Source organism: Nonomuraea sp. NPDC049684 (assembly GCF_044465345.1).
GTDB lineage: Bacteria > Actinomycetota > Actinomycetes > Streptosporangiales > Streptosporangiaceae > Nonomuraea.
Genome location: NZ_JBITLO010000012.1, coordinates 285,096 through 342,766 on the forward strand (window position 1 = coordinate 285,096; position 57,671 = coordinate 342,766).

Annotated in this window: 46 protein-coding genes and 1 pseudogene (2 of these 47 cut by a window edge); 22 read left to right on the forward strand and 25 right to left on the reverse strand. The window is 73.4% G+C overall.

Features of this window, described 5'->3' with window-relative positions:
* The 3 genes in view from ACIBST_RS33485 to ACIBST_RS33495 are tightly spaced (each overlapping or abutting the next) and all read left to right on the forward strand, a layout consistent with a single transcriptional unit that may run on beyond the window.
* Positions 1-633: the 3' portion of a hypothetical protein gene (locus ACIBST_RS33485; RefSeq protein WP_397177486.1), read on the forward strand. Its footprint begins 309 nt before the window's first position; 633 of the gene's 942 nt are visible here — the last part of the coding sequence; its start codon lies beyond the left edge, outside the window; the stop codon is at positions 631-633.
* Positions 630-1,685 (forward strand): DUF917 domain-containing protein, encoded by a 1,056-nt coding sequence (locus tag ACIBST_RS33490; RefSeq protein ID WP_397177487.1) that lies wholly within the window; start codon positions 630-632, stop codon positions 1,683-1,685. The genes ACIBST_RS33485 and ACIBST_RS33490 overlap by 4 nt, the downstream gene beginning before the upstream one ends.
* Positions 1,682-3,187 carry a PucR family transcriptional regulator gene (locus ACIBST_RS33495; protein ID WP_397177488.1) on the forward strand — a complete coding sequence of 502 codons (1,506 nt, stop codon included), beginning with the start codon at positions 1,682-1,684 and terminating at the stop codon, positions 3,185-3,187. Before ACIBST_RS33490 ends, ACIBST_RS33495 begins: the two co-directional genes overlap by 4 nt.
* A gap of 22 nt (positions 3,188-3,209) precedes the next feature.
* Here the strand turns inward: ACIBST_RS33495 and ACIBST_RS33500 are convergent, their stop codons facing one another.
* From ACIBST_RS33500 to ACIBST_RS33510, 3 genes are all read right to left on the reverse strand, one after another.
* Entirely contained in the window at positions 3,210-4,430 is a 1,221-nt protein-coding gene (locus tag ACIBST_RS33500; RefSeq protein ID WP_397177489.1) for a right-handed parallel beta-helix repeat-containing protein, read from the reverse strand.
* Between the two features lie 125 nt (positions 4,431-4,555).
* Complete coding sequence (locus tag ACIBST_RS33505) at positions 4,556-6,184, reverse strand: hydantoinase B/oxoprolinase family protein (RefSeq protein WP_397177491.1); 1,629 nt, start codon at positions 6,182-6,184, stop codon at positions 4,556-4,558.
* Complete coding sequence (locus ACIBST_RS33510) at positions 6,181-8,208, reverse strand: hydantoinase/oxoprolinase family protein (protein ID WP_397177493.1); 2,028 nt, start codon at positions 8,206-8,208, stop codon at positions 6,181-6,183. The genes ACIBST_RS33505 and ACIBST_RS33510 overlap by 4 nt, the downstream gene beginning before the upstream one ends.
* A 135-nt stretch (positions 8,209-8,343) precedes the next feature.
* Here ACIBST_RS33510 and ACIBST_RS33515 point away from each other — a divergent pair, with 135 nt between their 5' ends.
* Positions 8,344-8,964, forward strand: coding sequence for a YigZ family protein (locus ACIBST_RS33515; RefSeq protein ID WP_397177495.1), 621 nt, complete (start codon positions 8,344-8,346; stop codon positions 8,962-8,964).
* Positions 8,965-8,970: 6 nt separating this feature from the next.
* On the opposite strand, the gene ACIBST_RS33520 is transcribed toward ACIBST_RS33515, so the two are convergent.
* Positions 8,971-10,206 (reverse strand): isochorismate synthase MenF, encoded by a 1,236-nt coding sequence (locus ACIBST_RS33520; protein ID WP_397177496.1) that lies wholly within the window; start codon positions 10,204-10,206, stop codon positions 8,971-8,973.
* 217 nt (positions 10,207-10,423) lie between these two features.
* Here ACIBST_RS33520 and ACIBST_RS33525 point away from each other — a divergent pair, with 217 nt between their 5' ends.
* The 3 genes from ACIBST_RS33525 to ACIBST_RS33535 all read left to right on the forward strand — a co-directional run bounded on the left by ACIBST_RS33525 (position 10,424) and on the right by ACIBST_RS33535 (position 12,796).
* Positions 10,424-11,254, forward strand: coding sequence for a GDSL-type esterase/lipase family protein (locus ACIBST_RS33525; protein ID WP_397177498.1), 831 nt, complete (start codon positions 10,424-10,426; stop codon positions 11,252-11,254).
* A gap of 119 nt (positions 11,255-11,373) precedes the next feature.
* A complete protein-coding gene (locus ACIBST_RS33530) occupies positions 11,374-11,937 on the forward strand; it encodes an RNA polymerase sigma factor (RefSeq protein ID WP_397177500.1) in 564 nt (187 codons plus the stop codon).
* Entirely contained in the window at positions 11,930-12,796 is an 867-nt protein-coding gene (locus ACIBST_RS33535; RefSeq protein ID WP_397177501.1) for a CU044_5270 family protein, read from the forward strand. Before ACIBST_RS33530 ends, ACIBST_RS33535 begins: the two co-directional genes overlap by 8 nt.
* Before the next feature lie 128 nt (positions 12,797-12,924).
* On the opposite strand, the gene ACIBST_RS33540 is transcribed toward ACIBST_RS33535, so the two are convergent.
* From ACIBST_RS33540 to ACIBST_RS33565, 6 genes are all read right to left on the reverse strand, one after another.
* Positions 12,925-16,059, reverse strand: coding sequence for a S8 family serine peptidase (locus tag ACIBST_RS33540; RefSeq protein ID WP_397177503.1), 3,135 nt, complete (start codon positions 16,057-16,059; stop codon positions 12,925-12,927).
* Between the two features lie 143 nt (positions 16,060-16,202).
* Positions 16,203-16,916: an HNH endonuclease family protein gene (locus tag ACIBST_RS33545; RefSeq protein WP_397177505.1), complete on the reverse strand. Its 714-nt coding sequence runs from the start codon at positions 16,914-16,916 to the stop codon at positions 16,203-16,205.
* 175 nt (positions 16,917-17,091) lie between these two features.
* Positions 17,092-18,438: a glycosyltransferase family 4 protein gene (locus ACIBST_RS33550; RefSeq protein WP_397177506.1), complete on the reverse strand. Its 1,347-nt coding sequence runs from the start codon at positions 18,436-18,438 to the stop codon at positions 17,092-17,094.
* A 135-nt stretch (positions 18,439-18,573) separates the two neighbouring features.
* On the reverse strand, positions 18,574-21,696 hold the full coding sequence (locus tag ACIBST_RS33555; RefSeq protein ID WP_397177508.1) for a PDZ domain-containing protein: 3,123 nt from the start codon (positions 21,694-21,696) through the stop codon (positions 18,574-18,576).
* Positions 21,697-21,969: 273 nt separating this feature from the next.
* Positions 21,970-24,360 carry a GTP-binding protein gene (locus ACIBST_RS33560; RefSeq protein ID WP_397177510.1) on the reverse strand — a complete coding sequence of 797 codons (2,391 nt, stop codon included), beginning with the start codon at positions 24,358-24,360 and terminating at the stop codon, positions 21,970-21,972.
* A gap of 168 nt (positions 24,361-24,528) precedes the next feature.
* Positions 24,529-25,566, reverse strand: a complete 1,038-nt coding sequence (locus ACIBST_RS33565) for an Rv2578c family radical SAM protein (RefSeq protein WP_397177512.1) — start codon at positions 25,564-25,566, stop codon at positions 24,529-24,531.
* A 134-nt stretch (positions 25,567-25,700) separates the two neighbouring features.
* Between ACIBST_RS33565 and ACIBST_RS33570 the strand changes: the two genes are divergently transcribed.
* Positions 25,701-25,979 (forward strand): DUF3040 domain-containing protein, encoded by a 279-nt coding sequence (locus tag ACIBST_RS33570; protein ID WP_352328164.1) that lies wholly within the window; start codon positions 25,701-25,703, stop codon positions 25,977-25,979.
* A 57-nt stretch (positions 25,980-26,036) separates the two neighbouring features.
* Here ACIBST_RS33570 and ACIBST_RS33575 read toward each other — a convergent pair whose 3' ends face one another.
* The 5 genes from ACIBST_RS33575 to ACIBST_RS33595 all read right to left on the reverse strand — a co-directional run bounded on the left by ACIBST_RS33575 (position 26,037) and on the right by ACIBST_RS33595 (position 30,402).
* Entirely contained in the window at positions 26,037-26,504 is a 468-nt protein-coding gene (locus ACIBST_RS33575) for an OsmC family protein (RefSeq protein WP_397177513.1), read from the reverse strand.
* The gene (locus ACIBST_RS33580; RefSeq protein ID WP_397177515.1) at positions 26,501-27,145 is read right to left on the reverse strand and encodes a GntR family transcriptional regulator; all 645 of its coding nucleotides are present in this window, start codon (positions 27,143-27,145) and stop codon (positions 26,501-26,503) included. Before ACIBST_RS33580 ends, ACIBST_RS33575 begins: the two co-directional genes overlap by 4 nt.
* Positions 27,146-27,223: 78 nt before the next feature.
* The gene (locus ACIBST_RS33585) at positions 27,224-28,792 is read right to left on the reverse strand and encodes a penicillin-binding transpeptidase domain-containing protein (protein ID WP_397177516.1); all 1,569 of its coding nucleotides are present in this window, start codon (positions 28,790-28,792) and stop codon (positions 27,224-27,226) included.
* Between the two features lie 78 nt (positions 28,793-28,870).
* A complete protein-coding gene (locus ACIBST_RS33590; protein ID WP_397177518.1) occupies positions 28,871-29,548 on the reverse strand; it encodes a lysophospholipid acyltransferase family protein in 678 nt (225 codons plus the stop codon).
* Between the two features lie 239 nt (positions 29,549-29,787).
* Positions 29,788-30,402, reverse strand: coding sequence for a TetR family transcriptional regulator (locus ACIBST_RS33595; RefSeq protein WP_397177519.1), 615 nt, complete (start codon positions 30,400-30,402; stop codon positions 29,788-29,790).
* 66 nt (positions 30,403-30,468) lie between these two features.
* On the opposite strand from ACIBST_RS33595, the gene ACIBST_RS33600 reads away from it, so the two are divergent.
* The 3 genes from ACIBST_RS33600 to ACIBST_RS33610 all read left to right on the forward strand — a co-directional run bounded on the left by ACIBST_RS33600 (position 30,469) and on the right by ACIBST_RS33610 (position 34,607).
* Positions 30,469-32,439, forward strand: coding sequence for a HelD family protein (locus tag ACIBST_RS33600; protein ID WP_397177521.1), 1,971 nt, complete (start codon positions 30,469-30,471; stop codon positions 32,437-32,439).
* Positions 32,440-32,523: 84 nt separating this feature from the next.
* Entirely contained in the window at positions 32,524-32,835 is a 312-nt protein-coding gene (locus ACIBST_RS33605) for a hypothetical protein (RefSeq protein WP_397177522.1), read from the forward strand.
* Positions 32,836-32,951: 116 nt separating this feature from the next.
* Positions 32,952-34,607: an acetolactate synthase large subunit gene (locus tag ACIBST_RS33610; RefSeq protein ID WP_397177524.1), complete on the forward strand. Its 1,656-nt coding sequence runs from the start codon at positions 32,952-32,954 to the stop codon at positions 34,605-34,607.
* Between the two features lie 24 nt (positions 34,608-34,631).
* Here the strand turns inward: ACIBST_RS33610 and ACIBST_RS33615 are convergent, their stop codons facing one another.
* Both ACIBST_RS33615 and ACIBST_RS33620 read right to left on the reverse strand, forming a co-directional pair.
* Positions 34,632-35,228 (reverse strand): NUDIX hydrolase, encoded by a 597-nt coding sequence (locus ACIBST_RS33615; RefSeq protein ID WP_397177526.1) that lies wholly within the window; start codon positions 35,226-35,228, stop codon positions 34,632-34,634.
* 43 nt (positions 35,229-35,271) lie between these two features.
* The gene (locus tag ACIBST_RS33620; RefSeq protein ID WP_397177528.1) at positions 35,272-36,450 is read right to left on the reverse strand and encodes a cysteine desulfurase-like protein; all 1,179 of its coding nucleotides are present in this window, start codon (positions 36,448-36,450) and stop codon (positions 35,272-35,274) included.
* Between the two features lie 9 nt (positions 36,451-36,459).
* On the opposite strand from ACIBST_RS33620, the gene ACIBST_RS33625 reads away from it, so the two are divergent.
* The 5 genes from ACIBST_RS33625 (at position 36,460) to ACIBST_RS33645 (ending at position 40,024) form a co-directional block, all read left to right on the forward strand.
* Positions 36,460-37,515: a winged helix DNA-binding domain-containing protein gene (locus ACIBST_RS33625; protein ID WP_397177530.1), complete on the forward strand. Its 1,056-nt coding sequence runs from the start codon at positions 36,460-36,462 to the stop codon at positions 37,513-37,515.
* Positions 37,516-37,619: 104 nt separating this feature from the next.
* Positions 37,620-38,303 carry a hypothetical protein gene (locus tag ACIBST_RS33630; protein WP_397177532.1) on the forward strand — a complete coding sequence of 228 codons (684 nt, stop codon included), beginning with the start codon at positions 37,620-37,622 and terminating at the stop codon, positions 38,301-38,303.
* A 79-nt stretch (positions 38,304-38,382) separates the two neighbouring features.
* On the forward strand, positions 38,383-38,985 hold the full coding sequence (locus tag ACIBST_RS33635) for an exonuclease domain-containing protein (protein ID WP_397177534.1): 603 nt from the start codon (positions 38,383-38,385) through the stop codon (positions 38,983-38,985).
* A gap of 26 nt (positions 38,986-39,011) precedes the next feature.
* Positions 39,012-39,374, forward strand: a complete 363-nt coding sequence (locus ACIBST_RS33640) for a hypothetical protein (RefSeq protein ID WP_397177535.1) — start codon at positions 39,012-39,014, stop codon at positions 39,372-39,374.
* 83 nt (positions 39,375-39,457) lie between these two features.
* On the forward strand, positions 39,458-40,024 hold the full coding sequence (locus ACIBST_RS33645; protein ID WP_397177537.1) for a DUF4291 domain-containing protein: 567 nt from the start codon (positions 39,458-39,460) through the stop codon (positions 40,022-40,024).
* 173 nt (positions 40,025-40,197) lie between these two features.
* Here ACIBST_RS33645 and ACIBST_RS33650 read toward each other — a convergent pair whose 3' ends face one another.
* Positions 40,198-41,190, reverse strand: coding sequence for a hypothetical protein (locus tag ACIBST_RS33650; protein WP_397177539.1), 993 nt, complete (start codon positions 41,188-41,190; stop codon positions 40,198-40,200).
* A gap of 739 nt (positions 41,191-41,929) precedes the next feature.
* Between ACIBST_RS33650 and ACIBST_RS33655 the strand changes: the two are divergent.
* From ACIBST_RS33655 to ACIBST_RS33680, 6 genes and pseudogenes are all read left to right on the forward strand, one after another.
* A pseudogene (locus ACIBST_RS33655) lies at positions 41,930-42,832 on the forward strand (RNA polymerase sigma factor); the annotation flags it as partial.
* A 282-nt stretch (positions 42,833-43,114) separates the two neighbouring features.
* Positions 43,115-43,873 (forward strand): class I SAM-dependent methyltransferase, encoded by a 759-nt coding sequence (locus tag ACIBST_RS33660; protein ID WP_397177541.1) that lies wholly within the window; start codon positions 43,115-43,117, stop codon positions 43,871-43,873.
* Between the two features lie 11 nt (positions 43,874-43,884).
* The gene (add, locus tag ACIBST_RS33665) at positions 43,885-44,823 is read left to right on the forward strand and encodes an adenosine deaminase (protein WP_397177543.1); all 939 of its coding nucleotides are present in this window, start codon (positions 43,885-43,887) and stop codon (positions 44,821-44,823) included.
* A gap of 157 nt (positions 44,824-44,980) precedes the next feature.
* Entirely contained in the window at positions 44,981-48,850 is a 3,870-nt protein-coding gene (locus ACIBST_RS33670; RefSeq protein ID WP_397177544.1) for a Pls/PosA family non-ribosomal peptide synthetase, read from the forward strand.
* The gene (locus tag ACIBST_RS33675) at positions 48,847-50,142 is read left to right on the forward strand and encodes a M1 family metallopeptidase (RefSeq protein WP_397177570.1); all 1,296 of its coding nucleotides are present in this window, start codon (positions 48,847-48,849) and stop codon (positions 50,140-50,142) included. Before ACIBST_RS33670 ends, ACIBST_RS33675 begins: the two co-directional genes overlap by 4 nt.
* Positions 50,143-50,232: 90 nt before the next feature.
* Positions 50,233-52,326 (forward strand): molybdopterin-dependent oxidoreductase, encoded by a 2,094-nt coding sequence (locus ACIBST_RS33680; protein WP_397177546.1) that lies wholly within the window; start codon positions 50,233-50,235, stop codon positions 52,324-52,326.
* Here the strand turns inward: ACIBST_RS33680 and ACIBST_RS33685 are convergent.
* The 7 genes from ACIBST_RS33685 to ACIBST_RS33715 form a co-directional block, all read right to left on the reverse strand.
* Positions 52,319-52,801: a metallophosphoesterase family protein gene (locus tag ACIBST_RS33685; protein WP_397177548.1), complete on the reverse strand. Its 483-nt coding sequence runs from the start codon at positions 52,799-52,801 to the stop codon at positions 52,319-52,321. The genes ACIBST_RS33680 and ACIBST_RS33685 overlap by 8 nt on opposite strands.
* A 7-nt stretch (positions 52,802-52,808) precedes the next feature.
* Entirely contained in the window at positions 52,809-53,543 is a 735-nt protein-coding gene (locus ACIBST_RS33690) for an SRPBCC domain-containing protein (protein ID WP_397177549.1), read from the reverse strand.
* Between the two features lies 1 nt (position 53,544).
* On the reverse strand, positions 53,545-54,132 hold the full coding sequence (locus ACIBST_RS33695) for an ArsR/SmtB family transcription factor (RefSeq protein ID WP_397177550.1): 588 nt from the start codon (positions 54,130-54,132) through the stop codon (positions 53,545-53,547).
* Positions 54,133-54,163: 31 nt separating this feature from the next.
* A complete protein-coding gene (locus ACIBST_RS33700) occupies positions 54,164-55,390 on the reverse strand; it encodes an RNA polymerase sigma factor (protein WP_397177551.1) in 1,227 nt (408 codons plus the stop codon).
* A complete protein-coding gene (locus tag ACIBST_RS33705) occupies positions 55,387-55,731 on the reverse strand; it encodes a YciI family protein (RefSeq protein WP_352331477.1) in 345 nt (114 codons plus the stop codon). Before ACIBST_RS33705 ends, ACIBST_RS33700 begins: the two co-directional genes overlap by 4 nt.
* A 14-nt stretch (positions 55,732-55,745) precedes the next feature.
* Entirely contained in the window at positions 55,746-56,282 is a 537-nt protein-coding gene (locus ACIBST_RS33710) for an ATP-binding protein (RefSeq protein ID WP_397177553.1), read from the reverse strand.
* Positions 56,283-56,396: 114 nt separating this feature from the next.
* On the reverse strand, positions 56,397-57,671 hold the 3' portion of the coding sequence (locus tag ACIBST_RS33715; RefSeq protein ID WP_397177554.1) for a SpoIIE family protein phosphatase. The gene runs 1,074 nt beyond the window's last position; 1,275 of the gene's 2,349 nt are visible here — the last part of the coding sequence; its start codon lies beyond the right edge, outside the window — the gene reads right to left on this strand; the stop codon is at positions 56,397-56,399.

The window sequence follows — 57,671 nt, forward strand, 5'->3', positions numbered from 1 at the left end:
ACCGGCTCGCCGATGCTGGCCGACCACGAGCTGGCGGTGGCCGCGATCATCGTCGCCGAGGTGCCCGCGGCCAGGATCACGCTGTCGTACGAGTTCGGCCGCCCCGGCCTGCGGGAACGCGAGGCGCACGCGATCAGGAACGCGGCGCTGGGCCCCGAGGCGGGCCGGATCGCCGACCGGGTGGCGCGCGAGCTGCCCGGGGTGCCGGTGTTCTTCGCCCGCACCGGCAGCGGCCTGGTGTCGGCGCACTACTTCCGCAGGTACCCGCGGGCCTGCGAACGCGGCGGGACGACCAGCCTGCGCCGCGGCCGGGCCGCCCTGGCCGCGGCGGACGTCCCGGCGCCGTTCGAGGTGATCGAGCCCGGCGGCGCGGGCGAGGACCTGCTGGCCGCGGCCTACGGGGCGGCGCTCGCCCGTCCCGAGGCCCAGGTGGAGCGGATCGTGCAGGCCCGCGGCCGGGCCGAGCTGGACCGGGCGCTGCAGGACGCCAGGGACGAGGCCCTGACCCGCGTGGTCAGCGCCGGCGCCGCGCCCGGCTTCGCCCGGATCGCCGAGACCACCGTCAACCCGCTGTCCTACCTGCCCGACGGCTTCTACCGGGTGCGCGTCACGGCAGAAGGCGCGACGCCGTGACCCGGCTCGTCGGCCCCGATGAGCTGCGCCGCTTCTCGGCGGGGTCGCGGCTGTTCGCCACGGGCGCGGGCGAGTCCTCCTACGGCCTCACCCTCGCCTGGGCGGAGTCGGTGCTCGGCGACGGCGTCGAGCTGGCCGCCGCGCACGAGCTGGACCCCGGGACGTTGTGCATGGTGGTCAGCCTGGTCGGGTCCACGACCGCGCTGGGCGAGCAGCTGCCCGCGGGCGACGAGCCGGTACGGGCGGTGCGGGCGCTGGAGCGGCGGCTGGGGGAGCGGGCCGGGGCCGTGGCGGCGCTCAACCTGGCGGCCGAGAACGCGCTGATCCCGCTGGTCGCCGCGGCGGCCCTGGGCGTGCCGCTGGTCGACGGCGACGGGACGGGCCGGGTGTTCCCGCTGGTGGAGCAGACGACGTACACGCTGGGCGGGCTGAGCGCGTCGCCGCTGGCGCTGGCCGGGGCGTCGGGGGAGCTGGTGCTGCTGGAGACCGCGGGCGGGCGGGTGGAGGAGCTGCTGCGTCCCGTCGTGCTGGCGGTGGGCGGGTGGGCGGTGGCCGCCTGCTACCCGATGGCGGCGCGGGACCTGGCCCGGGTGCTGGTGCCGGGCACGGTCAGCCTGCTGCTGGCGGCCGGGGTGCCCGGCGCGCCGCGCTCGGCGGCCGCCCCGTACGGGGTGCGCACGCTGTGCGCGGGCCGCATCCTGGCCGTCGAGGGCAGCACGGGCCACGGCGCCGACGTGGCCATGCCGTCGCTGCCCTCCAGCATCGTGGTGCAGGAGACGGGCGGCCTGCGCAGGCTCGTCCGGCTGGAGGCGCACAACGAGATCGTGCTCGCCCTCGCCGACGGGGCGCCGGTGGCGATGGCGCCGGACCAGATCTGCATGATCTCGTCCGCCGACGGCCTGGTCGTGGACGTCGACAAGGCGGCGCCCGGCATGGAGGTGGAGATCATGGTGGTCAAGGCCGCGCCGGTCTGGCACACGGACGCGGGGCTCGCGCTGGGCGGGCTGCGGGCGTTCGGGATCCCGTTCGAGCAGCGGGCGGAGTCGCCGTGAGCGGCCTGCGCGAGCCCGGCTGGGAGGCGCCGGTCACGGTGGCGGAGCTGGTCAACGCCGGCCCGCTGGCCGGGGCCAGGATGTACGGCAGCGGCGACAACCCCGTGCACCAGGTCCGCATCGTGGACGACCTGTCGGTGTTCGGCGCGGTGACGCCGCACACGGCGGTCGTGCTGATCGGCGCGGCGGCCGGCGGCGGCTGGGCGGTCGAGATGGCCATGCGCCGGGCCTGGGAGCAGGCGGCGGCCTGCGTGATCGCGCCGTCGGGCGGCCTGAGCGCCGGGTCGGGCGAGGTGCTGGCCGAACGGCTCGGCGTCACCCTGATCTTCGTGGACGAGGACCCGCTGATCGTCGCCGTCCGGGTCGCCTCGGCGGCCTCCAGGCCGGAGGCGGCCCGCACCCAGCTCGTCGCCCGCTGCGCGACCCGGCTGGCCGACGCGGGCCCCTCGGCGCGGCGGGTGCTCGGGGTGCTCAACGCCGAGCTGCCCGGCACGTCGGTGGCCTTCCTCGACCGGTACGGCCTGCACGTCGCCGGCCGCCAGAGCGCCACCCGCGCGCCGGGCGAGCACGAGCCGGCCCGGCCGCCGGGGTCCCGGTGGGCGGCCGAGGTCGAGGTGCCCGGCCAGGAGGGGCCCGCGCTCGGGACGCTGGTGGCCGCCGGCACGTCCCGCTCGCCCGGCTGGCCCGCGGTGGTGCGGACCGTGCTGGGCCTGGCGGTGGCCCCGCTGGCGGCGTGGGCGGCCCAGGAGCGCCTGCGCGCCTCGCGCGACTTCGCGCTGCAGTCGGCGCTGGCCCGGCGGCTGCTCGCGGCGGGCCGGCCGGCCCACGAACCGGCCGGCGACGGCGGCATCTGGCTGGAAGGGGCCCCGGCCGAGGCCGTGGCGCTGGGATGGGGGGTGCGCGGCACGCTGACCGCCTACCACGTCCGCCCGGTGGGGGCGCTGGCCGACGACGGGCCGCTGGTGCAGGCGCTGGTCACCGCGGCGCTCGGCCAGGTGCCGGTGCTGCGGCGCGGCGAGGGCTGGGCAGGGTGGTCGCCGGAGCCGCCCGGCGACCTGGCCGAGCATCTGCGGCGCTGCGTGCACGGCATGCCCTGGCCGTGCGCGGCCGGGGTGGGCGCGGCGGTGGAGGGGCTGGAGGCGGTGGGGGAGTCGCTGCTCGGCGCCGAGGCGGCGGCGTTCGTGGCCGGCGCGGGCACGGTGGCCCGCGCCGACCGGATGGGACCGGCCGAGCTGCTCGGCGCGCTTCCGGCGGGGGTGCTGCGCGCGCCGGCGACCGTCGTGCTCCAGCCGCTGCTGGCCGTCGACAAGGACGGCACGCTGCTGGTGACGCTGGCCGCCGTCCTGGACGAGGGCGGCGCGCTCAAGGCCGCCGAACGCCTGGGCGTGCACCGCAACACGGTCACCACCCGCCTGGACCGCATCAAGGCCGCCGGCTTCGACCTGGACGACGCCGCCACCCGCCTGGCGCTGCAGCTCGCCTGCCACGTGCTGCTGCGCTGAGCCGGGGGGCGGCGTCGCCGGGTCAGTAGCCCCTGGTGAGGCGGACGCCCGCGCCGACCTTGCGCCGGGTCCCGACGCCGTCGAGGAGGTTGCCCGAGGAGGCGATCGACATCGACTCGCCCTCGCCCTTGGCCAGCAGGATGCCGGTCTCGCGCTTGGTGCCGTGGCCGACGACGGTGTTGCCGGTGATCGCGGCGTGGCCGGCGCCGTAGTTGACCGCGTCCAGCGCCAGGTAGACGAAGTCCACGCCGTCGGGGAGCGGGCCGGTCGCGGCGATCTTGCGCTCGGGCGGCGCCGAGCCGCTCTGGCGGGCCTTGCGCAGCTCGGCCAGCGCGTTCGGCGGCGGCAGGAACTTGTGCACGCGGTTGCCGGTGATGGTGGTGGCGGCCTCGCCCTGAAGGTCGCAGCGGATGCCGTAGTACGTCTGGCCCGCCGTGCTCTCGGCGCCGAAGTCCTCGATGTAGTTGTCCTGGATCGAGGTGCCGAAGCAGCGGTGGGCGTCGATGGCGTTCTTCGGGGTCGCGTACAGGTGCAGGCCGCTCATCGTCCAGCCGGCCGCGTTGTCGGTCTGGATGGCGCTGGTGCCGCTGAAGCCGATCCAGGAGCGTTGGAGCGTCCAGTCGGTGACGGAGTTGCCGGGGTCGACGACGCGGATCCCGGCCTCGGCGGCGCCTTCGATGTAGACGTCGCTGATGACGCTGTTGACCATGGTGTTGCGCAGCGTCGTGCCGTTCCTGGACGGGTTGCTGATGCGGATGCCGTCCGACGGCGTGCCGTAGATGTCCACGTCGTAGACCCGGGTGTTCCACGAGCGCAGCAGCAGGCCGACCGTGCCGGTGTTGTGGTCGCGGTTGCCGTCGATGGTCAGCCGCTCGACGCGCACGCTCTCGCCGCTGAACTCGGTGTCCTCCAGCCAGCCCTTGGAGGCCAGTACGGCGGGCAGGTTGGCGCCGTCGGCCTGCTTGAGCACCGTGCCGGCCTTGGCGTCGCCCCGGTAGGTGCGCCGGTCGGCCAGGCTGATCGTGGCGTTGATCAGGCACGGCCCCTTGATGACGATCTCGTCGCCGTCCTTGGAGGAGTCGATGGCGGCCTGGATCGCCGCGGCGTCGCCGAGGGCGTCGGAGCAGGCGGCCTCCACCCTGGCGGCCGAGGCGGGCGCGGCCGGCGTCAGCACGGCGACGCCGGCCAGGCCCGCGGCGAGCGCGGCCGAGCCCGCGAGAAGGCGCGTTCGTAACGCAGTCATGAGAGTCCCCTCGTGAAGATGGTCATGACGGGGACACAGCCTCCCCAGGCCGTCGCGTGCCCCCGCGTTGTCGATCATCTTCACAGACCGGAGAACAATCCGTGTGATTTTCGGTCGAACGTGGATCAGTTTGTGGTCATGCCCTCGGCCAGGTCGGCCGCCCGCGCCGCCGGGGAGCGGCGCTCGGCCGGGCCGTAGCCGCCGCCTCCGCCGGACTCGCAGCGCAGCACGTCACCGGCCGACACCGGCAGGGCGTTGACCTTGAGCATCCGGCGCTCGCCCGCCGTGCCCGGGTTGAGCGTGACCCGCGGGGGAGCGCCCGCCGCGCCGCCGGCCAGGCCCCACGCCGGGGTGACCGAGCGCTCGAACCACAACGACAACGAGGTGTCGCCGCAGAACTCGTACTCCCGTACCACGCCGTTGCCGCCGCGCCACCGGCCGGCGCCGCCGGTGTCCGGGCGCACCTCGTACCGGCGCACCCGGACCGGGAACAGCGTCTCCAGCACCTCGATCGGCATGTCCCGCAGCGAGCCGTTGACGTTGTTGATCAGGCAGGACTCGCCGTCGCCGCCCTCCCACGCCCCCCAGCCGCCGACCGTGGCCTCCTGGGAGACGTACAGCTTGCCGGTACGCGGGTCCGTCCCGGTGAACTGCACGATCATCGAGTCCCCGTACGAGGCCGCCGCCGCCTTGCCCGGCAGCGCCGGGGCCAGCGCCTTGACCACCAGGTCGATGAGCAGCCCGAGGTGGGAGTAGTAGTACTGGCAGGCGGCCGGCGACCGCGCGGCCAGCATCGAGCCCGGCCGGGTCTCGACGCTCAGCGGGCGGAAGGAGCCGCCGTTCAGCGGCACGTCCCCCGACACCAGCAGCTTGTACCCCACCCGCACCGCCGCCACGGCCTGCGCAGCGCCGCAGTTGACCGGGCCGCGGGCCTGGTCGGCGCAGTCGGTCAGGTCCACGTGCATCGACTCGCCCGACACCGTGACGCGCACGTTCACCGGCAGCGGCGTGGCCAGGTCGATGCCGTCGTTGTCGAGGAACCCGGACGCCTCGTAAACGCCGTCGGGGATCGCGGCGATGGCCTGGCGTTCCAGGCGCTCGGTCTGGGCGAACATCTCGTCCCGGGCGGCCATGACCGTCTCCAGGCCCCAGCGCGAGACGATCTCCTGCAACCGCCGCTGGCCGGTCATCGCGCAGCTCACCTGGGCCCGCATGTCGCCGAGCGTGGCGTGCGGGAAGCGCACGTTGCGGGCGATCACCTCGTGCAGGTCGCGGCACGGCCGCCCGCCGGCGTACACCTTCACCGGACCGAGGCGCAGGCCCTCCTGGAAGATCGAGGTGGAGTCCATCGAGCCGCCCGGGTCCTTGGAGCCGACGTCCAGCCAGTGGGCGCGCGAGGCGGCGAACCCGGCCAGCTCGCCGCCGGCGAAGATCGGGCCGTAGACGGTGACGTCGTTGAGGTGGGTGCCGCCGACGTAGGAGTCGTTCAGCACCCACACGTCGCCCTCCTGCCACACCTCGCGGCCGTACATGCGCTCGGTCTCGCGGGTGCACACCTCCAGGTTGCCCAGGAAGATCGGCAGGCCGGACGACTGCCCCAGCACGTTGTGGTCGCGGTCGAGCAGCGCCACCGCGCAGTCCTTGGCCTCGTAGATCACCGGCGTGTACGAGCTGCGGACCAGCGTCGTGTTCATGTCCTCGGCCGCCTGGAGGAGCGCGCACCGGATGATCTCGGTCGTCACGGGGTCGATCACTGGACGTCCACCTTCACGATGAGGAAGCCGTTGTCGTCTATGGTCGCCAGGCAGCCCGGCGGGATGACCGTGGTCGCGGTCTCCTCGACCACGATCGCGGGCCCGCCGAACGAGCCGGTCAGGCCCGCCCGCCGCAACACGGGCGTGCGGTGCACCGCCCCGTCGAAGATCACGTCCCGGACGTCCCCGGACGTCTCCTCGCGCGGCTCGGCGGCCCCGGCGGCGGCGCGCGGGAACGAGCCGAACCCGGTGCTGCGCAGCATGACGAACTCCACCGGCGCCTCGGGGGTGGCGTGGCCGTACCGGCTGGTGTGGGCCTCGGCGTAGCGGGCCGCGACCGCGGCGAGGAAGCCCGGCTCGCCCGGCTCGGCGGCGTCGCGCAGCGGGACGGTGAGCGTGTAGTCCTGGCCCTCGTAGCGCATGTCCACGGCGTGCTCGACCCGGCGCCGCTCCTCCGGGACGCCCTGCCCGGCCAGCGCCGCCAGCGCCTCCCGCTCCAATGTCGTCAGATGCCGGGACATGTCGTGGCCGTCGAGGGTGTCCTGCGGCCGGAAGTACGGGTGCGTCAGGTCCCGCCGCACGTCCGCCTCCAGCATCCCCCAGGCAGAGAACGCCCCCGGGAAGCGTGGCACGACCACCTCGGAGATGCCCAGCTCGCGGGCGATGAAGACGGCGTGCATCGCGCCCGCGCCGCCGAAGGCGACCAGCGCGAACTCCCGCGGCTCCACCCCGTGCTCGACCGTCAGCGTGCGGATCGCCTGGGCCATCTTGGCGTTGGCCACGTCGCACACGCCCTCGGCCAGCCGCAGCGGGTCCAGGTCCAGCTCCCGCGCCAGCGTGACCACGGCCGCGCCCGCCGCCTCCTCGTCCAGCGTCATCAGCCCGCCCGCGAACCAGGCCGGGTCCACCCGGCCGAGCACCACGTTCGCGTCGGTCACGGTGGGCCGGGTGCCGCCCCGGCCGTAGCAGGCCGGGCCCGGCACGGCCCCGGCCGACTCCGGGCCGACGCGCAGCGCGCCCGCCTCGGCGTAGGCGATCGAGCCGCCGCCCGCGCCGATGGTGTGCAGGTTCACGATGGGCATGAGCACCGGGTAGCCCTCGATGCGGGCCTCGGCGCTGACGTCGGGCCGCCCGTTCACCACGAGCGAGACGTCGAAGGAGGTGCCGCCCATGTCCACGCAGATCGCGTTCTCCCGGCCCAGCATGCGGGCCGCGGCCACGCCGCCCATCGTGCCGCCGACCGGCCCCGACAGCAGGGTCTGCAACGGCCGCCGCATCGCGTACGAGGCGTTGACCAGCCCGCCCGAGGACTGCATCACGTGCACCGGCACCGACAGGCCGCGCTCGGCGAAGCGCCGCTCGATCCTGGCCAGGTACCTGCGCACGACCGGCCCGGTGTAGGCCTCCAGCACCGCCGAGGAGGTGCGCTCGTACTCGCGCCACTCCCGCGCGACCTCGTGCGAGAGCACCACGAGCACGTCCTCGCCCAGCTCGGCCCGCAGGATCTCGCCCGCGCGCAGCTCGTGCGCGGGGTCGGCGAAGGAGAACAGCAGGCACACGGCGACGGCGTCGAAGCCCTCCTCGCGGGCGCGCCGCGCGGCCCGCCGCACCGCCTCCTCGTCGAGGGGTTCCAGCTCGCGGCCCCGGTGGTCGAGGCGGCCGCCGGCCTCCATGACGTCCTGGCGCGGCACGAGCGGCGACGGCTTGCGGTAGCGCAGGTCGAACATGCGGTCGCGGTTGCCGCGGGCGATCCGGTAGACGTCCCCGGCGCCCCGGCTCGCCAGCAGCAGCACCCGCGCGCCCTTGCGCTCCAGCAGCGCGTTCAGGCCCTGCGTGGTGCCGTGCACGAAGAAGGAGATGGCCGCGGGGTCGTCCACGACCCGGCCGAGCGCGGCGAACACGCCCTCGGCCAGGTCCCCCGGAGTGGTGGGCGCCTTCGAGGCGGTGACGGCCCCCGTGCGCTCGTCGTAGCAGACGACGTCGGTGAAGGTGCCGCCGATGTCCATGGCGACGCGATAGGTCATGCGCCGCACCGTACGCGCGGGACGGCGGCGCGATCATGGGCGTCCTGCACAGGGAGGGGCGGCCTGCCGTGCATCGCGCTCAACCCGGTCCACCCGCCCGGAAATCTACAACGTAAAGGCGGTAGCCTGGCGGACGTGTCCCAGTCGTACCTCACCCTCGCGACCGGCATCGAGCACGAGACCGAGGTGCGCCGCTCCCGGTTCGTCTGCGCGCTGGCCCCCGCCCGTACCGTCGAGGAGGCCGCCGCCTTCATCGCCGCCCGCCGCCGCGAGCACGCCGGCGCCACCCACAACTGCACCGCGTACGTGATCGGCGGGCGCCTGCAGAAGGGCGACGACGACGGCGAGCCCGGCGGCACGGCGGGCACGCCGATGGTCCAGGCGCTGGTCGGCCGGGGGTTCAACGACGTGGTCGCGGTGGTCACGCGCTACTTCGGCGGCGTCCTGCTGGGCGCGGGCGGGCTGGTGCGCGCCTACGGGGGAGCGGTGACCGAGACGCTCGACCTGGTGGAGCCGGTGCGGATGATCCCGGCCAGGCTGGTGAGCGTCTCGGTGGCCCACGACCAGGCCGGCCGGGTGGAGAACGACCTGCGCGCCTCCCGCTACGCGCTGCGCGAGGTGACCTACGCGGCCGGGGTGACGTTCTCGGTGGCGGTGGGGGAGGACGAGGTGGCGGCGTTCGGCGAGTGGGTGGCCGCGCTGACGGCCGGCCGGGCCCGCGTCGAGGTGGGCGAGGGCGTGCACGTGCCCGGCTGAGGCCGCTCAGCCCTCCAGGGCGTACTGCATGACGCGGAACTTGGCCTGGGCCTCGGCCAGCTCGGCGGCCGGGTCGGAGTTGCCCATGATGCCGCCGCCGGCGAACAGCCGGGCGCGGTTGCCCTCGATCAGCCCGGAACGCAGGGCGATGCCCCATTCGCCGTCGCCGTGGGCGTCGATCCAGCCGACCGGGCCCGCGTAGCCGGCGCGGTCCATGCCCTCCAGCTCGCGGATGACCTTGATGGCGGTGTCGGTCGGGGTGCCGCCGACGGCGGCGGTGGGGTGCATGGCGGCCACCACGTCGAGCACGGACGCGCCGTCGGCCAGCCGCCCGGTGACGTGGCTGGCCAGGTGCTGGACGTTGGGCAGCACGAGGAGTTCGGGCTCGTCGGGGGTGTGCAGCGAGGAGCAGAGGGGGGCGAGGGTCTGGCGCACGGAGGCGATGGCGCACTCGTGCTCGTGGCGGTCCTTCTGGGAGGCGAACAGCGCGGCGCCGCGGGCGACGTCGTCGGCCGCGCCGGTGCCGCGGGCGGTGGTGCCGGCCAGGACGAGGGATTCGATCTCCTGCCCGGTGCGGCGGATGAGCAGCTCGGGGGTGGCGCCGACGAGGCCGGCCACGGAGAAGGTGTAGCACTCGGGGTAGCGCCGGGCCAGCCGGGTCAGCAGCAGGCGCACGTCGATGGGGTGTTCGGCGGTGGCGAGCAGGTCGCGGGCGAGCACGACCTTCTCCAGTTCGCCGTCGCGGATGCGGCGGGCGGCGCGGGCGACGACGTGCTCCCATTCGGGGGCGGTGAGGCTGCCGTCGCCGTAGCTGATGCGGCCGGGCTCGCGGATGGGGCTGAACGTCTCCAGCGGGGCCTCGCCGACGGTGGTGAGCCAGGCGCGGCCGCCGCGGCGGGCGAGCACGGCCCGGGGGACGACGAGCACGGACCCGGGGGCGTCCTCGTCGAAGGTGAAGCTGCCGAAGGCGACGGGGCCGGAGCCGGAGCCGGGGGCGCGCCCGGCGTCGTCGGCGGGCGCGTCGCCGAGGACGGTGCGCAGCCACTCGCGGGCCCAGGCGAAGCGGCCGGGGCCCGGCGGCACGGCGACGCGGGCGGCCTGGCCCCATCCCACCAGGCCCTCGCCGTTCCTGATCCAGGCGTAGGGCGCCGTCTTCGGGAGGGATGCCAGCAGGTCACCGGGGTCGCCGACAGAAGTGGTGCGAACCGGTAGCGGGCGGGTTGTTCCGAGCGCGACACTCACTCAAGACACTCTATGCGGGAACTGAACACGTTCGACTCGGACCCCCGTTAATGCGGTGTTACTGCCCACGAGCCAGGAAATAACCGGATCTTGACGTTTATTGAGGGCGCCCAGCTCGCGGAGGCACTGTCAAGCGGTGATAGGAAGACGGTCCTGAAATGGCAGACCTCGCCTGAAGGTCATGGTGCGACCTTGATCCACTCCCTACCTTGGGGCCATGCTCGGTCGTCTGTCCCCTGTCGTCACCGCCGTCCTCGTCCTGGCCGCTTCGGGCCCCGCGCAGGCCGTCGCCGCAGCTCAGCCCGTCCCTGAGACGATGGCGGCGCTGGGCGACTCGATCTCCACCGGCTTCAACTCCTGCGGCTGGTACGTCTCCTGCGCGGCCCGTTCGTGGGCGGCCGGCGACAACGCGCAGGTGGACAGCCACTACCTGCGGCTGCGGGGGCTGACTGGAACGCTCCACCGGGAGAACTTCGCGGTGCCCGGCTCGACGAGCGCCGACCTGCTCGGCCAGGTCAACCAGGCGATCGCGGCGAAGGCCGATTATGTGACGATCCTCATAGGCGCCCAGGACGCGTGCAAGCGCACCGAGCGGGAGATGACGCCGGTCGCGCTCTACCGCCGGCGCATGGACGCCGCGCTGTCGGCCCTGCGCGCCGGCGTGCCGCAGGCCAGGGTGTTCATCGCCAGCGTCCCCGATCTGCGGCGGTTGTGGCAGGTCGGCAAGGGCAACCCGCTGGCCCGTACGTTCTGGACCGTCGGGAGGATCTGCCAGACCATGCTGGCCGACCCGGCCTCGGTGAAGAAGGCCGACGTCGAGCGGCGGGCCCGGGTGCGGGCGCGGGTGATGGCCTACAACCGGGAGGCGGCGCTGGCGTGCGCGGCGATGGGGCCCTCCTGCGACACCGACGAGGGCGCGATCTTCTCCTTCCCGTTCACGCTCGACCACGTCAGCAAGTGGGACTTCTTCCACCCCAACCTCGCCGGGCAGAAGGCGCTGGCCGAGCAGACGTTCGAGCACGGCTTCGTCTGGGAGGACCCGCGCTAGCCCGGCCCCGGTGAGTGGCCGCCTTCCGGCGCGCGGGAAGAAAAGCCGCGTGCGCCGCGAAGGATGGGTGAAAGTAATGATCACCCACCGGAAGGCACACTCATGACGGAGACGGGCACATGACCGCCGACGTGGGCGAGCAGGTGACCGACGCCGACCTCGTCGCCGGGTACCGGCGGAACCCCGAGCTGTTCACCGCCGTGTATGACCGGTATTTCCATGACGTCTACCGGTACGTGGCGGGACGCCTGGGCACCCAAGTGGCCGAGGACATCGCGGCCGAGACGTTTCTGCTGGCGTTCGACCGGCGTGACCGTTTCGCGCTGGAAAAAGGTGCTCTGCGGCCCTGGCTGCTCGGCATCGCCACGAACCTGGTGGCCCGGCACCGCCACAAGGAGGCCCGCCGGTACCGGACGCTGGCCCGGCTCGATCCCGTGCCGGTCGTGGAGGGGCACGAGAACCGGGTCGTCACCGCCGCGACCGCGCAGCCGTACCTGGCCATGGCGCTCGCCGCGCTGAACGGCGGCGAGCGTGACGTGCTGCTGCTCCTGGCGCTGGGCCAGCTCAGCTACCTCGAGATCGCCCAGGCGCTCGGCATCTCCCTCGGCACGGTGGGCTCACGGCTCAGCCGGGCCCGCGCCAAGATCCACGCCCTCACCGACAAGGAGACCCCTCATGCATGACGTGGAAGAGATCGCCGCCTTGCTGGACGAGCCTGAGCCGTCCGCCGGGGCGGTCGCGCGCGGCAGGGAGCGTCTGGAGCGCAGGGTGATGGCGGGCCGGGCGCGCCGGCGCGTCGGCTGGTTCGTCCCGGGAGTGGCCCTGGCCGCCGCCGGTGCTGTCGCCGCGGTCGTGTTCGCCACGGGGGCGCCCACGAACGACGGCGCCCCGGTCACGGGCAAGGAGGTCCTGCTCATGGCCGCCGTCCGCGCGGAACGTACGCCCCAGGGCTCCGGGACGTACTGGCACGTCACGCGCCGGTGGCTCTCGTCGGAGGCCCCGCCGATAGAGAGCTGGACCAGGCGCGACGGCAAGCGCTGGACCAGGGCCGTGCCGGGGGATCCCCCTGGCGCCGTCATCCCGGCGCCGGAGGGGAAGACGCTCAGGCTCAAGGGCGCCAAGGTGAGCTTCGAGGAGCTTGAAGGGCTGCCGACGGACCCCGAGGCGCTGAAGGCGTCGCTCGTCGCGCGCAAGGGCCAGGAGAGGGACATGTCCGCGTCCGAGATGCGCGGCGATCCCACCCTCACCCTGCTGGCGCTGATCACGGACCTGCCGGCGCCCGGGGAGGTCCGCTCGGCGGCGTTCCGCGCGCTCGCCGCGACACCGGGGGTGGAGAACGCGGGCGCGGTCGAGGGCGGTCAGCATCTGCGCATTCCCGACCCTGATGGTGACACGGACATCGAACTGGTCATCGATCCCGAGGAGGCCCGGGTGGTCCGCGCCAACCTCGTCCTCGTCGACGACGGCGACCTGGCGTTCAGCGCCCAGTTCATCTCCGTGACCACCGAGTGGACGGACCAGCTTCCCCCGGTGAAGAGCTGAGGCGGGATGCCGTGAGCCCCGCGGGTGATCCCGACCGCTGACGGTCCTCCTCTCCCGCACGCGTCCGCCCCCCGGGCCTTCCAGCCCGGGGGCGGACGCGTCGTGATTCAGCCTTCCGGCCGTACGGGTCAGCCCACGGCGTAGGCGCGGGTCACGGTCTGGGTGACGCCGTTGCCCGCCTTGTCGGTGACGGTCGCGCGCAGCGAGACGTACCCCGCGGTGGCGGGGTTGTCCAGCCGCGCCGTCCAGCCCGATCGGCTCGCCCGGACGTGCACCGGCCGCCACGTCCTGCCGTCGTCGGCGGACGCCTCCAGCTTGATCGAGGAGACCGCCGCCCTGGCGGCGCCGGGAGCGCGTTCGACCTGGATCGGGACGGTGGTCCGTGATCCCGGCCTGGCGCGGTTGGCGTCATCGAGGCCCTGGGGCGCGTAGCGCACGGCCATCAGCGGCAGCGGCTCGGGCTTGGCCGTACGGGCCGAGCGGAAGGTCCAGACGGCCTCGACGCCCGTGGACAGCTCGGCCTGCGATCGCCGGGTGGAGGCGGTCAGGGTGTAGGCGGTGTCGGCCTGCGGCAACGTGGCGGTGAGCGTGCACTCCTGGCCGGGGTAGGGCAGGCAGCCGGTGATGCCGGTCGTGGCGATCTGCTTGCCGTTCCCGGTCAGGGTGAGGGTGCCGGTCGCGGTCGCGTCCATGCCGGTGCGTCCGGCGGCTCCGCTGCTGTACAGCCCGTGGGCGGGGAAGGCCAGGGTGTCGCCGGCCCGGCTGCCGCCCGAGGCGGCGAACGAGGGGCCGGTCACCGCGGCGTTCCAGACCTGGGTGAAGTTCCTGTCGCGCACCGGGCCGGTGCCGAGCTCGGTCAGGCCGCCCGTGATGAGCTCGTCGTTCCACGCGAATCCCGGGGTGAGGTACCTTGTCACGCTGCTCGGCAGCGGGATGCCGTTCCAGACGCCCATTCCTGGCGAGAGGGCGTCGCCGGGCGGCACCGGCGCCGTGATCAGGGTGCCGGTGGCGCCCGGGACGGTCGAGCGGTAGGTCTCGGTCGCCTTGACCAGGTCCCGGGTCCGCGCGGCGTACCCGGGGGCGTCGGGGAAGCCGTCCGTCCTGTGGTCGACGAGGTCGTAGCGGTACGGGCTGGGCGTCGTGTCCTTCTTGGTCCACGTGGTCTGGGCCAGGTAGGTGAGCCCCGGCTGCCGCACCGGGACGAGGTAGAAGCCGCCGGAGTAGCCGAACGCGCTCATCGCGGTCCGCCAGGGCCCGTTGGCCACGGAGAGGGCGAATCCGGAAGCGGGGACGGCGGTGGGGTCGTCCACCGTGAACGTGATCCGCTTCGCCTGGCGGCCGTCGACCGTCAGCGACACGTCGGCGTCGCCGACCTCGAACGGCCGGTGCGCGAGCGTCAAGCTGTGCTCCGCCCTCCCGAGGATCTCGGTGTAGAGGTTCCAGCGTCCCTTCGGCAGCCTGATCCTGGCCGTGCCGCCGTGGAAGACGAGGTTGCGCGGCGCGCCGGTCGCCTGGTCGTAGACGACGCCCTGCGCATACTCGGTGGCGGCCCCGTCCCTGTCCTGGACGGTCACCGTGACGTCGTAGGACTCAGGCTCCACGTAGGCCCCGGCCGGGGTGCGGACCACCGTGTCACCGGCCGTGGCGGTGACGATGCCCGGATGGTCGCCGGGGGCCTTGCCCTCGGCGTCGATGGTCACCGTGACCGACGCCTGCCCGCCCGCGGGCACCTCCAGCCGTTGCGGCGACAGCGTGAGCACGTCGGAGCCGGCGGCGAGGTCCAGGGTGACGGGCGTGGCCCCGGTGTTGCTGTAGGTGATCTTCCCGGTGGCCCGCCGCTCGCCCGGCTGGTCCCAGGGGAAGGCGGCCCACACGCCGGTGGGAGTGGCGATCACCTCCTGGGCCAGCGAGCGGAGCACGTCCACCCGTCCGGTGCCCTGCTGGTACGGCGTGGCGCCGTCAGTCGGCCGGGCACTGCCGACGAGCGCCGCCTTGAGCTGCTGCCCGCTCCAGCCGGGATGGCGCTGGGCGAGGATGGCCGCCGCTCCCGCCACGTGCGGACTGGCCATCGACGTGCCGCTCATCGCCACGTGGGTTCCGTCTGCGGTGCCCGCCGCGGCGGCGGCCATGATGTCCACGCCGGGGGCGGTGATGTCCGGCTTGACGGCATGGTCGCCGATACGCGGGCCCGTGCTGGAGAAGTCGGCCACCTGGTCGGAGCGGTCCACCGCGCCGACGGTCAGCGCGGCGTCCGCGCTGCCGGGGCTGTTCACGCTGCCCACGCTCTGCTCGCCCTCGTTGCCCGCGGCCGCCACGAACAGGGTGCCCGTGGCCTGCGACAGGGTGTTCACCGCCTGCTCGATCGGGTCGAGGCCGGCTTCGTCGGGGCCGCCGAAGCTCATGTTGACGATCTTGGCCTTGACCTCCGTGGCGGCCCACTCCATCCCGGCCAGGATCGCGGAGTCGCTGATCTGCGTGCCCAGCTTGCCGAAGGCGATGCGGGCTCCCGGCGCCACGCCGCGGTACTTCTCGCCGGCGCCGGCGATGATCGAGGTGACGTGCGTGCCGTGCCCGAGTCGATCAGTCATGTCAGGCTCGTCGGAGAAGTTCCGCGACTGGGTGACCACGTCCTTCAGGTCGGGATGCGTGGGATCGTACCCGCTGTCGAGCACGGCGACCGTGACGCCCTGTCCGGTGAGACCACGCTGCCACGCCTCGGTCGCGCCGATCTGCCTGGTGCTGCGGTCCAGGGTGTACGAACGCCGGCCGTCGAGCCAGATCCTGCCCTTGCCCGCGGCCAGCGTGGACGCCCCGCCGAGCAGGCTCCGCCACGTCTCGCCCGCGCTCTTCTTGGCCACCCGCTGGGCCGTCATGTCGAGGGCGGCCAGCCGCCGGGTGGTGGCCGCGCCGCGCAGCGCGGGGGCGCTTGCCTGCGGCGACTGGGTGATCAGCGGGATGTCGGGCGTGTCCGCGTCGCCGTAGCGCCAGGCGAGCAACTGGGTGACGTCGAACAGCCGCTCGTCCAGCACCCCCTGGGCGACCAGGGGCGCGGCGTCGGACGGGACGACGTGCAGGTGCCCGTCGCGGTAGCCGGAGGAGAAGTGCACCTCCCGGGCCGCGCCCGGCTCCACCCGGAAGCTCCTGCCCGTGACCACGACACGGTCGCCGGTGAGCAGCGTCACGCTGCCCGCCGGGCCGGAGCGCGGCTGTCCGGGACGTGCCTGGCCCGCGTCGGCCGTGCCGGTTCCCGTTGTCGCGCCCATACCCAGTGTGCCTGCCAGGACCGCTGCCAGCAGTCCCTTGCCTAACGTCATTGATCCTCGCAAGAAGAGAAAACGATCGCTTTCCTCTCCTCTTCCGCGTAAGGCGGATTCTTCTTCCCTGGGCCCCTGAGGCGGGGGACGAGCTAGCGGCACTGCGCGAGCATGGCGTTCTTGTCGGCCCTGGTCACGGGCAGGTCGTACTTGAGCGCGACCTGGGCGAAGCGGGTGACGTACGCGCAGCGGACGCGGCGCTGGGGTGGCAGCCATCCGGCCGGGCCGGAGGCGTCCTTCTCCTCGTTGGCGCGGCCGTCGACGGGTAACAGGTTGAGCGGGTCGTTGGCGAAGTCGAGGCGTTTGGACATCGGCCAGCGCGGCGCGCCCATGCGCCAGCCGTAGTTGAGCGGCACGACGTGGTCCACCTGCACCTCGTCGGCCTGGGCCTTGTGCCAGGAGATGAGCCGGCCGGTGTAGGGGTCGGTCAGCTCCATGGCGACGACCTCGCAGCTCGACCCGGGCCGGTACTCGACGCCGGTGCCGTCGCGGGCGAGCAGGTCGTCGCGGGTGCGGCAGCCGTTGCGGGCGTAGGGGACGCCGGTGGCGGTGTCGGCCCAGTTCTCGCCGTACCGGCTGCGGGCGTAGCCGGTGTTGGGGCCGCGGCCCTTGACGCGTAAGCGGCCGATGAGGGCGCGCGCCCTGGCCTTGTCGCCGTCGGACAGGACGGGGGCCAGGCCGGGCAGCGTCCCGCTGGCGTTGCCGAGGGGGCTGGCGGCGGTGGCGGCGGGGCTCTTGGCGCTGCCGACGAAGGAAGCGACGATGACGGCTGCGGCGAGGATCGCGATGGCGTCCTTCGTGCTCAAGCGGCTCTCCGTGGTTCCCGCGGGCGAAGTTGTCTAGAGAATTCCCGCCATCGCCGGATTTGACACGGGAAGGCTTCCGTCACTGATCACTCCACGCCGCCCTCACCGCTCGCTTCTTCGCACCCTTCGCCGAGCCGGCGGACGTCCGGCTCGGCGGGTGCCGGGGCCCGTCCCGCTAGGCCCGGGGGCCGGCGGGCTCGGTGGCCTCGGCCGGCGCGGGGGTCGCGTCGGGTTCGGGGGTCGCGTCGGGTTCGGGGCGGGGCGGGCGGACGTACGTGCCGTTGCGGCGGCCCACCAGTTCGGCCAGCAGCTCGTCCCACTTCTGGCCCACCGCGTCCACGTCGTACGTGCGCGCCGTCTCCAGCGCCGCCGCCGCCAGCGACCGGCGCAGCGGCTCGTCCTCGATGACCCGCATGATGGCGGCCGCCAGGTTGGCGTTGGTGCGCGGCTTGACCAGCAGCCCGTCCACCTCGTCGGTGATCATCTCCTTGGGCCCGTGCGGGCTGTTGAAGCTGACGATGGCCAGCCCCTTGGCCATGGCCTCCAGGATCGTCATCGGGAAGCCCTCGTGCCGCGAGCTGAGCACGAAGATCGACGCCTTCTCCAGCTCGGCCCCCACGTCGCTGGTCGGCCCCGGCAGCTCCACCTTGCCCTCAAGCCCGGCCTCGACGATCTGCGCCGCCAGGTTGTCCTCCTGCGGCCCGGCGCCGAAGATGCGCAGCTTCCAGTCGGGATGCGCGGCGGCGACGGTCTCCCACGCGGTGATCAGCCGGTGGAAGCCCTTGAGCCGGGTCATCCGGCCCACGGCGACGACGACCTTGGAGTCCAGCCTGGACACCTCGCCGCTCATCGGCGGGACGGCGTTGGGGATGCGCGCCAGCTTCTTCGGCTTCTTCGGCAGCGTGCTGCGGTAGTCGCGCAGGTCGGCCTTGGTGAGGGTGACCAGGGCGTCCATCCGCCGGTACCGCCACTTGATCAGCTTCTGCATCGGCTCGGCCTGGGTGCGCAGGGCCACGTGCTCCTGCCCGATGGTGATCACGCCCGGCTGCGCTAACTGCGCCATGGCCAGGTTGAGCCCGGGACGGGTGGCCATGAGCACGCCGCTGTCGAGCGAGCGGATGTAGCGGGCCAGCTTGTAGTCGGTCCACAGGTTGAAGCGGTGGTAGGCGGTCTCCTCCGGCGGGATCAGCTTGCTGGGGAACCTCGACAGCATCGCCCGCAGCGGATCGGGGCTGGGCTTGAGCCGGTCGTCGAGGAAGCGGAAGCGCACCCGCGGGTCGATCGGGAAGAACGGCTCCTCGGCCTCCTTCAGGATGCTGACGATCTCGACGTCGTGCTTCTCGGCCAGGTAGCCGGCCAGGTTGAACACCGTCCTGATCGTGCCGCCCATGCCGTTGGCGTGCAGGAGCAGGATTCTGATGCGGTCGGTCGACGGCGGCGGCGCGTTGCGTGCCTTGCGGCGGTTGTACCCCCGGTACAACCGGACCATCGCCGACTTCCCCCTGCGTGCCAGTGCGCGCACCTGGACGATCCCCCTTGTGCTCGGTTGCCTTCGCAATGCGCGCGGAGCCGATAGTCAGGCCGCGCGCGAGCGGAGTGCACATGTCATCCCCTGTGCGCTTTCCCCGCCTATGATCTTTAGACGCCCAAGAGGTTCCTAAGGTTGCATACCTGGCCGATGCGACGGATCCGGCGTATGCGGCGAATGCTCGGCAAGCAGGCCGAGGGCGACGTCGATGGCCCGCTCCAGCTGCGTGTCCACGCCCTTGGCGTAGTCCTGCGGGGTGATGTCCACCTCGATGTCGGGATCCGTGCCGTAGTTCTCCACCTGCCAGCCGACGTCGTCGAAGGCGAAGGAGAACTCCGGCTGTGTGGTCACGGTCCCGTCGGCGAGCCGGTGGCGCGGCCAGATGCCGATCACCCCGCCCCAGGTGCGCTTGCCGACCAGCGGGCCCAGCTTGAGCAGCTTGAAGGTGTGGCTGAAGATGTCGCCGTCCGAGCCCGCCCACTCGTTGGTGATGGCCACCAGCGGCCCGCGCGGCGACTCCGGCGGGTACGGCTCCGGGTCCCCCCACCGCGGGTAGTCGTAGCCGAGCCGCCGCCTGGCCAGCTTCTCCAGCAGCAGCGCCGAGACGTGCCCGCCGCCGTTGAAGCGCACGTCCACGATGAGGGCGTGCCGGTCGTACTCGGCCAGGAAGCCCCGGTGGAACTCGCCGAACCCCTCGGTGCCCATGTCGGGGACGTGCAGGTAGCCGATGCGCCCGCCGGAACGCTCGTGGCACTCGGCGCGGTTGAGGTTCACCCAGTCGCGGTAGCGGGCCGGCTGCTCGTCGGCCAGCGCGCGCACGGTCACCGTGAACACCCGCTCCTCGCGCCGCAGGGTCAGCTCCACCTCCTCGCCGGCCTGGTTGACCAGCCGCTCGTTCGGCGTGGCCGCGCGGCCGATGGGCGCGCCGTTGATGGCCAGCACCGCGTCGCCCGGCCGCACGTCGAGCCCCAGCCGGTTCAGCGGCGAGGTGGCCTCGGGGTCCCACGGGTCGCCGGTGACGATCGCGCGCACGTGGTAGACGCCGTCGCGGTAGTCCCAGTCGACGCCCAGCTTGCCCTGGCTGTAGTCCGGCCCTGGACGGTACTCCCCGCCGCTCTCGTAGGCGTGGCTGGTGCCCAGCTCGCCGTGCAGCTCCCACAGCAGGTCGGAGAACTCGCCCCGGGTGGTGACCCGGTCCACCAGCGGCTCGTAGCGCCGGTACACGCCGGGCCAGTCGACGCCGGCCATGTCCTCGGTCCAGAAGTTCTCCCGCTGCAACCGCCACGCCTCGCGGAACATCTGCCGCCACTCCGACTCCGGCGCCACCGACACTTTGATGCGCGACAGGTCGATCCAGCCGCTCTCGCGTCCCGGCGGGTCGTCGTCGTGCTCGGGCACCTCGCCCGCCTTGACCACGCGCAGCCGGCTCCCGGCCCGGTACAGCAACGTCTTGTGGTCGCGGCCCAGCTCGAACGCGGTGACCCCGTCGGCGAACGTCTCGTTCCTGCCCTTGGCGAAGTCGTACAGGTGCAGGGTGTTCTCGCCCTCCAGCGGGCTGGTCAGCAGCAGCGCCCTGCCCTTGAGCCCGGCCACCCCCTCGTAGCGGCCCTCCGGCAGCGGGAAGGCGGTGACGCGGGCGGCCAGCCCGTCCAGGTCCACCCGGACCGGCTCGGCCGGCTCGTCGTCCTCCTCGTCCTTGCCGTTGAGCGGACGCCGTCCGGGCACGAACGGGTCGGGCGCGTCGGCCCGCAGCGCGATCGCGTACGGCCGGGTGCCCAGCGGGAAGCCCAGGTCGAACTGCAACTGGTCGTAGACGGGCGAGAAGACCCGCTGGCCGATGAAGTACAGGTAGCGGCCCTGGGGGTCGAAGGCCGGCATCGAGTCCTTGAGCACCGGCTCGGAGGCGGCCACCGTCCGGCCCGTCTCCGGGTGATGCAGCTTGATCGCGGTCGTCTGGGCGTTGAGCGGCCCGGCGTAGGCCAGCCACTGGCCGTCGTGCGACCAGGCCGGGTCCTCGGGGGGCCCGTGCGGGTTGCGTTCCACCAGCGTGGCCGCGCCCGTGGCCAGGTCCAGCAGGTACAGCTCGTGGCGGTGATTGACCACGGCCACGCGGTCGTGCGCGGGGTCGGGGACCAGCTCGTTGATCCGGCCCAGCCGGGCCACCTCGACGCCGCAGCCGCCCTCGTGGCCCTCCAGAATGACCAGCGTCTCCTCGTCGGACTCGCCGCTGGCCGCGGCGATCAGCCGCACGCCGTCGTTCAGCCAGGTCAGGAAGCGGTAGCGGACGCCGTCCGGCTCGCCGTGCTGGCTCACCGGGCCCTCCCAGTCGGCCATCGCGTACGCCTTGCCGCGCGAGGTGATCGCCAGCGCGCTGCCGTCCGGGCTGAGGGTCGCGCTGTCGAGGAAGTCCTCGGCGTCGACGAACCGGCGGTTGCGCTGCGTCCTGGAGCTGGCCAGCCGCACCTCCAGCCGCCTGGGCTGCTCCTCCGGCTGCTCGTCCGGCTCCAGCAGGTACAGGTCGGCGCCGGCGTGGTAGACCAGCCGGTGGCCGTCGCCGGACAGGTTGCGCGCGTAGTAGTCCTCGTGGTGGGTGTGCTTGCGCAGGTCACTTCCGTCCGGAAGGCAGGAGTAGACGTTCCCGACGCCCTCGTGGTCGGACAGGAAGCAGACCCGCCGGCCGCTCCAGCACGGCGAGGCCAGGTTCCCCGGCAGCCGGATCAGCCGCCTGAACTCGCCGTCGGCGTCGGTGTCGATCCACAGGTCGCCGACCGTGCCACCTCGGTAGCGCTTCCAGCGCGCGGGGTCGGCGGTGTTGCGGCCGAGCACGATCATGCCGTCGGGGCCGTGGGCGATCGAGTTCGCCGGTCCGTACGGCAGCCGCTGCGGCACCCCGCCCGGCGCCACGCGGTGCAGCCATTTGCGCCCGGCGAACGGCTGGGACTGGTCGCTGGCATACAGGATGCGGCCCTCGTGGTCCCAGCCGGTGACGGTGCAGCGGGCGCCGTGGAAGGTGACCCGGCGCGCGGCGCCGCCGACGGCCGGCATCACGTAGACCTCCTCCGGGCCCTCCTCCCGGCCGACGAAGGCGATCTGGTCGCCGCGCGGGGAGATGCGCGGGTAGCCGGCCTCGGCCGCGCCGGCGGTCAGGCGGAACGCGCGGCCGCCCTGGGCCGAGACCATCCACAGGTCGTCCTCGGCGGCGAAGACCACCACGTCCTGAAAGACAGTGGGAAAGCGGAGATAGGCCGACATGTGCGCAGCTCCTCTTCCACCGGACAGCCGGGGGCCGCCGGCCCCCGGCTGCGCGATTCACCTCACGGGGTCATCCCTCGTCGGTCCTTCGGGTTTCCTTCTTGGTCTCCTTGGCCTGCCGGTTCGTCTTGATGGCCTGCTTCTTGGCCTTGCCCGACTTGGTGGCCGGTTTCTTCTTCGTGTCAGCCATCGTTTTCCCCCTGAAACGGTTGCGCCCGATTGGCACACTATGGCGGATTAATACCCATCTATCCCTGATATCCGACATACCGCCTATCGCGTACGAATCGGGCGATCTCCGGACGGACGTGACCACCACACGCCCTCGCCGCGCGACAGGCCCGGCAGCCGCCGCTCGGCCTCGTGCACGGCCGCCGCCGGGATCTCCCCTTCGAGCACCCACGTCTCGGCCCGCCTGCTCGTGCCGTCCAGGACCGCGCCCAGCCCGGCCAGCCGGGACGACACGGCGGCGAAGGCGTCGGCGGGCACCTCCGCCTCGAACCGGTGACACGGCTCGTACACCCTGGTCCCGGCCCTGCGCAGCGCCTCGGCCAGCACCACCCGCGCCTGCCCGCGGAAGTCGCCGGCGGTCGTGACCGGGGAGGCGTAACCCGTCGCCGTCAGCGTGACCAGCACGTCGGTGACCGGCCACCCGTGCGGCCCCGCCCCCAGGCTCTGCCGCACGCTCTCCTCGATCGCCCGGTGGAAGGCCAGCGGCAGCGAGCCCAGATCGACCTCCAGCCGGTAGAGCACGCCCGAGCCCGGCGCGGCCGGCTCGACCCGCAGGCCCACGGTCGCCATGAACGCGTCCCCGGCGTGGCGCATCTCCCGCCTGGCCGCGCCGGTGCCCGCCGGGCGCTCGAAGTGCACCGGACGGCTCGGCTCGAACTCCGCCTCCACGCCGAAGTCCCTGGCCAGGGTCTCGCCGATGACCTCCTTCTGGACCTCGCCGTACAGCAGGACCGACGTCCGGCCGCCGGGCAGCGTACGGGTGCCGATCAGGGGGTCCTGCTCGGCCAGCGCGACCAGCGCGGCGTGCAGGCGCGACTCCTGGCCGGGGACCCGGGGTCGTACGACGGTCTCCAGGCTGGGCGGCGTGAAGTGGGCCTGCTCCGCCGGGCCTGGCTCGCCCAGCCGGTCGCCGACCCGGATCTCGGGCACGCCCCGGACCGTGGCGATGTCACCCGCCACCGCCACCCGCGCCCCCGACCCGACGACGGCCACCCCGCTCGGCCGCCCCTCGTACGCGTGCACACCCCCACCCGCCTCCCGCCGCAGGAACGTCACCCGCTCCCGCCCCCGCAACTCCCCGCCATACATCCGCAGGTACGCCACCTTCTCCCCACCCCGCCCCCGCTCCACCCCGAACACCACACCCACCGCCCCCGCTCTCGTCGCTGTCGCCGTCGCGGGTGTCGCCCTTCCGGGCGTGGTCGTCGCCGGCTCGATGGGCCCGCCTTCGGCTGTCGCCGTCGTGCGGTCGGCGCTTGCATCCGCGCCGACCGGTGGCTGGGGAACAGCGGGCAACAGCCGGACAGCCCCGAGCAACTCGGCCACCCCCTGGCCGGTGATCGCCGACCCGAACACCACCGGATGCGCGTCGCCCGCCGCGCACTGCGCCGCGAGCGCCTCCCGCACCCGCCCCGCCCCCGGAACCACGTCATCGACGAGCAGCTCCAACAGCCCGTCATCCCCCTCGGCCAGCACCTCAGCCGCCACCATCCCCGCGGCCTCCAGCCCGCCCTCCACGTCTGCCTCGGCATCGACCCCCAAGTTGAGCCCAGTGCCAGCCCCCGCGTCGGCCGTGAGATCGGCCCTCGCGTCGCCCCCCGCGTTGGGCCCTGCACCGTCCTCCACCTGGGGCGCCGCGTCGGGCCTCGTGTCGGCCTCCCTCCTGGCGCGCTTGACCCCGACGGGCCCAGCGGCCCGCACCACCTCCTCCGGGCCGTCGCCCGCCACCCCAGCGGGGGAAGCACCCCCAGAGGCCGGGGGAGCCAAGACGGGGGAGCGGGTGGCGACGGCCGGGTCGTCGGCAGCCGCACCGGAAGTCGAGCGAGTGAAGGTGCGGGGTCCGGAGGCGGGGGACGTGGAGGGGAGGGGGCGTGAAGGTGGGGGGCTTGGGGTGGTGTGGAAGGGGGGTGGGGCGAAGGTGAAGGGGTGGGTGGTGGCGGACGGGCCGCCGATGCCGCTCACCGTGTTGAGCGGGACGACCCGCGGCGACAACCACCGCCGGATCTCGGCGAGCACCCCCGCCTCCCGTGCCCCCATCCGGTCGATCTTGTTCACGCAGATCAGCGTGGGCAGCCGCAACCGCCGCAGCGTCTTCATCAGGACCCGCGTGTGCGGCTGGACGCCCTCCACGGCCGACAACACCAGGACGGCGCCGTCGAGCACGCCGAGCGCGCGTTCGACCTCGGCCACGAAGTCGGCGTGGCCCGGCGTGTCCACGAGGTTGACCCGCAGGTCGCCCATGGTGAACGAGGCCACCGCCGAGCGGATGGTGATGCCGCGGCGGCGTTCGATCTCGCCGCTGTCGGTCTGCGTGCTGCCGTCGTCGACGCTGCCGAGGCGCGCGATGACCCCGGTCTCGAACAGCAGCCGCTCAGTGAGGCTGGTCTTGCCCGCGTCTACGTGCGCGAGGATGCCGATGTTCAGGATGTGCATGAGTGGTGGAGCCCTCGAGAACTCTCGTGCCAATGGGGCGCTGGAAGATCTCTGGGCGGCGCCGCATCTCGTGCTCCTGAACGTCGTCCGGCTGGTGCCCGGTCATCCTGTCACCGGGCCGGGCCGGCGGGCCACCGATTTAAACCGGGTCACAACATCCGAACCGGGTCACAACAGGCGGAGCTGCTCCGGCTCGGCGACGGCCGCGGCGGGCGTCCGGCGGGGCGGCACGCGGCGGGCCATGGCAGGCGTGGCTCTGCCGACCCCGTGGCGCCGGGCCAGCTCCTTGACCTGGGCGACGACGCGGTCCTGGTAGGAGGCGGGGGCGTAGGCGCCGCGGCCGTACAGCTCCAGATAGCGCGGCACCAGGCGCGGGTGCTCGCGCCCGAGCCAGCTCAGCCACCATTCGCGCGCCCCCGGCCGCAGGTGCAGGACGATCGGGGCGATGTGGGTGGCGCCGGCCTCGGCGATCTCCTTGACCGTGCGTTCGAGCTGGGCGGGGGAATCGGTCAGGTACGGCAGGATCGGCGCCATCAGCACCCCGCACGCCACGCCGTTGTCGTTGAGCGTGGCGCACGCCTCCAGCCGCCGGCGCGGGTTGGGCGTGCCGGGCTCGACCTCGCGCCACACCGCCTCGTCGACGAAGCCGACCGACACGCTCGTGCTGACGTCGGTGACCTCGGCCGCCTCGGTGAGCAGATCGAGGTCGCGCAGGATCAGCGTGCCCTTGGTGAGCACCGAGAACGGGTTCGCGGCGTCGCGCAGCGCGGCCAGGATGCCCCGCATGAGCCGGTAGCGGCCCTCGGCCCGCTGGTAGCAGTCGACGTTGGTGCCCATGGCCACGTGGTGGCCGCCCCAGCGGGCCGCGGCCAGCTCCTTGCGGGCCAGCTCGGCCGCGTTGACCTTGACGACGATCTTCGAGTCGAAGTCGGCCCCGGCGTCGAGGTCGAGGTATTCGTGCGTCTTGCGGGCGAAGCAGTAGACGCAGCGATGCCCGCACCCGCGGTAGGGGTTGATCGTGTACTCGAACGGCACCCGGCTGGCCCCCGGCACCCGGTTGATGACGGACCGGGCCTGGACCTCGTAGAAGGTCATCCCCCTGAACTCGGGAGTGTCGAAGGTACGGGTGACCGCGCCGCGGGCGAACAACGGCACGGCAGGATCGGCCTGACCGGGCCCGGCCAGGCGCAGGTTGTCCCAGCGCATCCCATGATTAGAACAAAGGTTCGAGCGTGATCGCAAACCGAAAAGAGGCGGTAATTAGGGGGTCACGGCAAGGCTAATGATCTTCATGGTTGGGGAGGAACACGCCACAGTGCTTGCGTTCCGGAGGTGCGTCTATGGCCTGGTCGCAGGACGAGGAGCGAATGCTGGCCCAGATCGAGCAGCACCTCGTCGACGACGATCCGCGGCTCGTCGCCCGGCTTGAGTCGTTCAACGAGCGGGCCCGTCGCAGCGAGGCGAGGGCGAAGGGGCAGCCGGGCCACAGGCGGCCACGCCGGTCGACGGTCATCATCGTGATCAGCTGGGTGCTCATCGCGACGCTGGTGGCCACCCTGCTGATCATGGTGCTCCAGCACGAGGCCGCCACCGCCGTGGCCCTGGCCGCCTCGCGCTGACCGCTCCTCGACCGCCCCCGGGCCGCTTCCCGGCCGTTCGCGCCTTCCGGCCTGCCTTCAGGCTGTGCGGACGGTCGGCTCGTGGCGTACCGGGAAGTTGACCGAGGCGGCGATGAAGCACGCCTTGTGGGCGTCCTCGTGCAGGCGGGCGGCGGTCTCGGCCATCTCCGGCGAGGCCACGGTCACCTCGGGGCGGAGCACGACCTCGGTGAAGTGGCCGCCGGCGCCGCTCTCGGCCATGGTGCCCGACGCGTGGTCGGCGTACGCGGTGACCACGACGCCCGCCTCGGCGCACAGGTGCAGATACCACAACATGTGGCACTGGGAGAGCGAGCCGACCAGCAGCTGCTCGGGGTTCCAGCGGGCGGGGTCGCCGCGGAAGGCGGGGTCGGAGCTGCCCGCGATGACCTGCCGGCCCTCGGCGGACAAATCGTGGTCGCGGTCGTAGTCGCGGTAGCCGGTGGTGCCGGCGCCCCGGTTGCCGGTCCAGGTCACGGTGGTGGTGTACGTGTGGTGGCGGGTCATGCGGGTTCGTCCTTGCTGTGAGTGACGGCGCGGGTGTCGAGGACGTGCGCGCGGGCGATGGCCGCGGCGTCCTGCGGCCGGGCCTCGATGATCGCGGCGAGAAGCTGTTCGTGCTGGCCGGAGACGTGCGCGGGACGGGACGGCGGCGCCAGCGAGCGCAACGTGGACACCTGGATCTGGTCCCACACCCGCTCCAGGGTGTGCAGCGCGATGGCGTTGGCCGCCAGCTCGGCGATCCGCCGGTGGAAGCGCCGGTTGAGCCCGACGGCCTCGCCGAGCCGGCCCTGCGCGGTGGCGGCCGCCGTGGCGTCGGCGACCTGCCGCAGCGAGGCCAGGTCGGCGGGGGCGATGCGGCCCTCGCCCTGACGGGTGGCCGCCAGCTCGGCCGTGAGCGCCTCCAGGGACGCCCGCACCTGGTAGGCGTCCTCCAGCGCGGACGCCTCCAGGGCCACGACGACCACCCCGCGCCCGGCCGGGCGCACCAGGCCGTCGGCGGTCAGCGCCCGCAGCGCCTCGCGCACCGGGGTGCGGCTCATCTCCAGGCTCGCCGCGACCTCCGTCTCGGTCAGCCGCGCCCCCGGCGGGTACGTCCCGTCGAGGATCAGCTCCCGCAACCGGCCCCAGGCCACATCGCTCTGCACGGACGGGACTCTAGCGCTTTGCATACATTGCATGCAATGGTGCGCGGCCTGAGAACCCGCACCCGCAGGCAAGAGAACTCAGAGGCCCTTGAGGAAGGTCGCCGCCACCGGGGCCGCGACCTTGCCGCCCGTGCCGCCCCCCTCCACGACCACCGCGAAGGCCACGTCGCCCTTGAACCCCATGAACCAGGCGTGGGTGTCGAGCTTGTCGCCGGTGCCGAACTCGGCCGTGCCGGTCTTGCCGTGGGTGCCGGCGGGCAGGCCGCTGCCCCTGGCGGTGCCCTTGGAGACGACGGCCGCCATCATGCTGTGCAGCTGCTCCTTGACCCCCTTGGGCAGCGCCTGCTCGCCGGCCTTCTGCTTGATCGACGGCACCAGCGTGGGCGGCCGCCACGTGCCGTCGGCGATGGCGGCGGCGACCGAGGCCATCGACAGCGGGCTCGCGGTGATCCTGGCCTGGCCGAAGGACTCGGCGGCCAGCTCGGCGTCGGACTGGGCCCGCGGGAAGCTGGCCTTCGTGGCCGGCACGCCGATGTTGAGCGGCTGGTTGAAGCCGACGCCTTCCGCCGTCTTGAGCAGCTTGTCGGCGCCGAGCCGCTGTTCGGCCAGCGGCGCGAAGGTGGTGTTGCACGAGTGGGCGAAGGAGTCGAGGAACGACAGCGAGCCGAACTCCTCCTTCTCCGAGTTGCGGATCTTCAGCCCGCCGACGGTGGCGTACATCGGGCAGGTGACCTTGTCGGCGGGCGACAGGCCGGCCGCCAGCAGGCCGATCGCGGTGACCGCCTTGAACGTGGAGCCGGGCGGGTAGCGGCCGTCGAGGGCCCGGTTGAAACCGCCCTGGTTGTTGACCACGGCCAGGATCTCGCCCGTGGAGGGCCGGATGGCCACCATGGAGGTGGGCTTGGGGACGTCTTTGACCGCGGTCACGGCCGCCGCCTGGGCCCGCGGGTCGAGCGAGGTCTCGACGGGCTTGCCGTCGGTGCCCTCGATGGTGCCGAGGGTCTTGCCGCCGAGCTGGATCTGCGTGGTGGGGGTGCCGGCCAGCCGCTTCTGGAACGTCTCCTGCAGGCCGCCGCGCCCGATCGCCTGCCCCACCTTGTAGGAGGCGCCGAGCTTGGCGACGTCCTTCTTGGTGGCCTTGTCGAGGTAGCCGACGAGCTGCTGCACCGAGCCGCCGGACGTGCCGGTGTCGATGCGGCCGCCGTCGGCGTCGGTGATCTTCGCGCGCTGCGGCCAGCTCGTCTTGACGGCGAAGGCCGCGCCCGGGGTCAGCTGCGGGTGCAGCGTGGCGGGCCGCCAGTCGATCTTCCACATGCGGTCGGCCACCACGAGGTCGAGCTGCCCGTCGTAGGACCAGGAGCCGATGTTCTTCAGCGCCAGGGTCGCGGTGTAGGGGACCTTGGCCCGGCCGTCGCCCTCGACGACCCGCCCCAGCTTGACCGTGGCCGACTCGACGCCGAGGGCGGCGCGCTGCTGGTCGTAGGCGGTGAGCTGCTGCTGGGTGGCCAGCTCGGCGGTCATGGCGGCCTTGTCGCCGGCCTGCCAGGCGGCGGCGAAGCGCTGCGCCGTCTCGCCCGGCGTGCCCTTGGTGCGCAGCAGGTAGTAGGCGCCCCCGCCCGCGGCGCCCGCCACGAGCACGGCGGACACCGAAACGATCGCGATGGTACGGCCCCGCGCCACTGGTCAGCCCCCCGGTCCTCGACGTCAGGTGTCAGAGCCTAGCGGTCACGTCGTTCCGTTGGCGGACTTGAAGCTGGAGGCGTAAGCGGGCACGTACTCCTGCCCGGACAGCTTCTGGACGGCCTCCATGACCTCGTCGGTGACCCGGCGCCGGTCGCGCGCCTTGGTGTGGTCGCCCTCGAAACGCATGGGACGGCCGATGGAGATGCCGATCTTGGCCGGCCTGGGCACCTTGGCCCCGACCGGCAGCACCTTCTCGGTGCCCTTGAGCGCCACCGGCAGCACGGGCGCGCCCGTCTTGAGCGCCAGCCAGGCCACGCCGACCTTGCCGCGGTAGAGGCGGCCGTCGGGGGAGCGGGTGCCCTCGGGGTGGATGCCGAACAGCTCGCCGCGCTCCAGCAGCTTGGCGGCGGCGTCGAGCATGGCCTGGGCGGCGTGGGCGCTCTCGCGGTCGATCGGCAGGCTGCCGCCCAGGCGCATGAAGAAGCCGGAGACGGGGTTGCCGTCGAAGTATTCGTTCTTGGCGGTGAACGTGACGTGCCGGGGGAGCAGCGCGGGCAGCAGGAAGGAGTCGAGCACGGAGAGGTGGTTGGCCGCCAGGATGGCCGGGCCGACCCTCGGCACGTTCGCGGCGCCGGTGATGTGCGGCCGGCACATCGCGTGGGCGAGCGGCGCGGCGGCGAACTTGACCACTTCGTACAGCAACGGGCTCTCCTGGATCATGGGCAGTCAACCTTGCCACCCTAAGGCAGCCGGGCGCCCGGAAAGCTTAAAGGCCGATGTGGTGGTCGCCTCCTCGGCGAGGTGCACAACACGGTTCCAGCCGAACGGTATTCCGTGAAGGCGGTAATTTGCGGCCCGGGGGACACAGCCACATCGGCATTTCCGAGTTAAGCACAGCCTCTGGCGTTGGAGGTAATCGTGCCCGCCGCATGGTCCGCGCGTGACCTGCGCGCCGGAGCTCAGGGGCCGGTGGCACCGTCCATGAGCAGGGCGTAGGCGTGTCCGGCGGCGCGCACCGCGTCGGCCTCGGTCTCGGCCAGGGGGCGGCCCGCGGCGAGCTGCGCCCAGGCACGGCGGGCCAGCACCCGCTGCACGGCCAGCGCCTGGGCCGCCAGCAGCGCGGCGGTCAGCTCGTCCATGCTCTCGGCCAGCGCCTCGGCCAGCTCGGCCTCGTCCTGGGCCATGTGGTGGAACAGGCGGACGGCCAGGCTCGGCGTGTCGAACACCATGCGGTGGAAGGCCAGCACCTCGGGGTGGTCGTTGAGCCCGGTGACCGGGTCGTGGGCGGCCAGGCGGGCGAGGTGGTGGCGGCGCAGCGCCGCGACCGGGTGCTCGCCGGGCGCCCGCCCGCGCACCACGCGGGCGGCCTCGCCCTTGTGGTCGGCGAACCGGTGCAGGACGAGGTCCTCCTTGGTCGGGAAGTACTTGAACAGTGTCGGCTTGGACACCCCGGCCGCCGCCGCGATCTCGGTCACCGGCACCTCGTCGAAGCCGCGTTCCAGGAAGAGCGCGATCGCCGCCGTCGAGATGGCCTCGTGCACCCGCTGCCGCTGCAGCTCCCGCAGTCCCGTCATGGCCCCACTCTAGCAAAGTGTTAACCTGGTCAATGTCTTAACCGAGTTAACGCTTTGGGGGTGGGCATGGGAACGCTCGACGACGAACGGCGTCACGTCGAACGATGCAGGGCGGGGCTGCGCAGGATGCTGGAGGGCGCCCGGGAGAACGTGATCGTCGGCGAGACCGTCGCCGGCGACCGCTACAGCGCCGAGCGGCTCGGCCGCCATCTCAAGAGCCTGGCCAAGGAGCTCAGCGAGGAGCCCGACGGGCCGCCGTTCTTCGGCCGGCTCGACTTCGGCCAGGACTCGGCCGAGCACCGCGGCCGGGCGTACCACATCGGCCGGCGGCACATCACCGGCGAGCACGGCGGGCCGCCGGTGGTGATCGACTGGCGCGCGCCCGTGGCGCGCGCCTTCTACCGCGCCGGCGCCCGCGACCCCCAGGGCGTCGAGGTACGCCGCCGTTTCGGCTGGTCGGGCAGCACGCTGACGGGCTACGAGGACGAGCGTCTCGGCGCGGGGGAGGAGGGCGGCGGCGCGCTCCTGGCCGCCGAGATCGAACGCCCCCGCGTCGGCCCGATGCGCGACATCGTCGCCACCATCCAGCCCGAGCAGGACGACCTCGTCCGTGCCGACCTGGACACCACCATCTGCGTCCAGGGCGCCCCCGGCACCGGCAAGACCGCCGTCGGCCTGCACCGGGCCGCCTACCTGCTGTACGCGCACCGCCGGCGCCTCGAACGCTCCGGCGTCCTGGTGCTCGGCCCGAACCGGACCTTCCTCGGCTACATCTCGGCCGTGCTGCCCGCGCTCGGCGAGGTGGACGTCGAGCAGACTACCCTGGAAGGGCTGCTCGGCGCCTACCCGGTGCGGGCCGTCGACTCCCCGGCGGCCGCGGCGGTCAAGCACGACGTCCGGATGGCCGAGGTGCTGCGCCGCGCGCTGTACGGCCGCATCCGCAGGCCCGCCGAGCCCGCCGTGGTGGCCGACGGCTCCTACCGCTGGCGCGTCGGCGAGGACGAGCTGCGCCGCATCGTCGAGGACGCCAGGCGGGCCGCGCTCCCGTACGGCGTCGGCCGCGAACGCGTCAGGGCCAGGACGGTGGCGGCGATGCGGCGGCAGGCCGAGGCCCGCGGCCAGACCTGCAACGCCGCCTGGGAACGCCGGATCGGCCGGGCGCTCACTCCGGCGCTCGACGCGACCTGGCCCGCCGCCCGCCCCGAGGACGTGCTGCACGAGGTCCTCAGCGCCCCGCCCGAGGGCCTGCTGACCGACGCCGAACGCGCCGCGCTCGCCCGGCCCGGCCCGCCGCGCGGCGTCAAGAGCGCCCGATGGACCGAGGCCGACCTGGTGCTGCTGGACGAGCTGGCCTGCCTGCTCGAACGCCCCCGCGGCTACGGCCACGTCATCGTGGACGAGGCCCAGGACCTGTCGCCCATGCAGTGCCGGGCCGTGGCCAGGCGCAGCGAGCACGGCTCGCTCACCGTGCTCGGCGACCTGGCCCAGGGCACCACGCCGTGGGCGGCCAGGTCGTGGCCGGAGCACCTGGAGCTGCTCGGCAGCCCCGGCGGCCGGATCGTCGAGCTGACCACCGGCTTCCGCGTGCCCGGCGTGGTCGTGGAGCTGGCCAACACGCTGCTGGCCGCGCTCGACGCCGACGTGCCCCCCACCCGCTCCTACCGCTCCGACGGCAGGCTGCGCGTCATCGCGACGGCCGAGCTGGAGAAGGGGGTCGTGGCGGCCGTGCGGGAGGCGGCCGGGTTCGAGGGGTCGATCGGGGTGATCGCGGCCGACGCCCAGGTCGAGGCGATCACCTGCGCGCTCTGGAACGAGGGGCTGGACCTCGGCGAGCGGCTGAGCGTCGTGCCCGCCTCGATGTCCAAGGGGCTGGAGTACGACCACGTGGTGCTCGCCGAGCCGGCCGCCGTCGTCGCGGCCGAACCGCGCGGGCTCAACCGCCTCTACGTCGCCCTCACCCGCGCGGTCTCCCGGCTCGACGTCGTCCACGCCGAACCCCTTCCCCCTCAGTTTTCCCGCCCGTCAAAAGCCTTCTGAAATGGGCAGATGTCTGGACTCGGCGGCTCGACAGGTCTCCGGCTCTGGTGTGTGATGTGATTCACTTCACGAGGGAGCCGGAGAATGACCGCTTCGCAAGACCCGCCCCCGGGCGACGACGAGCACACGCGTGAAGGGCGCCGGCCGCAGCCGCCGCCCTACACCCGGCCGCCGCAGCGGCAGGGCGCCCAGGTCCTGTCGATCATCGGGTTCGTCAGCGCCGCGGTGGCCATCCTGTTCATACCGATCCTGTTCGGCCTGGCCGGCATCGTGCTGGGCATCGTCGGCCACACCCGCGGCGAGTCCCTGGGCAAGTGGGCCGCCATCGCCGCCGCGGCCTGCATGGTCGTCGGCATGGTCCTCGGCGCGCTGGCCACGCGCGCGCTGGGCTCCTGACCCGCTGTGCCCGCGTGAGCTCCGCCGTCGCGCGGGCACAGGGCCGCGTCCCGGAATGAAGCGCGCCTGCCGGGTGCTGTCAGGGACGCAGTCGCTCATGGAAGAAGGCGTTGATCATGTCCCCGCAGGCGGACGCGGCCCATCTGATCGTGCGAGCCCTGGAGGCGGAAGGCGTCGAGTACGTCTTCGGCATCCCCGGCGAGGAGAACATCCACTTCGTCGACGCGCTCAACGACTCCTCCATCCGCTACATCCTCGTCCGGCACGAGCAGGGCGCGGCGTTCATGGCCGAGATCTACGGCAGGCTCACCGGCAAGGCGGGGGTGGCCTCGGCCACGCTCGGCCCCGGCGCCATCAACCTGCAGCTCGGCGTGGCCGACGCCACCACCAACAGCACCCCCGTCGTGGCGATCACCGCCCAGGTCGGCCTCGACCGCATCTACAAGGAGTCGCACCAGGTGGTCGACCTGGTGTCGCTGTTCCGGCCGATCACCAAATGGGCCGACCTCGCCCCCACGGCCCTGGCGCTGCCCGAGATGATCCGCAAGGCGTTCAAGACCGCCCAGACCGAGCGGCCCGGCGCCGTCTACCTGGCCATCCCCGAAGACGTCGAGTCGGCCCCCGTGCCGGCCGGCCTCGGCCCGCTGCCGGTCAACGTCGTACGCCCCCAAGACCCCTCGGCCGCCCAGATCGCCCGCGCGGCCGAGGTGCTGGCCCGCGCGCGCAGGCCGATCGTGCTGGCCGGGCACGGCGCCGTCCGGGCCGGGGCGGCCGCCGCGCTGGTGCGCTTCTCCGAGCGGCTCGGGCTGCCGGTGGCCACCACGTTCAACGGCAAGGGCGTCTTCCCCGACGACCACCCGCACGCGCTGGGCGCGGTCGGCTTCATGCGGCACGACTACGTCAACTTCGGCTTCGACGAGGCGGACGTGCTGATCAGCGTCGGCTACGAGCTGCAGGAGTTCGACCCCGTCAAGATCAACCCCAACCGCGACAAGGAGATCGTCCACCTCCACCGGTTCCCCGCCGAGGTCGACGACCACTACCCGGTGGCCGTCGGCGTGCACGGCGACATCTCCCGGTCCCTGGACGCGCTCGCCGACGCCGTCCCGCGCCGCTTCGAGCTCAACGGCACCGGCGAGAAGATCCGCCGCCTGATGCGCGAGGAGCTGGAGCAGGGGCGCTCGGAGGACGGCTTCCCGCTGTCGCCGCGGCGCGTGGTCGCCGACATCCGGGAGGCCATGGGGCGCGAGGACATCGTGCTGGCCGACACCGGCGCGGTGAAGATGTGGATGGCCCGCATGTACCCGACGTACGAGCCCAACACGATGCTGGTCTCCAACGGGCTGTCCTCGATGGGGTTCGCGGTGCCCGGGGCGCTGGCCGCCAAGCTGGCCTACCCCGAGCGCAAGGTGCTGGCCGCCACCGGCGACGGGGCGTTCCTGATGAACTCCCAGGAGCTGGAGACGGCCGTCCGCGAGCGCGTCCCGATCACGGTCGTGGTGTGGGTCGACGACGCGTACGGGCTGATCGAGTGGAAGATGGACCTGGAGCTCGGCCGCCACTCGGGCATCCGCTTCGGCAACCCCGACTTCGTCGCCTACGCCGAGAGCTTCGGCGCCCGCGGCTACCGGGTCACCAGCGCCGGGGAACTGCTGCCCACGCTGCGCAAGGCGCTGGCCGAGGAGACGGTGTCGGTGATCGCGGTGCCCGTCGACTACGCGGCCAACCTGGAGCTGACCGGCAAGCTCGGCGAGCTCACCGGCCCCTTCTGACCGGCCGGCCCCGGGGCGGGCGGGTCAGGTTCTCGTCCAGTGGGGTTGCGCGACGTCGAACACCCGCTGTTCGCGCCCGCGCAGCGCCACCTCGGCGAACTGCCACAGGATCGCCCCGGTCGGCGCGTGGATCACGATGTCCGGCCCGAGCGGCATCTGCAGCAGCTCGCCCTGCCAGCGCGGCACGCCGGGCGCGAGGAAGCGCTCCAGCGGCACCGCGTGCACCGAGGCCACCTCATGGGCGTCGCCCACCGGCTCCTGACGGCCGCCGAACGCCACCACCGGGGTGATCACGAACCCGGAGTCGGCGACGAAGTCGTCGAGCAGCCCGGCCACCGCCACGCCGGTCACCCCGACCTCCTCGGCCAGCTCGCGCAGCGCCGCCTCCACCGGCAGCTCGCCGTCGTCGAGCCGCCCGCCCGGCAGCGCCCACTGCCCCGGGTTGCGCCCCCGCGCCGCCCTGCGGATCAGCACCGTGTACGGGACGCGCTCGGCGTCCTCCAGCACGCACACCGTCACGGCCGCCCGGCGCACCCCCGGGACGGGCGGCGCCTCCCGGCGGTCGAAGGCGGCGAGATGCGCGGTGACCTGCTCGCGCAGCACGTCGATCGGGGGCAGCATCCCCTCAGGATCTCACGCCCCGCCCGTACGGGCCGAGGGCCCGTCAGGAGAGCCCGGCCACCCCCTCCAGGAGGCGGTCGACGTCCGAGCGGTCGTTGTAGTGGACCAGGCCCGCGCGGACGGCGCCGCCCGAGTCGCGCACGCCGAGCGCACCGGTCAGCTCCCAGGCGTAGTTGTGGCCGTTCCAGACGTTCACCCCCAGCCCGGCCAGATGTTCGGCGACCTGGCGCGGGGTGTGCCCGGCGACGGTGAAGTACGCGGTCGCGGTGCGCCTGGCGGGCTTGCCGAGCAGGGTGACGTGCGGCATCGTCTCCAGGCCGGAGAGCAGTCCGGCGAACAGCTCCAGCTCGTGCTCCTCGGCGGCGGCCATCGAGGCGAGGAGGCGTTCGCGGCGGGTGCCGGCGCCGGGGACCATGGCGGCCAGGTGGTCGACGGCCGCGGTGACCCCGGCCAGGTCGGCGAACGCGGACGTGCCCGTCTCGAACCTCTCCGGCACGGTGTCGGGGGAGGGCCGCAACTTGGCCGGGCGGACCGTCTCCAGCAGCGCCGGGTCGGCGACGACGGCCCCCACGTGCGGCCCCGACCACTTGTAGGCGCTGGTGGCGTAGAAGTCGGCGCCCAGCGCCCGCATGTCCACCGGGCCGTGCGGGGTGGCGTGCACGCCGTCCACGTACAGCAGGGCGCCCGCGCGATGGGCCAGCTCGGCGATGGCGGCCACGTCGGGACGGGTGCCGAGGATGTTGCTGGCCGCCGTCACCGCGACGACCTTGGTCCGCTCGCCGATCAGGTCGGCGTACTGGTCGACCGGGAGCTCGCCGGTCACCGCGTCCACCTCGGCCCAGCGGACGGCGGCGCCCGTCTGGGTCCAGGGACGCACGTTCGCGTCGTGGTCCAGCCTGGAGACCACCACCTCGTCGCCGGGCCCGGTCAGCGCCCTGGCCAGCCGGTACGTCAGCGTCGTCATGTTCGGGCCGAGGATCACGCCGTCGGGCTGTCCGCCGACCAGGTCCGCGACGGCGGCACGGCAGGCGGCGACGATCTCGTCCGCCCGGCGGCTGGCGGGGAACGCCCCGCCCACGTTGCCGAGCCCGGCGCGGTAGGCGGCGGAGATGGCGTCGATCACCGGCTGCGGCGTCTGGGTGCCGGCCGCGCCGTCGAGGTAGGCGTAACCATCGGAAAGCGCGGGATAGGAGGAACGTACGGACTCCAGGGGGAAAGGCATGATAAGTAGATGCTCACCCTCAGAGACCTCAACCGCGCCACCTTGGCCAGGCAGCACCTCCTCGCCCGGCACGAGGGCCGCCCGGCCGACGTCGTGCACCGGCTGGCCGGGCTCCAGGCCCAGGAGCCGCGGCCGCCCTACCTGGGGGTGTGGACGCGGCTGGCCGGGTTCCGGCGCGACGACCTGCACGCCTCGCTGCACGCCGGCGACCTGGTGCGGGCGACGATGATGCGGGCCACGCTGCACCTGGTGACGGCGGAGGACTTCGCGTCCTTCCGTCCGCTGCTGCGTCCCATGCTGGCCGCCGCGGCGCGCCGGTTCGAGGGCGTCGACTTCGAGGCCGTCGCCGCGGTCGCCGACCGGCTGCTCGCCGACGGGCCGCTCACCTTCAACGAGCTGCGTCCCCTGCTGCTGAAGGAGTTCCCCGGCGCCGACGAGCGGGTGCTCGGTTACGCCGTGCGCATGATGACGCCGCTGGTCATGGTGCCGACGCAGGACCGGTGGAGCTTCCCGCGCGAGTCCGCCTTCGGGCTGCCCGGCGTCGACCTGGACCCGGCGTCCAGCGTGGAACGCCTGGTCGAGCGGTACCTCGCCGCGTTCGGCCCGGCCACGCCGGCCGACGTCCAGACCTGGTCGGGGCTGGGCGGGATGCGGGCCGTCATGAAGGGGATGGAGCTGGACCGGCTCGCCGACGAGACGGGACGCGAGCTGTTCGACCTGCCCGGCGCGCCGCGGCCGGGCGGCGACGTGCCCGCCCCGGTGCGCTTCCTGCCCGACTTCGACAACCTCGTCCTGGGGCACGCCGACCGTACGCGGGTGCTGGCGGACGAGTTCAGGCCGCTGGTCGCGACCAAGAACCTGCGGATCAAGGCCACGTACCTGGTGGACGGGTTCGCGGCGGGCACGTGGCAGATCAAGCGGTCCGGCAAGAAGGCCAAGCTCCTCATCAGCCCCTTCGCCGCACCGACGCCACTGGACGTCCTGGAGGAGGAGGGGCTCGCCCTCCTCACCTTCGCCGAACCCGACGCGACCACCCACACCCTCGAACACACCCCACCCAACTGACGTCATGGCCGAGCTCTCGCGCCACCTGAGCGACATCGGCCCGACCGAACGCACTCAACGGCACCGACCACGTCGCCGAAGAGCGAAGCCAGACAATGATCGATATGCCACCTGAGAGCAAGCGAACAGTTCAAGAGCTTCATCGCTACCTCCTGAACCAGCTGAACGCCGTCTTACGCCGGCCGGGGATGTTCGGCGGCGAGATGGCGCTGAGGCTCTACCTGGATGCGATGGCCTTCGCCGACGACCGTGAAGCCCTCTGGCGAGAAGAAATGGAGCAACTCCGGATACGAGAGTGCTTCCTGGCCACGGGGGTGCGCGGAGCGTTCCGGCTGCTCTGGGAAGACGATCACGAGGGTGCGGTGTCGTCGGTCTATGCCGAGATCGCCCACCGGCGGGGCTGGCTGGAACTGGATCGGACGCTTTCCTCAGCCGAGTACGACGAGATACTTCGCACCAGCACGTCGTGGTGCGGGCAAGATCGGTTCCTCAGCGAGGTCCACACGACGTTCGGGCCTCCGTCGGTCCTGTTCGGAGGCGCCAACCCCAACTTTCCCAAGACGCTGGCCTACTGCACGAACCGTCCCGAAGACCCGCTGATCTGCTTCCATCTCTGGAACGGCTTCGCGTCCCCGCTCGACGGCAGATCACCTCCCGTCCACGCCGAACCTGCGCTCCTGGCGATACGCAGCGGTGGCGCACGGTTCATCGACGGCTTCACTTTCACCCCGGAGGGAACCTCCCGCCGTCGGTCGGTCGGGCGCGCACGTAGTAAGGGGTCTTCGTAGCTGGGTGTCCCAGTTGCGTGGGTGGCGGCGGGGTGAAATTGGGGTGCCGGAGCCGGGGGTGCGTCCCTACTCTCGGCGCATGGGCCACGAATTCGCTCTGTTGAACGTCATCGACGTGGAAGCCACCTGCTGGGACGGAGAGCCGCCGCCCGGGGCCGTCAACGAGATCATCGAGATCGGCCTGACCGTCGTGGACGTGCCGGCGCGGCGCCGGGTGTCCCGGCACCGCATCCTGGTCCGTCCCGCCCGATCGGCCGTGAGTGACTTCTGCACGGAACTGACCGGCCTGACGCAGGCCGAGGTGGAACAGGGTGTCACCTTCGCCGAGGCGTGCCGGATCCTTGCCGAGGAGTACGACGCCGGGGAGCGTCCCTGGGCGAGCTGGGGCGAGTACGACCGCCGGCAGTTCGCTCGGCAGAGTCAGGCCGACGGGGTGGCCTACCCGTTCGGCCATCCGACGGAACGCACCCACACCAACGCCAAGGCCGTGTTCGCAACGGCGTACGGGCTGCGCAAGAAGCCCGGCATGGATCACGCTCTGCAGATCGCCGGACTGCCGCTTGAGGGACGCCATCACCGCGGCGAGGACGACGCCTGGAACATCGCGGCACTCGTCCTCGACCTGGTGGGCCGCGGGGCATGGCCGCCCGACCACGGTGTCTGTGGGCCGGCGCGTCAGTGATCATGTTGGGGTCGGGAGGGGGCAGGGTGGCGGGGGCGGTTTCGAGGTCGGCGACGCCGGACGAGGTCCGGCGGGCGCGGGCCGAGACGGCGATGAGCCTTCCGGCTCCGCTGCCGGCGCTGTGGAGGGCGCGGGACGGCCTGCACACCGAGTCCGGTGTCGTGGTGTACCCGGCGGGGGACATCGGTGAACGCAACGCCACCTACGAGGTCGCGCGGTATGCGCCAGGATTCCTCCTCGTCGGCGACGACAGCGGTGGCCGCGGATTCCTCGTGCGTACCGACGACCAGGCCTCGGCCGTGTACTCCTCCGACCTGGGCGATCTGGACCCTGCGTACTTCGACGTCGTGGCCGCGGACTTCGCGTCCTGGATCGAAGCACTCGGGTGAGGGGCACGACGCGTCAGCGAGCCGCTTCGGCCGGGGCGAAAAGGCTTCGCGATGTGGATGCGCCGGATGGCAGGGTGCAGCGCATGGCACCCCAGTACCAGGTTCGCGCCGACTACGACACCGACACGATCGTCGTCTACCAGGCATACGCACCCGCCATAGCCGAGCCGGCGCTGCGCGCGGGCCGCTTCGTTGCGCCGTTCTCGTTCCACCGGATGACCTGGATCAAGCCCTCGTTCCTGTGGCTCATGCACCGCAGCAACTGGGCCCGCAAACCCGGTCAGGAGCGCGTTCTCGCAGTGCGGATGACCCGGCAGGGCTGGGAGGAGGCACTGTCCCAGGCCGTGCTCACGACGGCGGATCCGGCAGCGGTGGCCCAGGCGGCCGTACACGTCCAGTGGGACCCGGAACGGTCGTCGCGCGGAGCGGCGCTGAACCACTACAGCATCCAGGTCGGCATCGGCCGCGACCTGATCCGCACCTTCACCGACGACTGGATCGTCAGCCTCACCGACGTCACCCCGCAGGTCCGGAAGGCCACGGTATTGATACAAACCGGGCACGCCGCCAAGGCCCAGCGACTGTTCCCCGCCGAGCGGGTGTATCCACTGCCACGAACGCTGGAACGCCTCCTCTCCCAGGGGAGATGACAGGGCGGGAGGACGAGCACACCCTGTTCACCGGGATCGTCACCCTCCTGCGCGAGGAGAGCGGCCGCGTCAAGGTCCCGCGCGGGTGCTCGACGTGGAGCCGTTGTCCGCGGGGTGATGCCGCCGGGCAGGTCGGACAACGTCCACCACCGACTGCCCCAACGGCGGCCCGGTCAGGCGAGGCCGAGGTCGCGGCGCACGCGGGCGTAGTGGCGGCCCGGCAGCAGGCTGCCGACCGCCCACGGCTGGTTCTCCGGCATGCGCCTGCCTGCGCCCTCCAGCAGGCGCTGCGCGCCGGTGAGGTGGCCGCCGTGGTAGAGCGCCGCGCCGAACAGGTGCGCGGCGTCCAGCGCGCGCGGATGCGGCCGGCCGCCTTCGCGCCACTTGCCGGCCGCCGCCACCAGCGGGCCGGCCACCTCGGGGTCGCCGAAGTAGCCTTCGAGGACCTGCCGGGCCGTACGCTCCGACTCGCCGATCCGTCCCCACGCGACTTCGAAGTGGGCCAGCGCCAGCGCGGCCGTCACCGGGTCGCCCGGCGGCGCCGCGTCCGCCGCGTGGCGGGCGAAGGCCAGCACCTCGCCGTCGGAGCCGTACCACTTGCCGCACAGCACCTGGACGCGGGTGTAGTGGCCCAGGTACAGGTGCGGGGCGCGGGCGGTCAGCTCCGCCCAGAGGCGGTCGAGCTCCTGCCGGTCGGCCTGCGCGCCGAGCGCGTGCCACTGCAGCCGCTCCCACGGAACGGGATCGTCCGGACGGGCCTCGGCGGCCTGCCGCAGCGGGACGGCGGCGTCCGCCAGCACCTCGTGGAAACGGGCCAGGCGCTGGTCGCCCACGTACGCGGCGTAGGAGCCGCCGCGGATCGCCCAGGCCCGCTGGATCCGGGCGGCGCCGAGCCAGAGCAACGCGTCGGGGTCGTCGCCGGCCAGCCGGAGCAGCGCCTCGGTGTGCGCGCGGGCGGCTATCCCCAGTTGCTCGACGCGCAGCGCCCGCACCTCGTGGTCGTCGCGCGCCTGGCGGACCAGCTCCAGGCCGGGCTCCAGCCGTCCGGCCCGCACCTGGCGCAGCGCCTGCTCCAGCGCGGGATCCTCCCACGACCGGCCCGGACGCATCCGCGAGGTCTTGTCGAGCAGCTCGGCCGCGGCCGTGATCACCCGTATCAGGGACATCCGTGATCAATACCGCACGTGATCATGGTGTCGCAACAGCGGGACTCACATGGGGGGCACGTGCGTGGCCGGGCATCGGGCCTGGAGGACGGCCGTCATCCGTGCGACCTCCAGCGGCACGTTCTGGATCACGGCCAGCTCGTGGGGCGCGGCGCAGGCAGGCGGACGCTTCGGCCGGGCGCCGCAGCCCGATGAGGCTGTCGGCGCGCAGGCACAGCGCCGCGCGCGAGAGCGGACTGCGCGCACTTCGACGCCTTGGTGCCGTCCCCGTAGCAGTACGAGACCCAGACGTGGTCATAGGTGCCCGACCTTGCCGTTGTCGAAGAAGGACCGGACGTTCTTGTACGGGCTCTGGTGAGGGGGCGCCGAAAGGAGCGGGCGTCTTCTGGAGTGCCGTCGATCGGAGGGGGCGGGGGCGGGGTGGCGGGGTCGGGGGGCTGGTCAAGGGGCGGATGTCGGCGGCGGGTCGGCGGGAATCGGGTTTTCGTCGAAGCCACGTTCGAGGAAGTGTTGGGTAGCCTGGTCAGAGACGGCCCTGCCAGGCCCCGCTTCTTCCGTTCCCTCATGCCCTGAAGGTTCCGACGCCTATCGGCCCGCTACGTTTCCCCGCCGGCCCTGCCCGCAGGCCGGCTCAGTCACTGAGCGTCCACCCAACGCGAGCGAGGAGAGAATTTTGTCCCAAGCAGCAGAGGTTCTCGAACTGGACGACACCATCGCCGACGGTGGCACGGCCGTCGGCGCCGACTCGGTCAAGACCTACCTGAAGGAGATCGGGCGCGTCCCGCTGCTCACCGCCGAGCAGGAGATCGAGCTGGCCAAGCGCATCGAGGCCGGCCTGTTCGCCAGGGAACGGCTCGACAGCGAGCCGGGCCTGCCCTCCGACCTGCGTGCCGACCTGGAGTGGATCGCCGACGACGGCCTTCGTGCCAAGCGCCGCATGCTGGAGGCCAACCTCCGGCTCGTCGTCTCCATCGCCAAGCGTTACACCGGCCGCGGCATGCTCTTCCTCGACCTGATCCAGGAGGGGAACCTCGGCCTGATCCGGACGATCGAGAAGTTCGACTACCGGCTCGGTTACAAGTTCTCCACCTACGCCACCTGGTGGATCAAGCAGGCCATCACCCGTGCCATGGCCGACCAGGCCCGGACGATCCGCATCCCCGTGCACATGGTCGAGCTGATCAACAAGGTGGCCCGCGTGCAGCGCCGCCTGCAGTCCGACCTGGGCCGCGAGCCCACCCCCGAGGAGATCGCCGCCGAGACCGATCTCGACGTCGAGCGGGTGTCGGAGGTGCAGGGCTACGGCCGGGAGCCGATCTCCCTGAGCACGCCGCTCGGCGAGGAGGGCGACAGCGAGTTCGGCGACCTGATCGAGGACACCGAGGCCGTCTCCCCGGCCGACGCGGTCTCGTTCACGCTGCTGCAGCAGCAGTTGCACAGCCTGCTCGACCAGCTCTCCGAGCGCGAGGCGGGGGTGATCACGATGCGCTACGGCCTGGCCGACGGCAAGCCGCGCACTCTCGACGAGATCGGCCGCGTCTACGGCGTCACCCGTGAGCGCATCCGCCAGATCGAGGCCAAGACCATGTCCAAGCTGCGTCACCCCTCCCGGGCCATGGCGCTGCGCGACTACCTGAGCTGACCGCCCGATCCCCGGGAGGGCAGCACGCGACACGCCGAGCAGGGCTCGCCGTGTGGACGTGGAGCGTCACCGCCTTGTCGACCGAAACAGCCGCCGCGACGCCGGCGCGACCAGCGACAGGCACGACCTCCGTCCACCCCGGCGACCGCGTGCCGCGCCCCCGCCGCCCGATGACGAGGCCGCCGACGAGACGTCCAGGGGTGGGAAAGGGCAGGTAAAAGGGGGCTCTGGAGTGTGTGGAGCCCGGAGCGGGCCGGGTGGGCCGGACCTACTCTGCCCAACGTGAAACGCTCCCGTACGAGCCTCGTCCACCAGGCCGCCTACGCGTTCCGGCACCCCCACAGGATCGCTCCCCACCTGCGCCGGCTGGCGCGCGACACCTGGTTCAGGCTCCGCACCCACGACCACGTCACCTACTACCGCGCCGTCATGAGGTCCGACACGGCCCGCGACCCCGAGGGCGCCGTGGGGTCGCACCGGCACCGGCGCTGGCTCGCCCTGGGCCGCATGCAGTTCGACTACCTGGTGGAGCACGGGCTCAAGCCCGACTGCCGGATGCTGGAGATCGGCTGCGGGAACCTGCGCGCCGGCCGGCTGTTCATCGGCTACCTGTTCACCGGCAACTACTACGGCGTCGACATCTCGCCCGACATCCTGCTGGCCGCCCAGGACACGATCGAGAAGCACGCGTTGCAGGACAAGCTGCCGTACCTGGCGCCGGTGCGCGATCTGCGGCTGGCGTTCCTGCCGGACGAGTACTTCGACGTCGTCCACGCCCACAGCGTCTTCTCGCACTCGCCGATCGAGGTCATCGAGGAGTGCTTCGCCAACGTGGGCCGGGTCATGAAGCCGGACGGCTGGTTCGACTTCACCTTCGACCGGACCGAGGGCAAGGAGCACCACGTCCTGCGCGAGGACTTCTACTACCGCACCGAGACGCTGGTCGAACTGGCCCGCCGGCACGGGCTGAAAGCCACTTTCATGGACGACTGGGAGCAAGGCCCACATAAGCAGTCGAAAATCCGCATCACCCGGCGATAACCTCCCGGAGAGTGAGAGACCTCCGCCTGCTTCCCAAGGCCCACCTGCACGTCCACCTGGAGAGCGCCGTACGGCCCGCGACCGTGCGCGAGCTGGGCGGCCCGCCCGAGCCCGAGGGCACGTTCGCCAGCTTCCGCGAGTTCGCCGACCAGCGGGCCAAGGTGCGCGACCTGCTGCGCACCCCCGAGCACTTCCGGCGCGTCGCCCTGGAGTTCTGCGAGGACGAGGCCGCTCAGGGCACCCGCTACGTCGAGGTCACCTTCACCGCCGCCGCCCACGGGGAACGGCTGGGCGCACCGGAGATGCCGCTGGAGGCGGTGCTCGACGGCCTGGCCGAGGGCAGGCGGTACGGCATCGAGGCCCGGGTGCTGCTCGACCACTCCAGGCGGCGGCCCCTGGAGCGGCTGTGGCGGACGTACGAGCTGGCCACCCGCTACGACGAGGTGATCGGCCTCGGGCTCGCGGGCGACGAGGCCCATCCGCTGGCCCCCTTCGCCGAGGTGTTCGCCGCGGCCGGGGACGCGGGCCTGCACCTGGTGCACCACGCGGGCGAGGCGGCCGGGCCGGCGAGCATCCGCGAGGCGCTGGACCTCGGCCGCACCGAGCGGCTCGGCCACGGCATCCGGGTGCTGGACGACCCGGCGCTGGTGGCCGAGGTGCGCGAGCGCGGCGTCCCGCTGGAGGTCTGCCCCACGTCGAACGTCCTGCTCGGGCTGGTGCCGTCGCTGGCCGAGCACCCGCTGCCGCGCCTGCGCGAGGCGGGGCTCGCGGTCACGGTCAACACCGACGGCGAGACCGCGCTGGCCGAGGAGTACCGGCGGCTGCGCGAGATCTTCGGGTATGGCGACGACGTCCTGGCCGAGCTGGCCCGCGCCTCGATCAGGGCCTCCTTCGCCCCGGACGCCCTCAAGACGGACCTGCTGGCCGCCGTCGACGCCTGGCTCCGCTGACCCGACCGGCCCCCGCCGGGCACGGCGATCTCCGTCACATCGTGGAATAGTTGGCGAATCGGCGACCGTTGCGAACGGAGGTGGCGCGAACGCCACGACAGTGGCAGCCCGCGGCCTCGACCGGCCGGGGCCGACCGCCCGACCGAAGGAGCAGCGTTTGCGCACCGACTCGGCAGACTTACGACTCAGGACCGCGTCGGCGGTCTACCCGGCGGGCATGCTGGCCGCGCCGCCCCGCACCCTGATCGACATCCTCGACGAGACCGCCCGCCGCCACCCCGGCGCGCCCGCGCTGGACGACGGCGACGTGTGCCTGGACTACCGGTCGCTGCGCGCCGAGGTCGACCGGGTCGCCGCCGAGCTGGCCGCGGCCGGCGTCGGGCGCGGTTCTCGGGTGGGCGTGCGCATCGCCTCCGGCACCGCCGAGCTGTACGTCTCCATCCTCGCCGTGCTCGCGGCCGGCGCCGCCTACGTCCCCGTGGACGCCGACGACCCGGACGAACGCGCCGAACTCGTCTTCGCCGAGGCCGCCGTGGACGCCGTGCTCGACGGCGGCCCTGTCACGCCGGTCACACCTGTCATGCCGGTCACACGGGTCCGCCGGGAGGCCACGCCCGAGCGGCCTGCCCCGGACGACGACGCCTGGATCATCTTCACCTCCGGCTCCACCGGCCGGCCCAAGGGCGTGGCGGTGACGCACCGGTCGGCCGCCGCGTTCGCCGACGCCGAGGCCGGGCTCTTCCTCCAGGACCGGCCGCTCGGCCCCGGTGACCGGGTGCTGGCCGGGCTGTCGGTGGCCTTCGACGCCTCCTGCGAGGAGATGTGGCTGGCCTGGCGGCACGGCGCCTGCCTGGTGCCCGCGCCCAGAGCCCTCGTGCGCACCGGCATGGACCTGGCCCCCTGGCTGGCCGGGCAGGGCGTCACCGCCGTCTCGACCGTGCCGACGCTGGCCGCGCTCTGGCCCGCCGCGCACCTCGACGGCATCCGGCTGCTCATCTTCGGCGGCGAGGCCTGCCCGCCCGAGCTCGCCGAGCGGCTGGCCGTGCCCGGCCGCGAGGTGTGGAACACCTACGGGCCCACCGAGGCGACCGTGGTGGCCTCGGCCGCCCGCCTGACGGGGGAGGGGCCCGTACGCATCGGCCTGCCCCTGGACGGCTGGGACCTGGCGGTCGTGGACGGCGCGGGCGAGCCGGTCGCCATGGGCGAGACCGGCGAGCTGATCATCGGCGGCGTGGGCCTGGCCCGCTATCTCGACCCGGTCAAGGACGCCGAGAAGTACGCGCCGCTGCCGTCCCTGGGCTGGGAGCGCGCCTACCGCAGCGGCGACCTCGTCCGCGCCGAGCCCGAGGGCCTGATCTTCGCCGGCCGCGCCGACGACCAGGTGAAACTGGGCGGACGCCGGATCGAGCTCGGCGAGGTGGACGCCGCGCTGAACGCGCTGCCCGGCGTCACCGGCGCGGCGGCGGCCGTCCGCACCGCGGGCGGCGGCCACCAGGTGCTCGTCGGCTACGTCGTCACCGGGCCCGGCTTCGACACCGGACGGGCCCGCGAGCTGCTGGCCGGCTCGCTGCCCGCCGCGCTCGTGCCCCGCCTGGCCCCCGTGGACGCCCTGCCCACCAGGACCTCCGGCAAGATCGACCGGGACGCGCTCCCGTGGCCGCTGGCCGGCCCGGCCGCCGCGGACACCGGCCTGACCCCGGCACAGGCGCTGCTGGCCGCGCAGTGGACCGAGATCCTCGGCGTGCGCCCGGAAGGGCCGGGGTCGGACTTCTTCGCCGACGGCGGCACCAGCCTGGCCGCCGCCCGCCTGGTCTCCGTGCTCCGGGCCACCCACCCCGACGTGGCCGTCGGCGACGTCTACGCCCACCCGACCCTCGCCGGTCTGGCCGAGCTGCTGGCCGCCAGGGGCGGGACGCAGGCCCCCGCGCACGCGGCGGCCGCCCCCATGCCCAGGCGCGCCGCGCTGGCGCAGACCGCGCTCATGATCCCGCTGCTGACCGTGGGCGCGCTGCGCTGGGCCGTGCCGCTGGCCGCCCTCGGCAACGTGCTCGCCCCGCCGTGGGCGCCGCGGCTGTCGTGGTGGTGGGTGACGCTCGGCGCGCTGGCGTTCGTCACCCCCATGGGACGCATGGGCCTGTCGGCGGCGGTCGCCCGGCTGCTGCTGCGCGGCGTGCGCCCCGGCGCCCATCCGCGCGGCGGCGGCGTGCACCTGCGGTTGTGGTTCGCCGAGCGGTTCGCCGACCGGCTCGGCGTGCCCGACCTGGCCGGCGCGCCGTGGATGGCCTGGTACGCCCGGCTGCTCGGCGCCACCGTCGGCCCGGACGCCGACCTGCACTCGCCCCCGCCGATCACCGGCCTGCTCAAGCTGGGCAGGGGAGCCTCCGTCGAGCAGGAGGTCGATCTCGCCGGCCACTGGTACGACGGCGACCTGGTGCACGTCGGCGAGCTCCGCATCGGCGCGGGCGCCACCGTCGGCTCCCGCTCGACCCTGCTGCCCGGCGCGCGGATCGGCAAGAACGCGCAGGTCGCGCCCGGTTCCGCGGTGGCCGGGACGGTCCCGTCGGGCGAGCGCTGGGCCGGCGTCCCGGCCTTCCGCCAGGGCAAGCCGCGCCGTTCCCGGCCGGCCGGGCGCGCCGCCCGCTCCCGCCCGTGGGTCGCGCTGTACGGGGTGAGCGCGATCGTGCTCAGCCTGCTCCCGGTGGCCGCGGCCGGCGTCGTGCTCGCCGTCCTGGCCGCCTTCGCCGGGGACGAGCCCACGCTCGGCGGCGCGCTGGCCGCCGCCCTGCCCGCCGTGCCCCTGGCCACGGTCGCCGGCATGGCCGCCTTCGCCCTGGTCACGCTGGCCGGGGTGCGGCTGCTCGGCCTGGGGCTGCACCCCGGGCACCATCCGGTGCACAGCCGTCCGGCCTGGCAGGCGTGGGTGACCGGCCGGCTGATGGCCTCGGCCCGGGTGTGGCTGTTCCCGCTGTACGCCAGCGTCCTGACGCCCGTCTGGCTGCGGGCGCTCGGCATGAAGGTGGGCCGCGGCGCCGAGCTGTCCACGGTGCTCGCGCTGCCCACGATGACCTCCGTCGGCGACGGCGCCTTCCTGGCCGACGACACCATGGTGGCCCCGTACGAGCTGGACGGCGGCTGGATGCGCCTGGCCTCGGCGCGGATCGGCAAGCGCGCCTTCCTCGGCAACTCCGGGATGACCGCCCCCGGCCGCAAGGTGCCCAAGGACGGCCTGGTCGGCGTGCTGTCGGCGACGCCCAAGAAGGCCAAGTCGGGCTCCTCGTACGTCGGCATGCCGCCCATGGAGCTGCGCCGCACGGCCGAGGAGGCCGACCGCAGCAGGACCTACGACCCGCCCGCGCGCTACCGGGCGGCGCGGGCGCTGGTCGAGGTGTGCCGGGTGGTGCCCGCGATGGGCGTGGTCGCGCTGGCCGTGCTGGCGGTGGCCGCGTTCGAGTGGCTGGCCGCCGGTCACGGCTTCGCCGTGGCCGCCGCGCTGGGCGGGCTGGTCGTGCTGGCCGCCGGGGTGCTGGCGGCGGCGGTCGCGACGGCCGCCAAATGGGCGCTGGTCGGCCGGATCAAGGCCGGGAACAGGCCGCTGTGGAGCTCGTTCGTGTGGCGCAACGAGCTGGCGGACAACTTCGTCGAGGTGCTGGCCGCGCCCTGGTTCGCCCAGCCGTGGCTGGGGACCGCCCCGCTGAACGTGTGGCTGCGCTCCCTCGGGGCACGCATCGGGCGTGGGGTCACCTGCGAGACGTACTGGCTGCCGGAGGCGGATCTGGTGACGCTCGGCGACGGCGCGTGCGTCAACCGGGGATGCGTGCTGCAGACGCACCTGTTCCACGACCGGGTCATGAGCATCGACACGGTGACGCTGGAGGAAGGCGCGACGCTCGGCCCGCACGGCGTCGTCCTGCCCGCCGCGCGGGTGGGCGCGGGCACGACGGTCGGGCCGGCGTCCCTGGTCATGCGCGGCGAGGCGCTGCCCGGCGGCAGCCGGTGGTTCGGCAACCCCGTCTCGGCGTGGCGATGACGGCGTACTTCCCGGGGCACGGCGACCACCGGTACGCGGTCGAGCACTACGACCTGGCGCTGCACTACCGGGTCGCGGCCAACCGGCTCGACGGCACGGCCCGCCTGACCGTCTCGGCCGTCGAGCCGCTCGCCGAGCTCGCCCTCGACCTCGGCCACTTCCGCGTCCAGGGCGTCACGGTGGACGGCCGGGCCGTCCGCCACACGCACGGCCAGGGCAAGCTGCGCCTCACCCTGCCCCGCCCGCCGGCCGCCGGGGAGCGGGCCGTCGTCGAGGTCCGGTACGCGGGCACGCCCGTCCCCATTCGCAGCCCGTGGGGCGGCCTCGGCTGGGAGGAGCTGACCGACGGCGCGCTCGTGGCCGGTCAGCCGATCGGCGCGCCCTCGTGGTTTCCGTGCAACGACCGGCCGGACGACAAGGCGTCCTACCGGATCTCGGTGACGACGGCGCCGGCGTACCAGGTGATCGCCAACGGCGTGCTCACCGCCAGGCGGCGGGCGTCCGGGACCACGACGTGGGTCTACGAGCAGGCCGAGCCGATGGCGACGTACCTGGCCAGCGTGCAGATCGGGCGCTACCAGCTCTCGGAGGCGGGCGGCACGCGCCTGGCCCATCCCGCCCGGCTGGCCGCCCGCGCCCGGCACGACTTCGGCCGCCAGGGCGAGATGATGGCGCTGTTCGGCGAGCTGTTCGGGCCCTACCCGTTCAGCGGCTACACCGTCGTCGTGGCCGACGACGACCTCGACATCCCGGTCGAGGCGCAGGGCATGTCGATCTTCGGCAGGAACCACGTCGACGGCGCGCGCGGCTGCGAGCGGCTGGTCGCGCACGAGCTGGCCCACCAGTGGTTCGGCAACAGCCTCACCGTGGCGGGGTGGGCCGACATCTGGCTGCAGGAGGGGTTCGCCACCTACGCGGAGTGGCTGTGGTCGGAGCGCTCTGGCGGCCCGCCCGCCGACGAGCACGCGCTGCGCTGGCACCGCAGGCTCGCCGCGCTGCCGCAGGACTTCGTGCTGGCCGACCCCGGCCCGGCCGTGCTGTTCGACGACCGCGTCTACAAGCGCGGCGCGCTGACCCTGCACGCCCTGCGCCGGGCGGCCGGCGACCAGGCGTTCTTCACGATGCTGCGCTCCTGGGCCGACAGCCGCCGGTACGGCAGCGTCACCACGCGGGAGTTCGCCGCGCACGCCGGACGGCACGTCCCGGCCGGCGCGCTGCTGGCCGCGTGGCTGCACGAGCGGCCCCTGCCGCCGATGGCGGGCGGCGCGCTGGCCCGCGACCGCGGCGCCTGACCGGCCCCGCGCCGCACACGCGCCGACCTGGTCGGACGGTCGCCGGGGTGGCGGCTCGGGGACGGGCGCGTCCACTCATAGCCTGGTCACATGGTGACCCGGCTGGCGACCTGCAACCTGTGCGAGGCCATGTGCGGCCTGCGCGTCGACCTGGACGGCGACCGGATCACCGGCATCCGCGGCGACGAGGACGACCCGCTGTCGGCCGGGCACCTGTGCCCCAAGGCGGTGGCCCTGCAGGACGTGCGCGAGGACCCCGACCGGCTGCGCCGTCCCGTGGTCCGCACCCGGGACGGCTGGCGCGAGGTCTCCTGGGCGGACGCGTTCGACCTGGTCGCCGCCCGGCTGGCCGGGACGCGCATCGTGCACGGTCCCGACGCCGTGGCCGTCTACCTCGGCAACCCGGTGGTCCACAGCCTGGGCGCGCTGACGCACGCGCCGCCGTTCGCCCGCCTGCTGGGCACCCGCAACCGCTACTCCGCCGCCTCCCTCGACCAGCTCCCGCACCAGTACGTCGCCCGCCACCTGTACGGCAGCCAGTGGCTGCTCCCCGTGCCCGACATCGACCGCACGGCCTACTTCCTGGCCTTCGGCGCCAACCCGGCGGTCTCCAACGGCAGCGTGATGAGCGCGCCCGGCGTCGTCCGGCGCATCCGCGACCTGCGCGCCCGCGGCGGCCGGATGGTGCTGTTCGACCCGCGCCGCACGGAGACCGCCCGCCTCGCCGACGAACACCACTTCGTCCGCCCCGGCACCGACGCCGCGCTCATCCTGGCCATGGTCGGCCTGATCATCGGCGGCGGCGCCGCCCGTCCCGCGCCCTACGTGGACGGGCTCGACCGGCTGGCCCCGGCGCTGGAGGCGTTCACGCCGGAGCGGGCCGCGGCCGTCACCGGCGTGCCGGCCGAGGTGATCACCCGGATCGCGGCCGAGTTCGCCGCCGCGCCGAGCGCCGCCGCCTACGGCCGGATCGGCGTGTCCACCCAGCGGTTCGGCACCCTGTGCCAGTGGGGGATCCAGCTGCTGAACCTGGTCACCGGCAACCTCGACCAGCCCGGCGGCACGCTGATGAGCAGGCCGGCCGTCGACCCGGTGCGCAACCGCCTGATCGACCCCGGCCACGAGGGCAGGTGGCGCAGCCGGGTGCGCGGCCTGCCGGAGTTCGGCGGCGAGCTGCCCGCCGCGGCGCTCGCCGAGGAGATCCGCACGCCCGGCGCGGGGCAGGTGCGGGCGCTGGTGACCATCGCCGGCAACCCGGTGCGCTCGGCCCCCGGCGGGCACGAGCTGTCGCGGGCCCTTTCCGGGCTCGACTTCATGGTCAGCCTCGACTTCTACGTCAACGAGACCACCTGGCACGCCGACGTCATCCTGCCGCCCACCGACCTGCTCGAACGCGACCACTACGACCTCGTCTTCAACCTGGTCGCGGTCCGCGACCACGCCCGCTACACCCCGGCCGTGCTGCCCAGGACGCCCGGCGCCCGGCACGACTGGGAGATCCTGCGCGAGCTGGCCCGGCGGTACCGGCGCCTGGTCCGGGCCGGGTCGCTGCCCGACCGGCTCATGCTGCGGCTCTCGCCGGAGCGGATCGTGGACCTCGGGCTGCGGGCGGGGCCGTACCGGCTGAGCGTGGCGCGGCTGCGCCGCCACCCGCACGGGCTGGACCTGGGCCCGCTCAAACCCAGCCTGCCGGGCCGGCTGCGCACGCCGGGCCGCCGCGTCCGGGCCGCGCCGCCCGTCCTGCTCGACGGGCTCGCCCGCGCCCGCGCCGAGCTGCTGGCCCCCGCCCCCGCCGGGCTGCTGCTGATCGGCCGCCGGCACCTGCGCGACGACAACTCCTGGCTGCACAACTCGGCCCGGCTGGCCAAGGGCCGCCCCCGGCACCACCTGCTCATGCACCCCGCCGACCTGCGCGCCCGCGGTCTCGCCGACGGCGCGCCGGTCCGGGTGCGCTCCCGCAGCGGCGAGGTGACGGTGGAGGTGAGCGCGAGCGAGGACGTCATGCCCGGCGTGGTCAGCCTGCCCCACGGCTACGGCCACGACCGGCCGGGCGTGCTGCTGTCGGTCGCGGCCACGCTCGGGGGCGCCAGCGCCAACGACCTCACCGACCCCTGCCTGCTGGACGAGCTCACCGGCACGGCGGCGCTCAACGGCGTGCCGGTCACCGTCGAGCCGGTCAGGTGACGGGCACGATCTCCGCGCGGGTCAGGACGCCGTCCTGGACGGTCAGCAGCCCGATCGTGCCGTGTGGCTGGCGGCGGCGGTCGGTGGGGGAGCCCGGGTTGAAGATGCGCAGCCCCTCGCCCGACTCGTCGAGCGGGATGTGCGAGTGGCCGAAGACCACCAGGGCGGCCTCGGGGAAGCGGCGGCGCAGCCGGGCCAGGCGGCCCTTGGCCGGCCCGCTGTCGTGGATCATCCCGATCCGCAGGCCGTCCAGGGTCAGCTCCAGCGTCTCCGGGGCCACCACGTCGGGGCCGTCGTTGTTGCCCTTCACCACGTGCACCGGGGCGTAGGCGGCCAGCTCGTCGAGCACCGCGCGCACGCAGACGTCGCCGGCGTGCAGGATGACGTCGGCGCCGCGCAGGTGCTCGGCCACCCGGGGCGGGCAGGCGCGCCACCGCCGGGGCGCGTGGGTGTCGGACAGCGCCACCACGTTCATCCGGAAGTCATGCCCGATCCGCGGCCAGATCCTCCAGCCAGGCGCGCCAGGCCGCAGCCTGCCCCGCGGGGTCGCCGAACAGCAGGTGCATGGCGAGCAGGCCGCCGCCCATGCCCTGGACGAACCGGTAGAGGGCGTCGGGGGCGCGGACGCCGACGGTCTGGGCGTTGCGGAAGTAGACCACGCCCTGGACCGGTGGCAGGCCGGGCGGCGCGAGCCGGACGGTGTCGCCGGGCTCGGGGCGTCCGCCGAGAGCGGCGTACAGGGCCCGCCAGGCGCGCGGCCAGTCGCTCACCGGCGGGCCGGACTCGGTGAGCGGGGCGGCGGCCCGGCCGGCGAAGTGGCCGAGGTACTCCGTCAGGGTCGCGAAGAACAGGGCCAGGCCCGTGGACATCGCCTCGTACTCCTGCTCCCAGTCGTCGCCGGGCAGGAAGCCGCTGGTGACCATGCGGAGCAGGGTGCTGCCCTGGCCGCGGCCCTCCAGCAGGAACTCGTAGGCCACGAAACGGCCGTCGGGGCCCGGGACGCCGGAGTGGGCGAAACGCTTGAGCGGGTCTTCGGCGGTCACTCTGGACTCGGGCAGGTCGGCCCCGGCGAAGGCGGTGCGGATCGCGCCGCCCTCGACCTCGTTGCGGCCCATGAACCACGAGTCGATGCCCGGCCCGGTGGTGATGGCCTCCCACACCTGCTCGGGCGTCGCCTCGACCATGGACTCCAGCGGGATCTCGAACTCGCGCCCCACCTCAGGCGTCCTTCTTCACGGACGGGTGCACGGCGACGATCAGACGATGATCCCGCCCGCCTTCCGCGGACTCGTCATGATATTTGCTGACCAGCGAGGTCACGCACTGCGCCAGCTCCTCGGCGAACGCGGCCCGGTCGGCGGCCGAGGCGAAGCGCACCTCGCCGTCGATGGCGAACGTGGCCACCTTCTTCTGCGCCTGGGCCGCGCCGGTGATCAGCGTGCCGACGTCGCGGACGAGCTGCGCCGCCAGGGCCAGCAGCCAGCGCGCCGACAGCCGGTCGGGGGAGCGGGCGGGGTCGGGCTGCACGGCGGCCAGAGCCGTGGGGGAGATCACGAAGGAGGCGGCCGTGGCCTGCATGACGCGCTCGGTGACGTTGCCCTTCCTGCGCTCCTCGACCAGCTCGACCAGCCCGTGGCGTTCGAGGGTGCGCAGGTGGTAGTTGACCTTCTGCCGGGCCAGGCCCACCTTGGCGGCCAGGGACGTGGCAGAGCCCGGCTCGACCAGCTCGGCCAGCAACTTCGACCGCATCGGGTCGAGCGACGCCTCGGCGGCCGCCGCGTCTTCGATCACTGCCACTTCGTACATGTCTGCACGATCGCACCGAAAAAAATCGTTGTCAAGCCAGCCGGGCGGCCTTGCCCTCCAGGTAGCGCTGCTCAGGCAGACTGAGCGTACGCCGGGCCGCCTCGCGGAAGGCCAGCGCCGCCCCCTCCGCGTCGCCCTCCATCTCCAGCAGGTGGGCGCGGACCGCCGCCAGCCGGTGGTGCCCGGCGAGCCGGTCGTCGGCGGCCAGGCCGTCGAGCAGGTCGAGCCCGGCCCGCGGGCCGTGCACCATGGCGGCGGCCACGGCCTGGTTGAGCCGGACCACCGGGTTGTCCTCCAGCCCGGCCAGCACGCCGTAGAGGGCCAGGATCTGCGGCCAGTCGGTCTCGGCGGCGGTGGGCGCCTCGTCGTGCACGGCCGCGATCGCCGCCTGCAACTGGTACGGGCCCAGCGCACTGGTGGCCAGCGCCTTGCTGACCAGCTCGACGCCCTCCTCGATCAGCCGCCGGTCCCACGACGAGCGGTCCTGCTCGGCCAGCGGCACCAGCGAGCCGCCCGGCCCGGTGCGCGCCGCCCGCCGCGCCTCGGTCAGCAGCATGAGCGCCAGCAGCCCGGCGACCTCGCCGTCGCCGGGCAGCAGCCGGTGGACGAGCCGGGCCAGCCGGATCGCCTCGCCGGTCAGCTCGGGCCGTTGCAGGTCGGGCCCGGAGGTGGCGGTGTAACCCTCGTTGAAGATCAGGTAGAGGACGTGCAGCACCACGCGCAGCCGCTCGGCCCGCTCCTGCTCCGGCGGCGGCCCGAACGGCACCCCCGTGGACCTGATGCGCTGCTTGGCCCGGCTGATGCGCTGGGCCATCGTCGCCTCCGGCACCAGGAACGCCGCCGCGATCTGCGCCGTGGTCAGGCCGCCCACGGCCCGCAGCGTGAGCGCGAGCTGCGAAGGCTCCGAGAGCGACGGGTGGCAGCACAGGAACAGCAACGTCAGCGTGTCGTCGCCGGACGGCGTGCGCTCCTCGCCCGGCGCCGGCTCGACGAACTCGTCGGCCGGGACGGCGACCGCCGCGCTCTCCTCCCGCCGCCGGCGCGCGCTCTCGCTGCGGAAGTGGTCGATGACCCGGCGGGAGGCGACCGTGATCAGCCAGGCCCGCGGGTTGTCCGGCACGCCCTGGACGGGCCACTGCACGGCGGCGTCGAGCAGCGCCTCCTGGACGGCGTCCTCGCAGGCGTCGAACTGCTCGTAACGGCGGACGAGCACGCCGAGCACCTGCGGCGCCAGCTCGCGCAGCAGCCCTTCGATCACTCCGCCACCTCGTCGATGACGGGCCGCACCTCCATGGCGCACAGACGCGCGTCCGGCCAGCGCGCGGCGATCTCGGTGGCCCGCTCGACGCTCGCGCAGTCGACGATCAGATAGCCCGCCAGGTACTCCTTGGCCTCCAGGAAGGGGCCGTCGGTGACGGCGGGCACGCCGTCGCGCACCATCACGGTCTTGGAGGAGGCGGGGTCGCCCAGCGCCTGGCCCCCGGCCAGCTCGCCGTTGGCCTCCAGCTCGGCCATGAGCGCGTCGACCTCGGCCATGACCTGGTCGAACCCGTCGGCGACGGCCTGCTGGGCGGCGGGGTTGCTGTAGATGAGCAGCATGTATTTCACCTGCCTCATCCTAGGGTTCCGGGAAATCCTGCCGGGCCCGGCAGCCCCGGATCGGACGACGGCAGGACCGGATCGGCCGCCGGCAGCGCGGGCTCGGCCGATGTCAGGGCGGGCTCGGCCAGTCGTGGGAGGCGTTCAGGGGGCTGGCCGGGGGCGGGCCGCACGTTCATGTGCAGGAGTAACCGGGAGCCCTGCGGGCTCTGGTCGAGCTCGACGCGGTCGCACAGGTGCTGGATCAGCCACAGCCCGAAGCCGAACCCCGCCGAGTGGGCGCGGCCGTGTTCGGCCGCGGCCAGGTGGGCGGCGCTGAGCCGGCCGGACTCGTCCGCGATCTCCACCGTGACGCCGCCGGAGTCGGTGCGGGCCAGCACGGTGCCGGTGCCGCCGCCGTGGTCGAGGACGTTGGTGACCGCCTCGTTGACCGCCAGCACGAAGTTGTCCAGGCGCTCACCGGACAGCCCGCCGCGGCCGGCGTGCTCACGCACGAGGCGGCGGATGGCGTCGAGATCGGTGCTGATGGGACAGCGTAGCTCCGGTTCCATGCCCATGGTCTGATCAGTCCTGCCTGGGTGTGGCGTGGCGGGGGACCCGGCCTTGGTTGCTTACCAGACGGACGCCCGGCAAACTCCCGGGCCGCCCGGCCACGGCGCGGACGGCTACTGGAGGCGGGCGCCGATGATGCACGTGTCGTCGTCGGTGTCGGAGTTGCTGTGCGTCAGGAGGTGGTCGAGGCGCTGCTCCAGGGTGGCCGCGGGGTGCCGGGCGGTGTCCAGGAGCCGCTGCTGGGACTCGTGCAGGTTGACGTCCCGCCGCTCGATCAGGCCGTCGGTGTACATGAGCAGGATGTCGTCGGAGGCGAGCTGCACGTGCGTCTCCTCGTACTCGGCCTCGGCGACCGCCCCGAGCAGCAGGCCCTTGGTCAGGTCGAGCTCCCTGGCCTGGCCGTCGCGGACCAGGATGGGCGGCAGGTGCCCGGCCCTGGCGTAGCGCAGCACGCGGGTGCGGGGGTCGAACAGGCCGCAGATCGCGGTGGCCGTGACGTTCGCGGTCAGGTGGTGGGCGACCAGGTTGAGCCAGGTCAGCAACTGGGCCGGCCCGGCGCCGGTGGCCGCCAGGCCGCGCAGCGCGTTGCGCAGCACGACCATGCCGGTGGCCGCCTCGATGCCGTGCCCGGCGACGTCGCCGACCGACAGCATGATCTGCTTGGTGGGCAGCACGACCGCGTCGTACCAGTCGCCGCCGACCAGGTGCTCCTTCTCGGCCGGCCGGTAGCGCACGGCGATCTGCAGGTCGAACGCCTCCAGCGGCTCCCGGCTCGGCGGCATGATCGCCTGCTGGAGCTGCAGGGCCAGCCGGTTGCGCTCGGCGGCCTGCTGCTCGGTGTGGGCGAGCTGGTCGCGGGTGGCGGCCAGCGCCACCTCTGTCCAGTGCTGGGAGGAGATGTCCTGGTAGGCGCCGCGGATGGACAGCAGCAGGCCGCTGTCGTCGAAGACGGGCTCGGCGACCACCCTGATGTGCCGCACGGTGCCGTCGGACCGCTGGAGCCGGTAGGCGGTGGAGGCCGGACGGCGGTGGTGCAGCACGGCCCGGACGAACCGGCCGATGGCCACGGCGTCGTCGGGATGGGCGTGCGTGGCCAGGTGTTCCAGCGGGATGGGCGGCTCGTCGGGGGACATGCCGTACAGGTCGTGGAGCTGGGCGCTCCAGACGATCTCGCCGGTGAGCAGGTTCTCCTCGAAGCCGCCGATGCGGCCGAGCCGCTGGGCGTGCTGGAGCAGGTTGGCGAGCTGGGCGTCCTGGTCCTGCAACCGCCAGATGAGCAGCACGCCGTCGCCCAGCCGGATGATCGCGATGCCCGCCACGGTGTGCAGCGGGATCTGGTCCACCAGGGCCGTGATCGTCATCTTCTCGGCCCTGAAGGTCTCGCCCGT

Bases quoted from the DNA above. Each gene is read 5' to 3' on its own strand.
- ACIBST_RS33685 (WP_397177548.1), bottom strand. From the start codon at position 52,801: ATGAACGTGGTGGCGCTGTCCGACACCCACGCGCCCCGGCGGTGGCGC.
- ACIBST_RS33525 (WP_397177498.1), top strand. From the start codon at position 10,424: ATGCTCGGTCGTCTGTCCCCTGTCGTCACCGCCGTCCTCGTCCTGGCC.
- ACIBST_RS33565 (WP_397177512.1), bottom strand. From the start codon at position 25,566: ATGCGCTGGGACAACCTGCGCCTGGCCGGGCCCGGTCAGGCCGATCCT.
- ACIBST_RS33675 (WP_397177570.1), top strand. From the start codon at position 48,847: ATGACGGCGTACTTCCCGGGGCACGGCGACCACCGGTACGCGGTCGAG.
- ACIBST_RS33510 (WP_397177493.1), bottom strand. From the start codon at position 8,208: ATGACCTATCGCGTCGCCATGGACATCGGCGGCACCTTCACCGACGTC.
- ACIBST_RS33575 (WP_397177513.1), bottom strand. From the start codon at position 26,504: ATGACCCGCCACCACACGTACACCACCACCGTGACCTGGACCGGCAAC.
- ACIBST_RS33595 (WP_397177519.1), bottom strand. From the start codon at position 30,402: ATGACGGGACTGCGGGAGCTGCAGCGGCAGCGGGTGCACGAGGCCATC.
- ACIBST_RS33570 (WP_352328164.1), top strand. From the start codon at position 25,701: ATGGCCTGGTCGCAGGACGAGGAGCGAATGCTGGCCCAGATCGAGCAG.
- ACIBST_RS33605 (WP_397177522.1), top strand. From the start codon at position 32,524: ATGACCGCTTCGCAAGACCCGCCCCCGGGCGACGACGAGCACACGCGT.
- ACIBST_RS33615 (WP_397177526.1), bottom strand. From the start codon at position 35,228: ATGCTGCCCCCGATCGACGTGCTGCGCGAGCAGGTCACCGCGCATCTC.
- ACIBST_RS33555 (WP_397177508.1), bottom strand. From the start codon at position 21,696: ATGTCGGCCTATCTCCGCTTTCCCACTGTCTTTCAGGACGTGGTGGTC.
- ACIBST_RS33540 (WP_397177503.1), bottom strand. From the start codon at position 16,059: ATGGGCGCGACAACGGGAACCGGCACGGCCGACGCGGGCCAGGCACGT.
- ACIBST_RS33500 (WP_397177489.1), bottom strand. From the start codon at position 4,430: ATGACTGCGTTACGAACGCGCCTTCTCGCGGGCTCGGCCGCGCTCGCC.
- ACIBST_RS33645 (WP_397177537.1), top strand. From the start codon at position 39,458: ATGGCACCCCAGTACCAGGTTCGCGCCGACTACGACACCGACACGATC.
- ACIBST_RS33590 (WP_397177518.1), bottom strand. From the start codon at position 29,548: ATGATCCAGGAGAGCCCGTTGCTGTACGAAGTGGTCAAGTTCGCCGCC.
- ACIBST_RS33620 (WP_397177528.1), bottom strand. From the start codon at position 36,450: ATGCCTTTCCCCCTGGAGTCCGTACGTTCCTCCTATCCCGCGCTTTCC.
- ACIBST_RS33695 (WP_397177550.1), bottom strand. From the start codon at position 54,132: ATGTACGAAGTGGCAGTGATCGAAGACGCGGCGGCCGCCGAGGCGTCG.
- ACIBST_RS33535 (WP_397177501.1), top strand. From the start codon at position 11,930: ATGCATGACGTGGAAGAGATCGCCGCCTTGCTGGACGAGCCTGAGCCG.
- ACIBST_RS33635 (WP_397177534.1), top strand. From the start codon at position 38,383: ATGGGCCACGAATTCGCTCTGTTGAACGTCATCGACGTGGAAGCCACC.
- ACIBST_RS33610 (WP_397177524.1), top strand. From the start codon at position 32,952: ATGTCCCCGCAGGCGGACGCGGCCCATCTGATCGTGCGAGCCCTGGAG.
- ACIBST_RS33625 (WP_397177530.1), top strand. From the start codon at position 36,460: ATGCTCACCCTCAGAGACCTCAACCGCGCCACCTTGGCCAGGCAGCAC.
- ACIBST_RS33680 (WP_397177546.1), top strand. From the start codon at position 50,233: ATGGTGACCCGGCTGGCGACCTGCAACCTGTGCGAGGCCATGTGCGGC.
- ACIBST_RS33710 (WP_397177553.1), bottom strand. From the start codon at position 56,282: ATGGAACCGGAGCTACGCTGTCCCATCAGCACCGATCTCGACGCCATC.
- ACIBST_RS33560 (WP_397177510.1), bottom strand. From the start codon at position 24,360: ATGCACATCCTGAACATCGGCATCCTCGCGCACGTAGACGCGGGCAAG.
- ACIBST_RS33600 (WP_397177521.1), top strand. From the start codon at position 30,469: ATGGGAACGCTCGACGACGAACGGCGTCACGTCGAACGATGCAGGGCG.
- ACIBST_RS33630 (WP_397177532.1), top strand. From the start codon at position 37,620: ATGCCACCTGAGAGCAAGCGAACAGTTCAAGAGCTTCATCGCTACCTC.
- ACIBST_RS33705 (WP_352331477.1), bottom strand. From the start codon at position 55,731: ATGCTGCTCATCTACAGCAACCCCGCCGCCCAGCAGGCCGTCGCCGAC.
- ACIBST_RS33650 (WP_397177539.1), bottom strand. From the start codon at position 41,190: ATGTCCCTGATACGGGTGATCACGGCCGCGGCCGAGCTGCTCGACAAG.
- ACIBST_RS33530 (WP_397177500.1), top strand. From the start codon at position 11,374: ATGACCGCCGACGTGGGCGAGCAGGTGACCGACGCCGACCTCGTCGCC.